This window comes from Pantoea sp. X-Soil-MYKO-1289 (genome assembly GCF_059730625.1).
Window position 1 is genome coordinate 2,533,891 of record NZ_AP036004.1, and the last position, 57,671, is coordinate 2,591,561.

44 protein-coding genes, 2 tRNA genes and 3 pseudogenes (1 of these 49 running past the window's edge) are annotated in these 57,671 nt (G+C 59.0%); 9 read left to right on the plus strand and 40 right to left on the minus strand.

What is annotated here, in order from left to right; genetic code table 11:
• Nucleotides 1-236 precede the first annotated feature (236 nt).
• Complete coding sequence (locus tag AC6I7Z_RS12270) at nt 237-2,366, plus strand: putative bifunctional diguanylate cyclase/phosphodiesterase (protein ID WP_497814405.1); 2,130 nt, start codon at nt 237-239, stop codon at nt 2,364-2,366.
• Between the two features lie 33 nt (nt 2,367-2,399).
• Here the strand turns inward: AC6I7Z_RS12270 and AC6I7Z_RS12275 are convergent, their stop codons facing one another.
• The 21 genes and pseudogenes from AC6I7Z_RS12275 to AC6I7Z_RS12375 form a co-directional block, all read right to left on the minus strand.
• Nucleotides 2,400-3,242, minus strand: a complete 843-nt coding sequence (locus AC6I7Z_RS12275; protein ID WP_497814406.1) for an oxidoreductase — start codon at nt 3,240-3,242, stop codon at nt 2,400-2,402.
• A 117-nt stretch (nt 3,243-3,359) separates the two neighbouring features.
• Complete coding sequence (locus AC6I7Z_RS12280; RefSeq protein ID WP_497814407.1) at nt 3,360-5,138, minus strand: thiamine pyrophosphate-requiring protein; 1,779 nt, start codon at nt 5,136-5,138, stop codon at nt 3,360-3,362.
• Nucleotides 5,139-5,194: 56 nt separating this feature from the next.
• The gene (locus tag AC6I7Z_RS12285; RefSeq protein ID WP_497814408.1) at nt 5,195-7,156 is read right to left on the minus strand and encodes a hydantoinase B/oxoprolinase family protein; all 1,962 of its coding nucleotides are present in this window, start codon (nt 7,154-7,156) and stop codon (nt 5,195-5,197) included.
• A gap of 2 nt (nt 7,157-7,158) precedes the next feature.
• On the minus strand, nt 7,159-9,210 hold the full coding sequence (locus tag AC6I7Z_RS12290; RefSeq protein ID WP_497814409.1) for a hydantoinase/oxoprolinase family protein: 2,052 nt from the start codon (nt 9,208-9,210) through the stop codon (nt 7,159-7,161).
• A gap of 16 nt (nt 9,211-9,226) precedes the next feature.
• Nucleotides 9,227-9,673 (minus strand): GNAT family N-acetyltransferase, encoded by a 447-nt coding sequence (locus tag AC6I7Z_RS12295; RefSeq protein ID WP_497814410.1) that lies wholly within the window; start codon nt 9,671-9,673, stop codon nt 9,227-9,229.
• Nucleotides 9,674-9,860: 187 nt separating this feature from the next.
• A complete protein-coding gene (locus AC6I7Z_RS12300) occupies nt 9,861-10,469 on the minus strand; it encodes a hypothetical protein (RefSeq protein ID WP_497814411.1) in 609 nt (202 codons plus the stop codon).
• A 44-nt stretch (nt 10,470-10,513) separates the two neighbouring features.
• Entirely contained in the window at nt 10,514-10,747 is a 234-nt protein-coding gene (locus tag AC6I7Z_RS12305) for a hypothetical protein (protein ID WP_497814412.1), read from the minus strand.
• Nucleotides 10,748-10,935: 188 nt separating this feature from the next.
• Complete coding sequence (locus AC6I7Z_RS12310; protein WP_033749932.1) at nt 10,936-11,448, minus strand: Lrp/AsnC family transcriptional regulator; 513 nt, start codon at nt 11,446-11,448, stop codon at nt 10,936-10,938.
• A 141-nt stretch (nt 11,449-11,589) separates the two neighbouring features.
• Nucleotides 11,590-12,906, minus strand: coding sequence for a 4-aminobutyrate--2-oxoglutarate transaminase (gene gabT, locus AC6I7Z_RS12315; RefSeq protein ID WP_497814413.1), 1,317 nt, complete (start codon nt 12,904-12,906; stop codon nt 11,590-11,592).
• Between the two features lie 113 nt (nt 12,907-13,019).
• Nucleotides 13,020-14,154 (minus strand): annotated as a pseudogene (locus AC6I7Z_RS12320) (M20 aminoacylase family protein).
• A 5-nt stretch (nt 14,155-14,159) separates the two neighbouring features.
• Nucleotides 14,160-15,086: a 2-hydroxyacid dehydrogenase gene (locus AC6I7Z_RS12325; protein ID WP_497814414.1), complete on the minus strand. Its 927-nt coding sequence runs from the start codon at nt 15,084-15,086 to the stop codon at nt 14,160-14,162.
• Complete coding sequence (locus AC6I7Z_RS12330; protein WP_497814415.1) at nt 15,086-15,934, minus strand: GNAT family N-acetyltransferase; 849 nt, start codon at nt 15,932-15,934, stop codon at nt 15,086-15,088. Before AC6I7Z_RS12330 ends, AC6I7Z_RS12325 begins: the two co-directional genes overlap by 1 nt.
• A gap of 10 nt (nt 15,935-15,944) precedes the next feature.
• Complete coding sequence (locus AC6I7Z_RS12335) at nt 15,945-17,276, minus strand: NAD(P)/FAD-dependent oxidoreductase (protein ID WP_497814416.1); 1,332 nt, start codon at nt 17,274-17,276, stop codon at nt 15,945-15,947.
• A gap of 134 nt (nt 17,277-17,410) precedes the next feature.
• Nucleotides 17,411-19,075 (minus strand): ABC transporter ATP-binding protein, encoded by a 1,665-nt coding sequence (locus AC6I7Z_RS12340; protein ID WP_497814417.1) that lies wholly within the window; start codon nt 19,073-19,075, stop codon nt 17,411-17,413.
• The gene (locus AC6I7Z_RS12345; RefSeq protein ID WP_033749946.1) at nt 19,072-19,920 is read right to left on the minus strand and encodes an ABC transporter permease; all 849 of its coding nucleotides are present in this window, start codon (nt 19,918-19,920) and stop codon (nt 19,072-19,074) included. The genes AC6I7Z_RS12340 and AC6I7Z_RS12345 overlap by 4 nt, the downstream gene beginning before the upstream one ends.
• Complete coding sequence (locus AC6I7Z_RS12350; RefSeq protein WP_033749949.1) at nt 19,917-20,873, minus strand: ABC transporter permease; 957 nt, start codon at nt 20,871-20,873, stop codon at nt 19,917-19,919. The genes AC6I7Z_RS12345 and AC6I7Z_RS12350 overlap by 4 nt, the downstream gene beginning before the upstream one ends.
• A 24-nt stretch (nt 20,874-20,897) precedes the next feature.
• On the minus strand, nt 20,898-22,484 hold the full coding sequence (locus AC6I7Z_RS12355; protein WP_497814418.1) for an ABC transporter substrate-binding protein: 1,587 nt from the start codon (nt 22,482-22,484) through the stop codon (nt 20,898-20,900).
• 46 nt (nt 22,485-22,530) lie between these two features.
• Nucleotides 22,531-23,808 carry an NAD(P)/FAD-dependent oxidoreductase gene (locus AC6I7Z_RS12360; protein ID WP_497814419.1) on the minus strand — a complete coding sequence of 426 codons (1,278 nt, stop codon included), beginning with the start codon at nt 23,806-23,808 and terminating at the stop codon, nt 22,531-22,533.
• Nucleotides 23,809-23,818: 10 nt separating this feature from the next.
• Nucleotides 23,819-24,487: a haloacid dehalogenase type II gene (locus AC6I7Z_RS12365; RefSeq protein WP_497814420.1), complete on the minus strand. Its 669-nt coding sequence runs from the start codon at nt 24,485-24,487 to the stop codon at nt 23,819-23,821.
• Nucleotides 24,488-24,515: 28 nt separating this feature from the next.
• Nucleotides 24,516-25,985, minus strand: coding sequence for an aldehyde dehydrogenase family protein (locus AC6I7Z_RS12370; protein ID WP_497814421.1), 1,470 nt, complete (start codon nt 25,983-25,985; stop codon nt 24,516-24,518).
• A 373-nt stretch (nt 25,986-26,358) separates the two neighbouring features.
• Nucleotides 26,359-27,819 carry an NAD-dependent succinate-semialdehyde dehydrogenase gene (locus AC6I7Z_RS12375; RefSeq protein WP_497814422.1) on the minus strand — a complete coding sequence of 487 codons (1,461 nt, stop codon included), beginning with the start codon at nt 27,817-27,819 and terminating at the stop codon, nt 26,359-26,361.
• 162 nt (nt 27,820-27,981) lie between these two features.
• Between AC6I7Z_RS12375 and AC6I7Z_RS12380 the strand changes: the two genes are divergently transcribed.
• Nucleotides 27,982-28,647 carry an O-methyltransferase gene (locus tag AC6I7Z_RS12380; protein ID WP_497814423.1) on the plus strand — a complete coding sequence of 222 codons (666 nt, stop codon included), beginning with the start codon at nt 27,982-27,984 and terminating at the stop codon, nt 28,645-28,647.
• On the opposite strand, the gene cbl is transcribed toward AC6I7Z_RS12380, so the two are convergent.
• Nucleotides 28,644-29,603 (minus strand): HTH-type transcriptional regulator Cbl, encoded by a 960-nt coding sequence (gene cbl, locus AC6I7Z_RS12385; RefSeq protein WP_497814424.1) that lies wholly within the window; start codon nt 29,601-29,603, stop codon nt 28,644-28,646. The two genes, AC6I7Z_RS12380 and cbl, sit on opposite strands and share 4 nt — an antisense overlap.
• A 907-nt stretch (nt 29,604-30,510) precedes the next feature.
• Here cbl and AC6I7Z_RS12390 point away from each other — a divergent pair.
• Nucleotides 30,511-30,662, plus strand: a pseudogene (locus AC6I7Z_RS12390) (type VI secretion system tube protein Hcp); the annotation flags it as partial.
• 50 nt (nt 30,663-30,712) lie between these two features.
• On the opposite strand, the gene nac reads toward AC6I7Z_RS12390, so the two are convergent.
• The 4 genes from nac to AC6I7Z_RS12410 all read right to left on the minus strand — a co-directional run bounded on the left by nac (nt 30,713) and on the right by AC6I7Z_RS12410 (nt 35,518).
• Complete coding sequence (nac, locus tag AC6I7Z_RS12395; protein ID WP_033749973.1) at nt 30,713-31,630, minus strand: nitrogen assimilation transcriptional regulator NAC; 918 nt, start codon at nt 31,628-31,630, stop codon at nt 30,713-30,715.
• Between the two features lie 401 nt (nt 31,631-32,031).
• A complete protein-coding gene (locus AC6I7Z_RS12400) occupies nt 32,032-33,054 on the minus strand; it encodes an ABC transporter permease (protein ID WP_497815441.1) in 1,023 nt (340 codons plus the stop codon).
• 23 nt (nt 33,055-33,077) lie between these two features.
• Entirely contained in the window at nt 33,078-34,562 is a 1,485-nt protein-coding gene (locus AC6I7Z_RS12405; RefSeq protein WP_497814425.1) for a sugar ABC transporter ATP-binding protein, read from the minus strand.
• 32 nt (nt 34,563-34,594) lie between these two features.
• Nucleotides 34,595-35,518: a sugar ABC transporter substrate-binding protein gene (locus AC6I7Z_RS12410; RefSeq protein WP_497814426.1), complete on the minus strand. Its 924-nt coding sequence runs from the start codon at nt 35,516-35,518 to the stop codon at nt 34,595-34,597.
• A gap of 506 nt (nt 35,519-36,024) precedes the next feature.
• On the opposite strand from AC6I7Z_RS12410, the gene AC6I7Z_RS12415 reads away from it, so the two are divergent.
• Nucleotides 36,025-36,100, plus strand: a tRNA-Asn gene (locus AC6I7Z_RS12415).
• A 53-nt stretch (nt 36,101-36,153) separates the two neighbouring features.
• Here AC6I7Z_RS12415 and AC6I7Z_RS12420 read toward each other — a convergent pair.
• The 13 genes and pseudogenes from AC6I7Z_RS12420 to AC6I7Z_RS12480 form a co-directional block, all read right to left on the minus strand.
• Nucleotides 36,154-36,476: pseudogene (locus tag AC6I7Z_RS12420) on the minus strand (type II toxin-antitoxin system PemK/MazF family toxin).
• A 388-nt stretch (nt 36,477-36,864) separates the two neighbouring features.
• Nucleotides 36,865-39,063, minus strand: a complete 2,199-nt coding sequence (locus AC6I7Z_RS12425; RefSeq protein WP_497814427.1) for a DEAD/DEAH box helicase — start codon at nt 39,061-39,063, stop codon at nt 36,865-36,867.
• Nucleotides 39,056-39,991, minus strand: coding sequence for a HamA C-terminal domain-containing protein (locus AC6I7Z_RS12430; protein ID WP_497814428.1), 936 nt, complete (start codon nt 39,989-39,991; stop codon nt 39,056-39,058). The genes AC6I7Z_RS12425 and AC6I7Z_RS12430 overlap by 8 nt, the downstream gene beginning before the upstream one ends.
• Nucleotides 39,992-40,567: 576 nt before the next feature.
• The gene (locus AC6I7Z_RS12435; protein ID WP_497814429.1) at nt 40,568-41,809 is read right to left on the minus strand and encodes an NtaA/DmoA family FMN-dependent monooxygenase; all 1,242 of its coding nucleotides are present in this window, start codon (nt 41,807-41,809) and stop codon (nt 40,568-40,570) included.
• Entirely contained in the window at nt 41,806-43,017 is a 1,212-nt protein-coding gene (locus tag AC6I7Z_RS12440) for a M20 family metallopeptidase (protein WP_497814430.1), read from the minus strand. The genes AC6I7Z_RS12435 and AC6I7Z_RS12440 overlap by 4 nt, the downstream gene beginning before the upstream one ends.
• A complete protein-coding gene (locus AC6I7Z_RS12445; RefSeq protein WP_497814431.1) occupies nt 43,014-43,802 on the minus strand; it encodes an ABC transporter ATP-binding protein in 789 nt (262 codons plus the stop codon). Before AC6I7Z_RS12445 ends, AC6I7Z_RS12440 begins: the two co-directional genes overlap by 4 nt.
• Entirely contained in the window at nt 43,799-44,572 is a 774-nt protein-coding gene (locus AC6I7Z_RS12450) for an ABC transporter permease (protein WP_497814432.1), read from the minus strand. Before AC6I7Z_RS12450 ends, AC6I7Z_RS12445 begins: the two co-directional genes overlap by 4 nt.
• A complete protein-coding gene (locus AC6I7Z_RS12455) occupies nt 44,569-45,573 on the minus strand; it encodes a taurine ABC transporter substrate-binding protein (protein WP_497814433.1) in 1,005 nt (334 codons plus the stop codon). Before AC6I7Z_RS12455 ends, AC6I7Z_RS12450 begins: the two co-directional genes overlap by 4 nt.
• Nucleotides 45,574-45,660: 87 nt before the next feature.
• The gene (cuyB, locus tag AC6I7Z_RS12460) at nt 45,661-46,374 is read right to left on the minus strand and encodes a cysteate racemase (protein WP_497814434.1); all 714 of its coding nucleotides are present in this window, start codon (nt 46,372-46,374) and stop codon (nt 45,661-45,663) included.
• Nucleotides 46,367-47,383, minus strand: a complete 1,017-nt coding sequence (gene cuyA / locus AC6I7Z_RS12465; RefSeq protein WP_497814435.1) for a D-cysteate sulfo-lyase — start codon at nt 47,381-47,383, stop codon at nt 46,367-46,369. The genes cuyB and cuyA overlap by 8 nt, the downstream gene beginning before the upstream one ends.
• A gap of 110 nt (nt 47,384-47,493) precedes the next feature.
• Nucleotides 47,494-48,150, minus strand: a complete 657-nt coding sequence (locus tag AC6I7Z_RS12470) for a methionine ABC transporter permease (protein WP_497814436.1) — start codon at nt 48,148-48,150, stop codon at nt 47,494-47,496.
• Complete coding sequence (locus tag AC6I7Z_RS12475) at nt 48,131-49,249, minus strand: methionine ABC transporter ATP-binding protein (RefSeq protein ID WP_497814437.1); 1,119 nt, start codon at nt 49,247-49,249, stop codon at nt 48,131-48,133. Before AC6I7Z_RS12475 ends, AC6I7Z_RS12470 begins: the two co-directional genes overlap by 20 nt.
• 11 nt (nt 49,250-49,260) lie before the next feature.
• The gene (locus AC6I7Z_RS12480) at nt 49,261-50,091 is read right to left on the minus strand and encodes a MetQ/NlpA family ABC transporter substrate-binding protein (RefSeq protein ID WP_497814438.1); all 831 of its coding nucleotides are present in this window, start codon (nt 50,089-50,091) and stop codon (nt 49,261-49,263) included.
• A 213-nt stretch (nt 50,092-50,304) separates the two neighbouring features.
• On the opposite strand from AC6I7Z_RS12480, the gene AC6I7Z_RS12485 reads away from it, so the two are divergent.
• From AC6I7Z_RS12485 to AC6I7Z_RS12495, 3 genes are all read left to right on the plus strand, one after another.
• A complete protein-coding gene (locus AC6I7Z_RS12485) occupies nt 50,305-50,946 on the plus strand; it encodes a TetR/AcrR family transcriptional regulator (RefSeq protein ID WP_033750734.1) in 642 nt (213 codons plus the stop codon).
• A 73-nt stretch (nt 50,947-51,019) separates the two neighbouring features.
• On the plus strand, nt 51,020-52,402 hold the full coding sequence (locus AC6I7Z_RS12490; RefSeq protein WP_497814439.1) for a D-arabinono-1,4-lactone oxidase: 1,383 nt from the start codon (nt 51,020-51,022) through the stop codon (nt 52,400-52,402).
• Between the two features lie 19 nt (nt 52,403-52,421).
• Nucleotides 52,422-53,249 carry a glycosyltransferase family 8 protein gene (locus AC6I7Z_RS12495; RefSeq protein ID WP_497814440.1) on the plus strand — a complete coding sequence of 276 codons (828 nt, stop codon included), beginning with the start codon at nt 52,422-52,424 and terminating at the stop codon, nt 53,247-53,249.
• A 40-nt stretch (nt 53,250-53,289) separates the two neighbouring features.
• Here the strand turns inward: AC6I7Z_RS12495 and AC6I7Z_RS12500 are convergent, their stop codons facing one another.
• Nucleotides 53,290-54,411: a Gfo/Idh/MocA family protein gene (locus tag AC6I7Z_RS12500; RefSeq protein WP_497814441.1), complete on the minus strand. Its 1,122-nt coding sequence runs from the start codon at nt 54,409-54,411 to the stop codon at nt 53,290-53,292.
• A 329-nt stretch (nt 54,412-54,740) separates the two neighbouring features.
• On the opposite strand from AC6I7Z_RS12500, the gene AC6I7Z_RS12505 reads away from it, so the two are divergent.
• Nucleotides 54,741-54,816: transfer RNA gene (locus AC6I7Z_RS12505), tRNA-Asn, on the plus strand.
• A gap of 251 nt (nt 54,817-55,067) precedes the next feature.
• On the plus strand, nt 55,068-57,671 hold the 5' portion of the coding sequence (locus AC6I7Z_RS12510; RefSeq protein ID WP_497814442.1) for an AAA domain-containing protein. The gene runs 1,002 nt beyond the window's last position; 2,604 of the gene's 3,606 nt are visible here — the first part of the coding sequence; its start codon is at nt 55,068-55,070; its stop codon lies off the right edge, out of view.

Genomic DNA, 57,671 nt, shown 5'->3' on the forward strand with positions numbered 1-57,671 from the left:
TGGGCATTACCATGAGCCGTACAGATGACAGCAGGGTGACCGTGCAGTGACGCCAGGATGAATTTGTTGACCTTCGAGGGCACTTTTAATTAGCAGCTCTAACGCTTTCAATCAGCGAAGCGGCCGCGACTTTTTAGCGTTTTTTCAATGACTACCTGCAAGGCCAGGCAGCGTGCAGGCTGGCGGTTTTCTGCTAGCTTAATAACTGACACATCCTTGTTACGTGAAGAATGAAAATGATAAACAGCATCAAACTTTCCGCCGGCTTTCGCCGTACATTCATTCAAGAGGTGCTGCTGCCGCTGGTGGCTATTCTGCTGCTGACGCTGGTCGGCGCCGGAACCGGGCTGTTTCTCAGCACCTCGATGAGCAATCAGAAAGCGCAGACGCAGCAGCAGCGCATGATTCAGGCCTCCTTTACCCAGAGCCTGGCGGAGCACCTGCGCCAGCTGCGCAGCCTGTCGCGCTGGGAGCCGCTTCAGGCCCATCTGACGGCGACCCCGGACGACGAGCGCTGGCTCGATGAGAATGTTGGCCACTGGCTGTATGAGATGTTCGGCCATCAGCTGATCCTGGTGCTGGACCCGCAAAACCGGCCAATGCAGGCGTGGCGCAACGGCCTGCCACTGGCGACGCCGCAGGCCGATGCAGGCGTGCAGGCGCTGCTGCGCGCCAGCGCGCGTCTGGAGACGGCGGACTTCGCGCGTGTTGAGGGGCGCGCCGCGGCGCTGGCAGTGGGCGATATGATCCGCGACGCGGCGCGCTACCGGCTGGTCAGCCTGAAGTTTCTTGACGACGGCTATCTTGCGGGACTGGCGGAGCGTAGCCAGCTCAAGGGGCTGCGTTTTTCCGATGACGCCGCCTCGGCGCCTGCGCGCTTCCTGCTCACCTCGCAGCAGGGCGATGAGGTGGGCTATATCCGCTGGGATCCAACGCGGCCCGGCGCCGAGATGCTGCGCACCGTCGGCCCGTCGACCGCCCTCGCCGTGCTGGTGGTGATGCTGCTCTGCCTCTATATGGTGCGGCGACTCTGGACCTCTTCCTTTAACCTGTCGCAGTCGATGCTGAAGCTCGGCGCCAGCGAAGCGCAGGCGCTGCACCTGGCGTTCCACGACGTGCTGACCGGCCTGCCGAACCGCGCGCTGGTGGAAGATCGCCTGACCCAGGCGCTGGCGCTGGCGACGCGCCACGAACAGCGCGTGGCGCTGATGTTGATTGACCTCGATCGCTTTAAAAACATCAATGATACCTACGGCCATCACGCCGGCGACGAGCTGATTATCGCCGTGGCCCATCGTCTCGCCGGCCTGATGCGCCCCTGCGATACCGTAGGGCGCATCGGCGGCGACGAATTTCTCGTGGTGATGCCGGAAGTAGACAACATCGGCCAGGTCGAGGCGCTGGCGCAGCGTATTCTCGACGCGCTCAGCCAGCCTTTTCCGCTGTTTGGCGGCGAAGTGTGGAGCGGCGCCAGCATCGGGCTGGTGCTGGCGCCGAAAGACGGGGTGGATCGTCAGGAGCTGGTGCGCAAAGCGGACATCGCGCTCTACGAAGCGAAAAGCAGCGGGCGCGGCAAATATCGGCAGTTCGAACGGGTAATGGACGAGTCGATCCGCACGCGGCAAAGCATCGCCGCCGACCTGCGCGTCGCGCTGCAAAACTTCAAGGGGCTGGCGGTCTGGTACCAGCCGCTGATGGATATCGACGGCAAAAATATGGTGGGCGTCGAGGCGCTGCTGCGCTGGGATCATCCGACGCGCGGCGCCATTCCGCCAGGCGACTTTGTCGCTATCGCCGAAGAGACCGGACTGATTATTCCGCTGGGAGAATGGGTGCTGCGCGAAGCCTGCCTGACGCAGCAGCGCTTTCCCGATTTGATGGTGGCGGTGAACGTCTCGCCGGTGCAGTTTCGCGCCACGGGCTTTGTGGCGCGCATGGTGGAGATCGTGCGCGAAAGCGGCGGCGATCCCCAGCGTATCGAGCTGGAGATCACCGAAGGGGTGCTGATTGAGGATGAGCATGAGGCGCGCGCCATTATCATCGCGCTGCGCGACGCCGGATTCCGCATTGCGCTGGATGATTTCGGCACCGGCTACTCCAGCCTCAACTATCTCAGCACCTTTCCGGTGGATAAAATCAAAATAGATCGCTCTTTTACCCAGTCGCTGGGCGTGGCGGAAAATTCGGTGGCGATTATCGAGTCGGTGGTGAAGCTGGGACACGCGATGGGGCTGACGGTGACGGCGGAAGGGGTCGAAACGCCGGGACAGATGAACGCGCTGGCCGACGCGGGCTGCAATCAGCTGCAGGGCTATCTGTTCAGCAAGGCGGTGCCGCTCGAGCGGCTGGGCGACTGGATGCGCTAAAACAGGCGCGCTGGCAGCCAGCGCGCCTGTCAGTTATTCCGGGAAGTCGGTTTCGACCGCGGTCTGTTTCCAGGCCTCAATCTGCGCCAGCCGCTCTTTCAGCTTCGCCGTCACCGCGTCATAGCCCCAGGCGCCCATCACCAGATGGCGCGGCGGATCATCCCGCTCGGTAATGGCGATCATTGCCTTTGCCGCGCGCGCCGGATCGCCCTTCTGCGTGCCGCTGTACTCTGAGGTCGCCTTCATGCGCGCCGCCGCGGTCTCCGCGTACTCCGGCAGCGTGCTCGGCGTCTGATGCAGCGAGCGGCCAGCCCAGTCGGTGCGGAACGGGCCTGGCTCGACGCAGGTGACGTGAATGCCGAGCGGCGCGGTCTCCAGCGCCAGCGAATCGGACCAGCCCTCGACCGCGTGCTTGCTGGCGGAGTAGTAGCCGGAGCTGGCGAAGCCGATGAAGCCCGCCACCGAGGTAATATTGATGATATGGCCGCGACGCTGCTGGCGCATCGTCGGCAGCACCGCGCGCGTCAGGGCGAACAGGCCGAAAACGTTGGCGTCGAACTGGTCGCGGATCGCCTGTTCTTCCCCCTCTTCCACCGAGCTTTGGTAGCCGTAGCCGGCGTTATTCACCAGCACGTCGATGGTGCCGAATTTTTCCAGCGCCGCCTTGACCGCGCCCTCGATGCTCTGCGGCTGGGTCACGTCGAGCGCCACCGCCAGCGCGTTGCTGTGGCCTTCCACCAGGTCGGCGACTTTCGCGGTATCGCGCGCCGTCACCACCACGTTGAAGCCGCGCGCAATGGTCTGCTGCGCCAGTTCGCGACCAAAACCTGTTGAACATCCTGAAATAAACCACACCGGATTGTTATCTGTAGCCATGAGTGACTCCCAAACTGATTGGTGGCGAATCGCCTGAACCCCGACGCGAACGGCCAGGAGAAAGAGAGTGGATAAGAGTAGCGGCCCGCAACCGGGCCACTTAACGCTTCGTGCCTGTTACTTTTTATGCAGCAGCTGGCTGGCGGTGTCGCTGATAATCTGCACCGCGCCGCGATCGCCCTTCGCCATCGAGCTCATAAAGGCTTTCGCCTGTTTAAAGGTGATGTGCGGCGGCAGCGGCGCCACTTCCGGATCGGTTTTCACCTCCAGCACCACCGGGCGATCGGCGCTCAGCGCGCGTCGCCACGCGTCTTCCAGCTCGTCCGGGTTGTCGACGAAGATACCCTGCAGGCCAAGCGACTCGGCAAACTGGGCGTAGCGCACGTCCGGCAGCTGCTGCGTCGCCTCGAAGCGCGCATTGCCCTCCATGACGCGCTGCTCCCAGGTGACCTGATTCAGATCCTGGTTGTTGAAGACGCAGACGATAAGGCGCGCATCGCTCCACTGCTGCCAGTATTTCTGAATGGTGATCAGCTCCGCCATATTGTTCATCTGCATCGCGCCGTCGCCGACCAGCGCCACCACCGGTCTGTCGGGATGGGCGAACTTGGCGGCAATGGCGTAAGGCACCGCCGCGCCCATGCAGGCGAGCCCGCCCGAGAGCGTGGCGCGCTGGCCCTGCTTGACACGATAGTCGCGCGCGAACCAGTTGGCGCAGGAGCCGGAATCGGAGGTGACGATAGCGTTGTCAGGCAGCTGCGGCGACATCTCCCAGACCACGCGCTGCGGGTTAACCGGGTTAGCCGGCGCGTGGGCGCGATCTTCCATCACTTTCCACCAGTCGCGCACCTGCACCGCAATCTCCTCCTGCCAGCTGCGGTCCTCTTTATGCTCCAGCAGCGGCAGCAGCGCGCGCAGCGTTTCCGCCGCGTCGCCGTGCAGGTTCACTTCACACGGGTAGCGCAGGCCAAGCATCGCCGGATCGATATCGATCTGCACCGCGCGCGCCTTGCCCTCTTCCGGCAGGAACTCGGTCCAGGGGAAGCCGCTGCCGATCATCAGCAGCGTGTCGCAGTTCTGCATCAGCTCCCACGAGGGTTTGGTGCCGAGCAGGCCGATTGAGCCGGTGACGAAGGGGGCGTCGTCCGGCAGCACATCTTTGCCGAGCAGCGCCTTGGCGACGCCCGCCGCCAGCACGTTAGCGGCCTGCACCACCTCCACCGCCGCGCCGCGCGCGCCCGCGCCGATGAGAATGGCGACTTTTTTCCCGGCGTTGAGCACCTCGGCGGCGCGCTGTAAATCCGCTTCGTAAGGCACCACTTTCGGACGCTGATAGCCGGGGCCGGAATGGGTGAAGCCGTGCAGATGCTTCGGCGCTTCCCAGGGTTCGTCCTGAATATCTTTCGGCACGATCACTACCGCCACACCGTTCTGTGCTTTGGCGATGCGCACGCCGCGGTCAATCAGATGACGCACCTGCGCCGGCGCGGCCGCCTCCTGCACAAAGTTGGCGACGTCGGCGAAGACGCGATCCAGATTCATCTCCTGCTGATAGCTGGCGCCGCGCGCCGTGACCTCCGCCTGGCCGGCAATCGCCAGCACCGGCGCGTGATCCATTTTGGCGTCGTAGAGGCCGGTCAGCAGATGGGTGGCGCCCGGCCCGCCGGTCGAGAGGCAGACGCCCAGCTCGCCGGTAAACTTGGCGTGACCAGCCGCCATAAAGGCCGCCATCTCTTCGTGCCGCACCTGAATAAATTCGATGCCGTCGCCCTTCTCATTGGCGCGCTGGATGGCGCCAAGCACGCCGTTGATGCCGTCGCCGGGATAGCCGTAAATACGGGTTACGCCCCAGGCTTTTAGCCGTTGCACAAAGAAATCGCTGGTTTTCATGCTCATCGTTGTCCCCTCGGTGAAAATCCGTGTCAGAGAGTAAGGGTAGACGACAAACCGGCTTATTCGCCTGCTAATGCGGGAAAGCGCAGCCGTAACTCGCTGAATATTTGCGCCATATCCGCCGCTTCTCCTGCCTGCTCGACGGCGCGAAACACCTGGGTTTTCAGAAAATGACGCCAGCTGACCGGCGCGGCGGCGAGAAAGTTGGTAAGCGAACGGTAGCGTTGCGGCGTCCAGATCGCCTCGAATGCCTGGCGCGCCGCGCCGTGCTGAAAATGCGCCTCGACCTGCTGCGGCATCGCGGCGCGCAGCTGCGCCGTCGCCGCCTCGTCCAGCTCGCCGTCCGTTAGCGCCACGCCGTACTGCGCGCGCGCTGCCGCCGCGCTGAGGAAGCCGCAGCGCACGTCGCGGAGCACCGCCTCTACGTCGCGCTGCGACGGCAGACCGTAGCCGCCCGCGCCTGGCCCGCGCACCTCGACCACATCGCCCGGCTGGCAGTGGATCACGTCGCGGTTGCCGTGCTCCAGCGTCTTGCCGTCGCGCAAAGTGCGAAAATGCGACAGCCCGCCCGCGCGGCCGCCCGCCGCGCCCGCCGAGGCGAATACCGAGCGGTTGCGGTTGCGCGCGGTGACGGTGGTCTCCGGCGTAAAGATCTCAAAAGCCATTTCGGTCGCCAGCCCGCCGCGAAAGCGTCCGGCGCCGGCGCTGTCGGCCGCCAGGCCGTAGCGCAGGAAGCGGATGGGCACTTCCGCTTCATTGATCTCAATCGGGGTGTTTTTCAGGAACGCCGACAATCCGCCCGATCCGTCCGGTCCGTCGTGGCGCGGCGTGCCGCCCGCGCCGCCGCCGACCGGGCCAAGCGAAGCCACGACGCTGCGGTTGCGCGCACCCAGCGTGCGGATATTCATAATGGAGTTGCCGCCCGGCGAGTTGGCCGGCAGCCGATCCGGCAGCGCCAGCGAAAAGACGCCGACGGTGGCGATTTGCGACAGCGCGCAGGTGAGCGAGCGCATGCCGACCGCGGCGGGCGCTTCGCAGTTCATCACCGTGCCCGGCGGCAGAATGGCGCGCGTCGGGCGCAGCGTGCCGGCGTTAAGCAGCAGCCGCCGGTCCAGCGTCGAGAGTACGTAGGTGACGCCCACCAGCGCCAGCGGATGACGCTCGCGGCCGCCGGTCGGCATGTTCAGCGACGAGGCGAGCTGCGGATCGCTGCCGGTGTAGTCCAGCTCCAGCCGATCGCCTTGCACCCGCAGGGTAATCGCCACGCGACAGGGATAGCCGCCTTCGCCATCTTCATCGGCGTAGTCGGCGTAGAAGTATTCGCCGTCGGGGATGGTGCGGATAATGGCGCGCGCCTGCTGTTCGGCGTAGTCGAGGATGCCTTCGACGCCCTGCAGAAAATCCGCCGCGCCGAAGCGGGCGACAATCTCTTGCATCTTGCGTTCGCCGATGTTGACCGAGGCGATTTGCGCTTTGAAGTCGCCCCAGTTCTGTTCCGGCACGCGCACGTTCAGCCGCAGGATCCGCGCCACATCCTCGTTCAGTTCGCCGTTGCGGACGATCTTCAGCGGCGGAATGCGGATGCCCTCCTGCACGATATCGGTCAGCGAGCGCGACAGCGAGGCGGGCACCGCGCCGCCGATATCGGTGTTGTGAATATGGCCGACCACAAAGCAGAGGATGTCGCCGCCGTGAAAGACCGGCTTCCAGATATGCATATCGGGGGAATGGGTGGCGACGTTGCCCGCATAGGCGTCGTTGCTAATGCAGATGTCGCCTTCGTCGTAATGGTCGATCAGCGCCAGCACCGGCGCATAGTCGATGCCGCTGTACCAGGGCGCGCCGAAGCTGCGCGGCGAGGCGAACGCCAGCCCGTCGCGGCTGACGATCTGGCAGGAGAAATCCTCCGTCTCTTTGACAAAGGTGGAGTGCGCGGTGCGCATCAGGGTAAAGGCCATAGCGTCGGCCGCTGCCGCGCAGTAGTTGGCGAGTATTTGCAGATTACGTCCGTCGATAGCCACGATCACTTCTCCTCGCTGAGCGGGGTAATTAACAGATTGCCGAAGCTGTCCACATCGACCTGCATGCGCGGCGGCACGCAGGTGGTGCAGTCGTCCTGCGCCACGATAACCGGCCCGCGCAGCCGATGTCCGGGACGCAGCGTCGCGCGCAGTACCAGATCGACCTGATGAAAAGCGCCATCTATCCATGCCTGAACCCGCTTCGCCGCCTGCACCGGCTCGCTGGCCGCCGCGGGACGGTTCAGCGCGGGCTTCGGCGTGGGCGAGGCGATAACCAGCCGCAGGTTGATAAGCTGCACCGGCGCGGCGGGGTCGCTGTGGCCAAACAGCTGGTGATGCTGCTGGTCGAACGCCGCGTGCAGCGCCGCCACGTCGGCGCTCGCCAGCCACGCCGCCTCCAGCGGCACGTCGATCTCGAAAGACTGGCCGCGATAGCGCATATCGGCGCTGAACTGCAGCGTAAAAGGCATCTCTTTTCCGTGCTCGGCCGCCAGCCAGGCCTGCGCCCGCTGGCTCAGGCTCTCCGCTTCAGAGGCGAGCCGATCCGCCAGCTGCGCGTTGAGATCGCCATACAGCGTGCGGATAAAGTCATTACGGATATCCGCCACCAGCCCGCCCAGCGCCGAGAGCACGCCCGGCGTCGGCGGCACGATAACGCCTTTCATATTGAGCTCGCGCGCCAGAAAACAGCCCATCATCGGCCCTGCGCCGCCGAAGGCGAGAAACCAGAACTCGCGCGGATCGAGGCCGAAGCGCGACAGCAGGCCGCTGGTATCGCCGTACATGCTGGAGATCGCCAGTTCGATGGCGGTTTCGGCGGTCTGCTCTATCGAGACGCCAAGGCGATCGGCCAGCGGCTGCCAGGCGGCGCGCGCGGCGGCGACATCCACCTGTACGGCGTGGTAGCCGAGATCGCCGTGGCCGATCATGCCGCAGGCGGCGAAGGCGTCGGTGGCGGTCGGCTGGGTGCCGCCGCGCTGGAAGCAGACCGGGCCGGGCAGCGAACCGGCGCTGTCCGGCCCCATCTGCATCACGCCCTGCCCGTCGATCCACGCCAGCGAGCCGCCGCCCTGGCCAACCGAGGTCACCGCCACCGAGGGTATATAGATTGGGAAGTCGCCGATGATTTCGCCGTTGCCCTGCGCCACCTCGCCGTTAACGATCACCGCCACGTCGGCGCTGGTGCCGCCGATATCCAGGCTAAGGATGCGGTCGAAGCCGCAGGCGCTGGCGAGATAGCTGGCGCCGATAACGCCTGAGGCGGTGCCGGAGAGCACCATCTGCACGCATTCGCGCTTCGCCTGCTCAACGCCCATCACGCCGCCGTTGGATTTGGTGATGCGCGGCGGCGTGGTCACGCCTCTGGCGCGCAGCGCGCCTTCAAACTTCTCCAGATAGTTGATCACCATCGGCTGCACGTAGGCGTTGATGGCGGCGGTGATGGTGCGCTCGTATTCGCGGATAATCGGCCAGATATCGGCGGAACAGGAGGTCAGCAGGTCGGGCGCGACCTCTTCGACGATCGCCTTAACCGCCGCCTCGTTGTGTCCGTTGCGGTAGCTGTGCAGCAGCGCCACCACAATGCCCTGACAGCCCGCCGCGCGCGCGCCGTCGATGGCGGCCAGCACGCTTCCGCGATCGACGGGTTGCAGCACGTTGCCGTCGCGGTCGGTGCGCTCGTGAATGGCGAAGACGCGATCGCGGCTAATCAGCGGCGCGGGCCGGCGAGAGAAGAGATCGTGGATATGGGGAATTTTCAGCCGCCCCAGCTCCAGCACGTCGCAAAAGCCGGCGGTGGCGAACAGCGCCAGCCGGACGCCGCGCCGCTGGATCACCGCGTTGATGCCGACCGTGGTGCCGTGGGTAAAGTAGCCAATCTCTGCGGGATCGAGGCCGTCGCGCTCGGCGAACTGCGCCAGTCCGGTGAGAATTTCGCTGCCCGGCGCATCGGGCCGCGACAGCACTTTCAGGGTATGGATCTGACTGGTTTGCCGATCCAGCACGGCGAAATCGGTAAAGGATCCGCCAATGTCCACGCCAACGCGGTAACGCATCTGTATCACTCCAGAGTCAGGAGAGAGGGAACTCCATCAGCTTGTGCGGCTCCTGCACCACGCGCCAGCCAAGCCGCTGGTAGAGCTGATGGGCATCGTTTGTCGAAAGCATCCAGCGCCGCACCGTGGCCAGTTCCGGATGCTCGCGCACGCAGCTGGCCAGCCAGCTGCCCAGGCCATGTCCGCGCCACGCTTCATCGATAATCACGTCGCACAGCCAGCCGAAACGGGTGTAGTCGGTAATCAGCCGGCCAAAACCAATCTGCGCCTCAAGGTGATAGAGCCCGAACGGCAGCGACGCGGCGATTGCCCGCTCGGTGGTGGCGCGCGCCTGCCCTTTCGCCCAGTAGGAACGTTCCGCCAGCTGATCATGGATCCAGTCCATATCCAGCCGCGTTCGTTTGGTGGAGAGGGTAAAGTCGTCGCGCTGCCAGCTCTGGTCGGCAATGATGGGTGCGGTCATAAATAACTCCTTGTCGCGGCATGGATTTATAGTACGCGTGCGCGCTCAGCCCACGCGGCTGAAGAGGCGCGGCGAACCGGTCAAATGCGGTGAAAAAAGCATGGAAAAGAAATTTTATGCTGCGCAGGAGCAGCAGGCGCGATTAGGTGAAAAAAGCGTGTGGTATCGATTTCGATACAGGAATAACCTACTCCTTGAGCTGTCCGGTATCAGACAAACCTGCCGGGTTTAAGGGTATTAACGTATCGATGCCATTTTTCAATATATTACGGGCTGTGCTTCTCATCTCTGGCGCAAAGAGTGAAAGCGTACCTACAATTAGCAGCGTAGAAAACAGCGTTGCCAGTAAACCTGATATACCGCTGAGCATCCATTTAATAAAGCCGCGCATCAATGTAGCTGGCCAGCGTGGTTTTGCCAGATAAGCACTATAGGCTGCCGCATTATTACCCCACTCCATCCACTTTTTCTCCATCGCCTCTTTGTGGTTAGATTTTAATAATGCAATCTTTCGATCACAGGTGGATTGAACCTGTTGACTTACCCTGAGTACCAGCCGGTCAATAATACATGCCGCTTTGTCGCGATAATGGTCAAGCTGTCGCTCTGAATAGGCTATGCTGTCATGATAGCGTTCCAGATACGCAGGCAACTGCGATTCAGGCAGTCGACGCCTGAGCAGCTGTTTCGCATAATCATCTTTGTCGGCTTTATATATGGCATAAGCGATGAGCTGTCGGGTATCGTCCGTGTCCTCTACTAGCCTGGTAAAGACCCATTGCTTTTGGTCTGGCATATAAATACTCCATTTAAAAATACAAACAGGCTGTTGAATATCTCTTACTCTCCTTTTCTTACGCTGTTAAAGACTTCATTAAAAATTCGTCTTCCTTCAGCAGCCGTGATGCCGCATTTTTTGAAAGCGTCTTCAGTTTCTCTTCTGTTTCTCTCACTGAGTGAAAAATCATCCATTTTGGTCGAGGCAATTTTCAAACTCGCGACATGCGCAATCGCCAACTCGCCAATTTCGCGAATTTCATCCGTCGTCAGGGCGGGCATATAATATTGACTCATGATGTTCATCTCCTTATTTTCCATCAGAGTTTATATCGTCTGAAACGCCATTACATTAGTGAATTCGTGCAATTTTTTAGGGGCAGATTCCATAAACGATCACAGGTGTGGAATAACACCCGATGACGACTAAAGCATCTGCTTTAGCCGCTTATGTAATCGCGTTCTGTCAGAAGGAAGAAGGAGAGCTACAGCGCGCCCAGCACGTCGTTCTGCCGGGTAATCAGCGAGCGCAGCGGCACGCTGCTCTTCATGACCGGCGATTTGATCACGATATAGCTGAAGTATTTGTCGATACCGATTTGCGCATCCAGCATCTTCTCAATCACTTCCTGATAGTGCTCGATGCTGCGGGTGATAAAACGCAGCAGATAGTCGTAGCCGCCGGTAATCAGATGGCACTCCATCAGCTCGTCCACGTCGCGCAGCGCGCTCTCGAACTTCATGAAATCTTCGCGGCGATGGCCGGAGAGCGTCACTTCGGTAAAGACCGTGACCGAATCGGTGATTTTGGTGAGATTGATATGGGCTTCGTAGCCGGTGATAAAGCCCGCCTGCTCAAGGCGCTTGACGCGCTGCAGGCAGGGGCTGGGCGAAAGTCCCACGGCATCGGCGAGATTAACGTTGCTGATACGGCCATCTTTTTGCAGTTGCACCAGGATGTTGATGTCGATGCGGTCAAGTTTCATTAAGCCGTTCATACCACCCCTCATTGTTAACCAATTGTGCAGGACGTGCTGATGGTATAACACGCTTTGCGCCGCCAGCGCCAGCGGTAACGCGCGCGTTATCCATCAGGAAAATTTATAATTATTCCAGCAATATCAATGAGGAAGATAGCGTCAGCCCAGACGGCCGGTGGCGCGCGCCAGCGCAATATCGAAGATATGCAGCGCCTCCTCCAGCTGTGAATCCGTGGTGACAAGAGGCGCCAGGAAGCGCACCACATTGCGCTGAACGCCGCATTTGATCAGCAGCAGCCCTTCCTGACAGGCGCTGTCGAGGATCTTCTGCGTCAGCGCGGCGTCAGGCTTGCCGGTTTCGAAGTCGAGGATCTCCACCGCCAGCATAAAGCCGAGGCCGCGCACGTCGCCGATGCAGGCGTACTTCTCCGCCAGCAGCTGTAGCCGCGCCAGCAACTGTTCGCCAAGCGCATTCGCCCGCGCCAGCAGGTTGTCGTGCTCCAGCAAATCGAGCACCGCCAGCGCCGCCGCGCAGCCCAGCGCGTTGCCGCCGTAGGTGCCGCCCAGGCCGCCCGGCGTCGGCGCGTCCATGATCGCCGCCTTGCCTACCACGCCGGAGATCGGCAGGCCGCCGCCGAGGCTTTTGGCGACCGTCACCAGATCGGGTTTGATATTAAGGTGCTGGAAGGCGAACATCTTGCCGGTGCGGCCAAAGCCGGTCTGCACTTCGTCGCAGATCAGCACAATGCCGTGCTGCTCGGTAATGCGGCGCAGCGCCTGCATAAACGCCGGGCCGGCAGGCAGGAAGCCGCCGTCGCCCTGCACCGGCTCGATAATGATCGCCGCAACGCGCTCCGGCGCGATCTGCACGGCGAAAAGCTGATCCAGCGCCTTCAGGCAGTCCACTTCCGTTACGCCGTGCAGCGGATTAGGAAACGGCAGGCGATAAATATCCGCCGGGAACGGGCCAAAATTCTGCTTATAGGGCTGGCTCATGCCGGTCAAGGTCACGCCCAGCAGCGTACGCCCGTGAAAGGCGCCGTCGAAAGCGATCACGCCGGAGCGGTTGGTGTGCGCGCGGGCGATTTTAACTGCGTTCTCTACCGCCTCCGCGCCGCTGGTAAAGAAGACGCTCTTATAGGCTTCCTCGCCGCCGACCAGCTGATTAAGCCGCTGCGCCAGTTCGATATAGCCCGGATAGGCCACCACCTGAAAACAAGCGTGCGAGACCAGGCCCAGCTGACGCGTTACCGCATTGACCACCGCCGGATGGTTGTGCCCGACGTTGAGCACGCCGATACCGCCGACGAAGTCGAGATAGCGGTTGCCCTCGACGTCCCAGACTTCACTGCCCCTGGCGCGCTCAATCACCAGCGGATGGGCGGTCACCACGCCGCGCGGCACATTCTGCTCGCGCGCGTCCAGCAGCAAACTGTTGTCTGAATAGGTCTGTTGTTCGGCCATGACATTCTGCATTTTTATACCTCATCCACGTAACGTTCGGTTGGCTCAAGTATCGCAACCCACTGGTTTCGCATGCTGCCGTTATGGGTAGTGCTGCGGCATATCCTGTTAAAATGCGTGCCCTTTCAGCAGGGAAATTTCTTAACGCAGCGCGCGTCGGGCGAGCGTCGTCCAGGCGCGCACGCCGTAAGGGATTAGCGCGTCATTGAAGTCGTAGGCGGAGTGGTGCAGCGGCTGCGAAGGCGCGGAGCCGATCCAGAGATAGGCGCCGGGTTTCGCCTGCAGCATAAAGGCGAAATCCTCCGAGGTCAGCGCGGGCTGCCGCGCGACGCTGGCGCTGAAACCCGCCTCGCTGAGCGCCGCCAGGGCGAGATTCGCCTCCGCCTCGCTATTTACCGTGGCCGGGTAGTAGCGCAGATAGCTGACCTCCGCCTGCAGCCCATGCGCGGCGGTGACGTGGCGCGCCATCTCGCGCAGCCGCGCTTCGAGTATCTCCTGCGCCGCCGGGCTAAAGGTGCGCACCGTGCCGGTAATCGACGCCTCCGCCGGGATCATATTGTGCGAAAAGCCGCCCTGCATGCGCGTCACGCTCAGCAGCGCCGCCTCGCAGGGATCGATGGCGTGCGCCACCAGCGTATTAAGCTGCACCACCAGCTCGCTGGCCGCCAGCAGCGTGTCGCGCGTCAGGTGCGGCTGCGCCGCATGGCCGCCGCCGCCTTTGACCTTAATATCGAAGCGATCCGCCGCCGCCATGATGGCGCCGGGACGGGTCTGCACCTCGCAGAGCGGCAGTTCCGGCCAGTTGTGCAGCGCGTAAACCGCCTCGCAGGGAAAGCGACTGAACAAGCCGTCGTCGATCATCGCCTTCGCGCCCGCCAGCCCCTCTTCCGCCGGCTGAAAGATAAAGCAGAGGGTGCCGTCGAGATCCTCGGCTGCGGCCAGCTGCTGCGCCGCGCCGAGCAGCATCACGGTATGGCCGTCGTGGCCGCAGGCGTGACAGACGTTTTCCGTCCTGCTTTTCCATGGCGCGTCGCCCTGATCCTGCATCGGCAGCGCGTCCATATCGGCGCGCAGGCCGATAACGCGCGGACTGTCGCCGCGCTTCAGCACGCCGACCACGCCGGTTTGGCCGATATCGCGATAGACCTCCAGTCCGAGCTGCTGCAGAAAGCGCGCCACGATGTCGCCTGTGCGCCTCTCCTGATAGCCGGATTCCGGGTGAGCGTGCAGATCGCGTCGCAGCGCGATAAGAGCGTCAATGTCCATCAGTAACCTCGTGCGCGGTCAATAAGGCCAATCATCGGCTCGCCGCGCTGATAGCGACGCAGGTTCTCCAGCAGCGCGGCGACGGCGCTCTCGTTTTGCGTCTGGCTGGCGATGTGCGGCGTCAGCCAGATGGCGGGATGACGCCAGAAAGGATGCGACGGCGGCAGCGGTTCGGGATCGGTGACGTCGATCACCGCCGCGCCGAGCCGGCCGCTGTCGAGCGCCGCCAGTAGATCGGCATGATTAAGCTGGGCGCCGCGTCCCGCCTGCACCAGCGCCGCGCCGGGCGGCAGCTGCGCAAACAGATCGCGGTTAAGCAGGCCGCGCGTCTCCGCCGTTAACGGCAGCAGGCAGACCAGAATGTCGCAGCGCGCCAGAAAGTCGCCCAGCTGCGCCGCGCCGTGAAAGCACCGCACACCGTCGAGCTGGCGCGACGTCCGGCTCCAGCCTGCGCAGTCGAAACCGAGCGAGACCAGCTGGCGTAGCGCCGCCTGGCCCAGCTCGCCCAGCCCCATGACGCCGACCCGGCGCGCGGCGGCGGGCGTCACGCCGTGCGCCTGCCAGCGCGCTGCGCGCTGCTGCTGCAGGTAGCGCACCATATCCCGATGGATGCCGAGCACCGCAAAGGTCACGTACTCCACCATGCCCTGCGTCAGCCCCGGCTCAATCATGCGCACCACCGGCAGGTCGGGCGGCAAGGCGGCGAGATCGAACTGATCCGCGCCCGCGCCCACCGATAGCAGCGCTTTCAGGCCAGGAAAGGTTTCCAGCAATCTCTCCGGCGGCTGCCAGGCGATCAGCATCTCCACTTCCTGCGGGTCGCCGATGTCGGGCCAGAGATGCAGCTGAATATCGGGCGCGTGCTGCGCCAGCCACTGCCGCCACAGCGCGCCGCGCTGGGGATCCGATTTATAGAGGATATGCATCAGGCCATCGCCTGGGTCATCAGGCCGAACGCCTGCATGGAGCCCGCTGGCGGCGTCCAGGGCGTGCCGCGCACCATGGTGGTGGGATTGTCGACCTGCGCCAGGCCGAGCGTGGCGAGCCAGGGGGCCAGCGGTAGCGCGGCGTCGGTGTCGATACGCACGAACTCGCCGCGCAGCCCCTGCATCAGCGAGGCGACCAGCGCCTGCGCTGTCGGGAAATCCTGCGCGATAACCGGCCCAATCGCCCAGCCGTGGCCGAAGCGGCGCAGGCTGGCGAAGCCGCGGATGTCACCCTGCGCATCCTCCAGCAGCACCGTCTGCTGCTGGTTAATCAGGTGATCGATCAGCTGCGGACGCAGCATGCCGTGCGCCTGCTGGTCGAGGGCGGTAAGGGAAGACGCATCCTGCGCCTGCGCGCGGCGCAGCGTTAATCCCGTCGGAATAGCCACGGGCGGCACCGCCTCCAGCGCACGCGTCTGGTGCTGGAGAATCTGCCCGGTCGCCACAAAGCCGAGCTTTTCATACAGCCCTTTGCCCATCTCGGTGGCGTGCAGCCGCACGTTATAGTCGGGCACTTTTTCCAGCAGGGTCAGCATCAGCTGCTTGCCCAGCCCGCGCCCCTGCTGCTGGTTATCGACGATCACCAGCCCGATGGTGGCGGCGCGTTCGCCCCAGCGCCAGAGAATGGCGCTGCCGAGCAGTTTGCCCTGCTCTTCAATCACCACGCCTTCGCCCAGCGCCAGCGCCTGCTGCCAGTCCTCGCGGCGGTGCGGCCACTTCAGCTGCTGCGTCATGCTGTAGCAGTGTTCCAGATCCTGCGCGTTCATCGCGCGAAAAGTTGCGGTCATGCGGTGCTCCTTACATCATGCCAGGCGTTTCAAGTGCGCTGCCGTCAACCAGACGGCTGTAGCGATAAGGTGTGGGATCGACAATCGGCGCGTCGCTGGCGGCGAGATCGGCGGCGAGCCGTCCCGCGCCCGGCCCGATGCCGAAGCCGTGCGCGCTGTAACCGGCCGACAGCACCAGGCCCGGCAGCTGCGCCACGGTGGAGATAACGGGAATGGCGTCGGGGGTGCTGTCGATCATGCCGCCCCAGGCCTGCGCCAGCTTAAGGCCCGCCAGCGCCGGATATTCGTTGCGCATCGCATCCAGACCCGCCTGAACGGTTGCCGCGTCGGCAGCGGGATCGAGAATGCGCGCGCGCTCAAACGGCGATTCGCGATCGAATGCCCAGCCGCCGAGCGCTTCCGGGCCGTGGAAAAAGGGTTTCAGTCCCAGGTTCAGGCGCAGATTCTTGCGGCGGCTCTTAAAAACAGGGTAGAAGTGGCGCGCATAGCGGAGGCCCTGCGCGCCCGGCTCCAGACGGCCGCGCCCGGAGACGGAAACGGTATAGCTGCCGTCGAGCTGTGGACGGCAGGCGAAGCCAGGCGTATAGAGCGGCACCGTAATCGCCTGCGCGATGGGCTGGGTGCGAAACGCGGTGCCGATAACGTTGCCGAGCGGCAGGTCGATGCCGTGGCGGCGGCAGAACATTGAGGTCCATGCGCCTGCGGCGCAGATCACGCGGCTGGTTTTGATCAGGCCGCGCTCGGTCCAGACGCCGCTGACGCGACCGGCGGCAATGTCCAGCCCGCGCACCGCGCACTGCTGGAACACCCGCGCGCCGAGCCGCTGGGCGGCAATCGCCAGGCCAGGCGCGGCCAGGCGCGGTTCGGCGTGGCCGTCGGTCGGCGACGAGACGCCGCCGAGCCAGCGCGTGGTGCTGCCAGGCGTCATCGCCTTCGCGCGCTCCGCCGTCAGGATCTCGCTCTGCACGTCATAATTTTTCGCCATATGGTTCCAGCGCTCCCACGCGGCGATATCCGCCTCGCTGCGCGTCGCGTAGATCAAGCCGCTGCGGCGGAAGCCCAGCTCTTCGCCGGTCTCTTCGCCCAGTTCGCCCCAGCGCTGCAGCGCGTAGACGATCAGCGGCAGCTCGCGCTCGTCGCGGTTCTGCTGGCGGCACCAGCCCCAGTTGCGGCTCGACTGTTCGGCCCCGACCAGGCCTTTCTCCAGCAGCGCCACCTTCAGCCCTTTTTTGGTCAGTTCCCAGGCCGCGGCGGCCCCGGCGATACCGGCGCCGATAATCACCACATCGACGGCGTCGGGAAAGTCGGCGCTGTCCTGTACATAGCGGAGTGGAGCGGGCATAGCGTTATCACCTCTTGTCTGTATCGGATGAGGGCGTTATCTGCTGTTCACGGCCAGCGCACAACCACCGGAGCGTACTAAAGTAGGTGAGCATGGCGCGCACTGCTCAGGGACAATATGGCAAGCAACAAGCTCTATTCCGCCTTTAAAATCTCTTCGTGCTCATCCAGCCACCCTTGCCGCAGCTCCGGCACCGCGCGCTTCAGGCGCTCGAAGTAGAGCTCGCTGGTCGGCTTGTCGTAATCGTCCCGCGCCAGCTGGGTGACGATGCGTCCCGACTTCATCACCACGATGTTGTCGCACACCGCGCGCACCGCGTGCATATCGTGGCTGATAAACAGCACCGACAGGCCCAGCTCGCGCCGCAGCTCGCTGATGAGATCCAGCACCGCCGCCGCGACCACGGTGTCGAGCGCCGAGGTCACTTCGTCGCACAGGATCAGATCCGGCTCCGCCGCCAGCGCGCGCGCCAGGTTGACGCGCTGCTTCTGCCCGCCGGAGAGCGCCCAGGGCCGGCGCCACAGCACGCTGCGCGGCAGCTTCACCAGGTCGAGCAGCTGATGCAGCCGCTGGGTCAGCGCCTGGCCGCGCAGGCCATGAAACAGCGCCAGCGGCCGCGACAGGATGCGCTCGACGCTGTGCGCCGGATTGAGCGCGGTGTCCGCCATCTGAAACACATACTGAATGCGGCGCAGCTCGTTGTCAGGCCGTTTGTGCATATCGCCGGCGATATAGTGGCCGTTGAACAGCATATGGCCGTGACAGGGGGCGTTGAGCCCGGCGATGGCGTGCGCCAGCGTGGTTTTGCCCGAGCCTGATTCGCCGATAATGCCGATCGCCTGCCCTTTCCACAGCCTGAGGTTGATCTCCTCCAGAATGCGGATTTTCGGCTGGCCGTCGCTGCCGCGCGGGCCGTAGCCGGCGCTGAGGTCGCGTACCTCCAGTAGCGGCTGCAGCTCGCCGCTCTCCGCGCACCACGGGCTGGGGCGCTCCTGCTGCCGCGCCGCGTCCATCAGCAGCCGCGTGTAGTCCGCCTGCGGCGCGCCGATCAGCCGTTCGGTGGCGCCATACTCGGCGATCTGGCCGCGCAGCAGCACCAGAATGCGGTCCGCCATCTGCGCCACCACCGCCAGATCGTGACTGACGTAGATGGCGGTGACGCCGCGCTGCGCCACCACGCGACGAAAGGCTTTCAGCACCTCCACCTGGGTGGTGACGTCGAGCGCGGTGGTCGGCTCGTCGAGGATCACCACGTCGGGATCGCCGATCAGCGCCATGGCGGTCATCAGGCGCTGCAGCTGCCCGCCAGACACCTGATGCGGCCAGCGGTCGCCGATGGTGTCGGGATTGGGCAGCGCCAGCTCGCGGAACAGCGCCACCGCTTTGGCTTTTGCCGCTTTGCGCGTCATGGTGCCGTGGATCACCACCGGCTCGATCACCTGATCGATAATCTTCATGCCGGGGTTGAACGAGGCGGCGGCGCTCTGGGCGATATAGGCGACTTTGTTGCCGCGAAACTCGCGCAGCTGCTGCGGACTCAGGCTGTTAACGTCGACGCCCGCCACGTGAATATTGCCCTCGGCGATGCGGCAGCCGGGACGGGCGTAGCCCATCAGCGCCATGGCGATGGTGGTTTTTCCCGATCCCGATTCGCCAATCAGGGCGAGCACTTCTCCTTTCTGCACGGTAAAGCGGATATCTGACACCAGATCGATCGGTTCGCCCTTGTCGCTCTGCGCCGTGACGCGCAGTTTTTCCACCGAGATCACCGGCATTGCGGTATGCGGCATCACGTTCATACGCCCTCCTTCGCCAGCGTCAGCGGACGCATCTGTTGCAGGCTGTCGATAAACAGGTTGGCGCCGATGGTCAGGCTGGCAATCGCCAGCGCAGGCATCAGCACCGCCGGCGAGCCGTCAAACAGCCCCTGAATGTTTTCGCGCACCAGGGTGCCCCAGTCGGCATAGGGCGGCTGAACGCCGAGGCCGAGAAAGCTAAGGCCGCTCAGCAGCAGCACGATATAGACGAAGCGCAGCCCGAAATCCGCCAGCATCGGATGCACCATATTGGGCAGAATATCGTGGATCGCGACGTACCAGCGGCTTTCGCCGCGCAGCCGCGAGGCGCGCACGTAGTCCATATTGCGCAGGCTGCCCGCCATGGCGAAGGCGATGCGGAACGCGCCCGGCCAGTAGGTGAAGATGGCGGTAAGCAGCAGCATCGGCAGCGACGAGCCGAAAACCGCCACGATCATCAGCGACAGCACCTTGCCCGGCAGCACCAGCATGGCGTCGTTGACGCGGCCGAGGATCTCCTCCAGCCAGCGGCCGGTCACCGCCGCCAGCAGCGCCAGCAGCGTGCCGATCAGGCTGGCGCCGATCGCCGCGCCCAGCGCCAGGCCGATAGAGAACTTCGCGCCGTAGAGAATGCGGCTGAGAATATCGCGCCCCAGCGCGTCGGTGCCGAGCCAGTTGTCGGCGGTAAAGCCGCCGAACAGCGGGCCGCCGCCAATATCTTCGACGTTGTGCGGCGCCAGCTGGTTGCCGAACAGCGCCATCAGCAGCCAGAAAATCGATACCGTCAGGCCGAGCCGCCCGGAGATCGACAGCGACTGAAAGAAACGAACGGGAAGTAAGGTATTCATGCGCTTCTCCATTTCGGGTTGAAGGCGATGGTCAGCACGTCGGCCAGCAGCAGCAGCAGCAGATAGCAGCCGGCGAACAGCATCACGCAGAACTGTACCACCGGCAGATCGCGGTTGCTGACCGCATCTACCAGCTGGCTGGCGAGGCCGGGATAGCTGAAGATGGTTTCGATAATGATGACGCCGCCGAACAGATAGGAGAGGCTGAGCGAAATGGCGTTGGCAATCGGGCCGACCGCGTTGGGCAACGCATGGCGCAGCACGGCGCGCAGCGGCGAGACGCCCTTCAGCAGCGCCATCTCCAGATAAGGGCTGTCGAGCTGGTTAATAATGGCGGCGCGCGTCATGCGCGCCATCTGCGCCACCAGCACGCAGCAGAGCGTCAGCACCGGCAGCGCGTAGGCTTTCAGGTAGCTGACCAGATCCATATTGGGCGAGCCGAAGGACATCGCCGACACCCAGTGCAGCTTCACGGCGAAGATCAGCACCGCCACCGTCGCCACCAGAAACTCCGGCACCGCCACCGTCGCCATGGTGCCGATCACCAGTACGCGATCCAGCAGCGAACCGCGCGTCATCGCCGCCGTAATGCCGATCAGCAGCGCCAGCGGCACGCAGATCAGCGTGGTGATCGCCGCCAGCTCAAAGGTGGCGGGAATGCGCTGCGCCACCAGCTGCATCACCGGCAGGTGGCTGGCGAACGAGGTGCCGAAGTCGCCCTGCAGCATGCCGCCCAGCCAGCTGAAATAGCGCAGCAGCAGCGGCTGATCCAGCCCGAGCTGGGCGCGCAGCGCCGCCACCGTCTCCGGCGTGGCGTTTTGCCCGAGGATCATCTGCGCCGCATCGCCCGGCAGCAGGCTGGTGATAAAGAACACCACCGCCGAGACGATCAGCAACGTCAGGATGCCGGCGCCGGTGCGCCGGGCGATCAGGAACAGCATGTATCGGTTCATCGGCGTTCTCCAGCGTCGAGAGGGTTAAGCGGACAGCCAGGCGAATTCGTGGAAGCGGTAGCCCATCATCATGCCGGAGGGCCAGGCTTCGACGCCCTTCACCTTTTTGCTGTAGCCGTCGGTAGAGCTGATAAAGGTAGGAATAATGGTGCCGCAGTGGTCGTAGATCAGCTTCTGCATATCGCCGTACATCTGTTTGCGCTTCGCCTGATCCCGTTCGCCGCGCGCCGCCACCACCAGCTGGTCGAACTGCGCGTTCTTCCAGCCCGACTCGTTGTTGGGCGCGCCGGAGAGGTAGAACTGCGAGAAGAGCATATCGAGCGTCGGGCGCGGGTTAATCGAGCCGTAGCCCACCGGATCTTTGGTCCAGTGCGTCGACCAGTAGCCGTCATAGGGCACGCGGCGCACCTTGATGTTGATGCCGGCGTTGCGCGCCATCTGCTGGATCAGCTGACCGCCCTCGACCGCGCCCTCGATGTTCGGCGTGGTGATAATCTCCACCGTCGCGCCCTTCATCCCCGCCTTTTCGATGTGGAATTTCGCCTTCTCCACGTCAAGGGGACGCGGCTTCAGCTCGGCGTTATAGAGCGGATGCCACGGCGGCACCGGCGTGTCGTTGCTGACGTCGCCGTAGCCCTGCAGCACGGTTTTCACCAGCATCTCGCGCGGCTGTAGATATTTCAGCGCCAGCACGAAATCTTCGTTGCTGCCGGGCTTGATATCGGTGCGCACGATCAGGTTGGTGTACATGCCCGATTTGCTCTCCAGCACGCCGAAATCGCTGGTCGCCTTAATGCGCTTGCAGTCGTTGGCGCTCAGGGTCGAGACGATATGCAGATCGCCCGACATCAGCGCGTTGACGCGCGCCGCCTGGTCGGTGACGCCCAGCAGCTCCACCTCGTCGAGATGCGGCAGGCCCGGTTTAAAGTAGTTGGGGTTTTTCGTGCCGACCGAGCGCACGCCTGGGGTAAATTCCTTGCAGACATAAGGCCCGGTGCCGATACCTTTGGTGAAGTCTTTAGTGCCGTCCTGCACGATCAAAAACGGCGGCGCGGCGAGGATATAGGGCAGATCGAAGTTCGCCTGGTTCAGCACCAGCTGCACTTCGTTGTCGTTAACGGCGCTGATGGTCTTAAACTGCTCGGCAATTTTAAAGGCGTTTGAGGCGACCGCCGCGTCTTTATGGCGGCTGAGCGAATAGATCACATCTTTCGCGGTCAGCGGCTTGCCGTCATGGAAGGTCACGCCGCTGCGCAGCTTGATCTGCCAGGTAACGCCATCGCTGGAGTCGAGCGACGCGGCCAGCGCCGGCAGCGCTTTAAGATCCTTATCCAGTTCGGTCAGGCCGTTGTAGAACATACACTGGCGGGTATAGTCGCCGCTGTTGTTGGCTTTGGCGGGATCAAGGGTATCGGTGGCGGAGGCGTTGGACATGGCGGCGCGAATTTTGCCGCCTTTTACCGGCGTTTCGGCGGCGAAGCCCAGCTGGGGAAAGCCGATAATGCCGCTGCTCATCACCGCGCCGGCGGAAAGCATTTTCATCAGCCCGCGGCGCGACAGCGTGCCTTCGGTCAGCATGCGCGTCAGCGCGTTATTATCATTTTGACTCATCTGCGTACCCTCAATAAGCGTTTAAGATTCACCTGGAATGCAAGCATCAAGAGAAACGATCTTTGGCTTTGTAATAGAGTCCGGCCAGCGGCAAAAACCACGGTTTACCGTGATAACCGGGCAGCGCGGGCCAGGCGTCGCGCTGCCAGGGGTTGCGGTTGCTTTTTTCAGCGATCAGATCCGCCATCACCGCGCCCATCCACACCGACATCTGGGTGCCGTGGCCGCTGTAGCCCATGGAGTAGAAAACGCCGTCATGTTCGCCCGCGTGCGGCAGCCGATCGGCGGACATATCCACCATGCCGCCCCAGCAGTAGTCGATGCGCGCCTGCGCCAGCGGCGGAAAGAGGCTCGCCAGCGTCGCCTGCAAAATTTCGCCGCTGCGTGAATCCGAAGTCGGATTGCTGACCGCGAAGCGCGCGCGGCCGCCGAACACCAGCCGCCGGTCAGCGGTGGTGCGGAAGTAGTTGCCAAGGTTGAGCGAGGTGACGTAGGTGCGATCCTGCGGCAGCACCTGGCGGATCAGCGCGTCGCCCAGCGGCTCCGTCACCACGATAAAGCTGCCTACCGGCACGATGCGGCGCTGGAACCAGCGAAAAGGCCCGACGTTGGAGCAGCCGGTGGCCATCAGCACTTTATCGGCGAGGATCTCGCCTCTGGCGGTCTGCACCCGGTGGCGATAGCCGTCAAGGCGCGCCAGGCCGGTCACGGCGTGGTGCGGGAAAATTTTCGCCCCGCTGCGCGCCGACGCTTCCGCCAGACCGACGCCGAACTTGCCCATATGCATCTGGCCGCCGCGCTTTTGCAGCAGGCCGCCGTGAAAGGCGTCGCTGCCGACTTCGCGGCGGATAGCCGTCTGGTCGAGCAGCTCAATCTCCGGATCCACGGTGCGGCGCATCAGCGCCCAGGCGTCGCGCAGCCCGGCGAAATGGGACGCCTTGCTGGCGAGCTTGAGCTTGCCGCACAGGCGAAAATCGCAGTCGATCTGCTCGTCGCGCACCAGCTGCTCGACGTAGCTCACCGCGTCGTCGTAGGCGCGGTAGAAGCGCGTGGCTTTCTCGATGCCCTGGCTCGCCACCAGCGAGGCGAAGTTCTGCGCCACGCCGGTATTGCAGTGGCCGCCGTTGCGCGCCGAGGCCTGGCTCATCACTTCGCCGCCCTCCAGCAGCACCACGTCGAGGCCGCTGCGCGCCAGGCTCAGCGCCGCCGAGACGCCGGTAAAGCCGCCGCCGATCACCACCACGTCTGCGCGCGACGGCAGCGAGCCTTCCGCCGCGCCGTGAAACGGCGGCGCGGTCGCCTGCCAGAACGATTCGAGTTTCATAGCGCGATCCTCAGAGTCCGACCAGGGCGGGCAGTCCGCCGATGTCAGGGATTTCGGTATAGCCGTAGTAAGGGTTAGCCGGTTCATGGCCGCGGTTAACCCAGGCTTTATGGGTGATGCCGAGATCGTGCGCCGTCATCAGGTCGTAGCGGAAACTCGAGGAGACGTGCAGGATCTCCTCCGGTCGACAGTCGAGCTTCTGCAGCATATATTCGAAGCCTTTCATCTGCGGTTTGTAGGCCCCCACCTCTTCGGCGGTAATCGCCAGATGGATCGGCGCGCCCAGCCGCGGAATATGGTGCGGCAGCAGATCCTTCATCGAGTTGCTGAGCAGCACTAGCGGGAACTCGGTCGCCAGTTTCGCCAGTCCGGCCGGCACGTCAGGATGCGGGCCCCAGGTGGCGCAGTCGGTGTAGATAAAGTCGCTGTCCGCCTTGTCCCACGCGACGCCCCACTTTTTGCAGGTGCGCTGTATCGCGTTGCTCACCACCTCGTAGTAAGGCTTCCAGGCGCCCAACACTTCATCCATGCGGTAGCGGGCGAAATCGGTGGTGAACGCCGGCATCTCGCTCGCCGCCACGCGCGCCTCAAAGCAGCGCGCCGCCGCGCCCGCCATATCGAAGTTAATCAGCGTGCCGTAACAGTCAAAGGTGATGAATTTCGGTTTAAACAGTGCCATGACGCGACCTCGTCTTGATCAGGAAAGGTTAGAAATCGATGAGTACGCTTTTCTGGCGCTGGCAGGCCTGAAACGCCTGCCGCCCCAAATCTTTGCCGATGCCGGAGCCGAGAAAGCCGCCGGTGGGAATGATGAAATCGCCCGAGCGGCCGTAGCGGTTGACCCACACGGTGCCCGCCTCGATGGCGCGTATGGCGCGCATGGCGCGCGGCAGGCTCAGGGTATGCACGCCCGCGCACAGGCCGTAAATCTCATGCGCCGCCAGCCGCAGCCCCTCTTCTTCGTCGTCGAAGGTCTGCACCGTCAGCACCGGGCCGAAGATCTCCTGCTGTACCGCCGGGTTATCCTGCGCCACGCCGCTCAGCAGCGTGGGCTGCCAGAACCAGCCGTCGCTGGTGTCAGCGAAACGCTCGCCGCCGACCAGCACTTCCGCGCCCTGCGCTTTCGCGGCGGCGATCACCGACGCGACTTTTTGTCCCTGCCGTTCGTCGATCAGCGGCGCGTAGCGGCTGTCGCCGTGCCAGGTCGCGCCGGGCCGCACGCTGCGGCACAGCGCGGCGAGCCGGTCCAGCAGCGGCGCGGCGATGGCGCGCTGCACGATAAGACGGGTGCCCGCGACGCACGCCTGACCGCCGTTAGCGATAAAGCCGCGCAGGATGCGCTGCGCCAGCACCTCGATGTCGCCCGCGTCGTCAAACACCAGCTGCGGACTTTTGCCGCCCAGCTCCAGCGTCACCGGCTTCATGCCGTGCTGCGCCACGTCGCTCATAATGCGCGCGCCGGTCAGGGTCGAGCCGGTAAAGGAGACTTTGCGCACCAGCGGATGGGTCACCAGCGCGTGGCCGGTCACCGCGCCGCTGCCCTGCACGATGTTGAGCACGCCTGCCGGCAAACCGGCCTGCACCGCCAGCTCCGCCATGCGCACCGTTGAGAACGGCGTCAGTTCAGAGGGTTTGAGCACCACCGCATTGCCTGCCGCCAGCGCCGGGCCGCACTTCCATGACGCCATCGACAGCGGGAAATTCCACGGCGTAATGGCGCCGACCACGCCGTACGGCTCCGCTATCAGCATGCCGAGGCTGCTGTCGCGGGTCGGAAAGAGATCGCCGCTGTACTTGTCGGCGCACTCGGCGTAGAAGCGGATCGCTTCGGCGGTAAAGGGAATTTCATGCTGCGCCACGTCGCCGATGGGACGCGTGGAGCCGAGCGCCTCCAGCTGCGCCAGCAGGCTGTCCTGCTCGATAAGATCGGCCCAGCGGCGCAGCACCCGACCACGTTCGCGCGGCGCGCAGCCCGACCAGCCGCTGGTTTTCAGCGCCTGGTGCGCCGCCTGCACCGCGCGATCGACGTCGGCGGCGTCAGCCTCATGCAGCGTGGCGTAGACTTTGCCGTCCGACGGGCGTTTTACCGCGAACGCCGCGCCCTGGGTCTGAATGTGATGGCCGTCAATATAGTGGCCGACAGGAAGCGAAACTTTTTCAGGGTCGAAACTTAACATGGATAAATCCTTATTTGTTACACCCGTCAACCATAATGGAATTAGCGCGCTGGCAGGGCTTATATTCAGCGCGAATAAGCTCATGACAAAAGGTAATGCAGAAAGTATGCCAGCCAGCTAAAAAATAAAAATGCGTTTAAAAGTGCGCAAAAAAATTTTCTGCCGTATTGAAAGCGGAAATATTGCGTAATTGCCGAACCAATAAACAGATGATTTAGCTCACAAATTTCATGCATTGCCGTGGTGCATCGCGCATGAAACTTGCACTAAAATGGCCAGCAACGATAAAAAACACGACGTGACGCACAAAATAAAAAAGCGTTTGTCGCGGGTGCGACAAACGCCTGCATCAGAAAATGATGTAAAAACTGAATTAATTCAGGCTGCCAATATGAAACGCTTTCTGCTCCAGATATTCTTCAATGCCATAGCGCGACCCTTCCCGACCTATTCCCGATAATTTTACGCCGCCGAACGGTGCGACCTCTAATGAAATGGCGCCGGTATTAAAGCCGACCATGCCAAATTCCAGCGATTCGGCGACGCGCCATGCGCGGCGAATATTTTCCGTGAAAAAATAGGCGCCCAGGCCATAGGGCGTATCGTTGGCCATGGCGATCGCCTCCTCTTCCTCGTCGAAAATAAACAGCGGCGCTACCGGCCCGAACGTCTCTTCATGGGCGATACGCATTTGCGTGGTGACCCTGCCGAGCACTGTGGGCTGCACGTATGTGTCGTTGCCGTGGCTGGCGCCGCCGGTCAGCAGCTCCGCGCCCTGGCCCAGCGCATCCTCGATATGGCCGTTAACTTTCTCTACCGCGCGGTCGTTGATCAACGGGCCGATGGTGCTGCCGGGCGCAAAGCCGTCGCCTACCCTGAGCGTAGCGACCGCCTCGAGCAGCTTCGCCGCGAAGCGGGGATAGATGCCGCGCTGCACCAGAATACGGTTGGCGCAGACGCAGGTCTGGCCGGCGTTGCGGAATTTGCTGACCATCACGCCCGCCACCGCGATATCGATATCGGCGTCGTCGAAGACGATAAACGGCGCGTTGCCGCCCAGCTCCAGGCTCAGACGCTTAACGCTATCAGCGCTCTGCTGCATCAGCAGCTGGCCAATGCGCGTCGAGCCGGTAAAGGAGATCTTGCGCACCTGGCGGCTGCCGGTCAGCGCCGCGCCAATCTCCGTCGGCAGGCCGGTCACCACCTGCAGCACGCCGGCGGGAAAGCCCGCGCGCTCCGCCAGTACCGCCAGCGCCAGCGCCGACAGCGGCGTCAGCTCTGACGGCTTCACGATAATCGGACAGCCTGCCGCCAGCGCAGGCGCGACTTTGCGGGTGATCATGGCGATGGGAAAGTTCCACGGCGTGATGGCCGCCGCCACGCCAACCGGCTGCTTCAGCACCAGTATGCGGCGATCCTCGCTCGGCGCCGGAATGGTGTCGCCGTAGATACGACGCGCCTCTTCGGCGAACCATTTGACAAAGCTGGCGCCGTACAGCACTTCGCCCTTCGCTTCCGCCAGCGGCTTGCCCTGTTCGGCGGTCATGATGGTCGCCAGGTCGTCGGCGTTATCGAGGATCAGCTGATGCCACTTCTCCAGCAGCGCGGCGCGACTGGCGTTGGGGGTTTTGCCCCAGGCGATGCGCACCGCATCGGCGCAGGCGATGGCGGCTTCGGTCTCGGCACGGCCCAGCGCCGGAATGGTCGCCAGCGTTTCACGGGTGGCGGGATCGATCACCGGCAGGGTTTCGCCATTGGCCGCATCCTGCCAGCGGCCGCCGAATAGCGCCTGCTGGCGCAGCAGATTGGGATCCTTTAGTTGAAGACGCGACATCTCACTCCCCTGTTTGAACGGTTTTCTTCCACTCTATCGTGTCGCTTCAGCGCAGGATGTTTTTCTCGCCGGGCAGAAACCTTAAACAGCGAGTTTTGCGCGCGGAAAGAAAATTTTATGCCGCGCGGCTGCTATGCTCAGTTTTTAAACAAGGAGATAACCATGAGCGATCATATGTGGCGAGCGGTCGATGACTACTTCACTCAGACGCTGGTGAAACCGGATGCGGCGCTCTCGTCGGCGCTGGCGCGCAACGCGGCCGCCGGTCTGCCGCCGATTGACGTGGCCGCCAACCAGGGCAAGCTGCTCTACCTGCTGGCGCGCATGATGAACGCCTCTCGCATTCTGGAGATTGGCACGCTGGGCGGCTACAGCACGCTGTGGCTGGCGCGCGCGCTGCCGGAGAACGGCAAAATCGTCACGCTGGAGTTTTCGCCGCAGCATGCGCAGGTGGCGCGCGAGAATTTCGCCGAGGCGGGCGTGACGGATAAAGTCGAGCTGCTGGTGGGGCCGGCGCTGGAGAGTTTGCCGACGCTGCAGGGCCCCTTCGATATGATCTTTATCGATGCCGATAAGCGCAATAATCCGCTCTACCTGCGCTGGGCGCTGAAGCTGGCGCGCGTCGGCAGCGTGATTATCGGCGATAACGTGGTGCGCAGCGGGCGCATCATCGACTCGCAGTCCACGGATGAAAATGTGCAGGGGCTACGGCAGTATCTGCGCGACATCGGCGAGAATCCGCACCTGACGGCCACCGCGCTGCAAACCGTCGGCAGTAAAGGCTGGGATGGCCTGCAATTGGCCATCGTCGAGTCGCTGCCAGATTAGATCTGAAAGTCGATCGCCGGCTCTTCTTCGCTTTGATAGGAGAGCGCCTGGCGTTTGATCTCCTCCAGCGACAGGTTGGCGTTGCATAACTCCATAAACTGCCAGACGTAGTTGCGCTGCAGCTGACCGCGCTTCAGCCCAAGCCAGACGGTATTGGCGTCAAACAGGTGATGCGCGTCGATGCGCACCAGCGCCTCTTCCGGCTGGATTTCGCACGCCTGATCGGCAAGGATGCCGACGCCTAATCCCAGTTCAACATAGGTTTTCACCACGTCTGAGTCCTGCGCGCTCAGCACGATGTCCGGCTTCAGGCCCACGCTCTGGAAGGCGCGGTCAACGCGCGAGCGCCCGGTGATGCCCTGACGATAGGTAATCAGCGGGTAGCGGCTCAGGGTGCTGAGCGACACCGGCTGCTGCTGCACCAGCTCGTGATCGCGGGGCACCAGCAGCGCATGGTGCCAGCTAAACCAGGGAAAGGCCGCGAGGCTGGGGTTGTTCACCAGCAGTTCGCTGGCGATGCCGACGTCCGCTTCGCCTGCCAGCAGCATGGCGACAATCTCCTGCGGCGAGCCCTGGTTAAGCTCGAGCCGCACGTTGGGGTAGAGCTGGCGAAACGCCTTGATGACGCGCGGCAGGCTGTAGCGCGCCTGAGTGTGCGTGGTGGCGATGGTCAGGATGCCGCTGGTTTCATTGGTAAAAACGTCCGCCAGCCGGCGTACTTTTCCCGCCTCGTCGAGGATGCGTTCGGCGATGGTCAGCAGCGCTTTGCCCGGTTCCGTCATGCCCAGCAGGCGCTTGCCGCGGCGAATAAATATCTCAACGCCCAGTTCATCTTCCAGATCGCGGATATGTCGACTGACGCCTGACTGCGAGGTAAATAGCGTGTTTGCCACTTCCGTCAGATTGAAATCGCAGCGCGCGGCCTCACGGATGATTTTAAGTTGCTGGAAATTCACGGTATTTACCTCCCTTTACGAAATTGTTACTTCCGATGGTAAGAAGGTTTATTGATATCAACAAATAATAAAAACTTTGTGCTTATGCGCAGGGGGAATATGGGTCGGTGGGAAAACGTCATTTTAGAGCACGTAGTGCGGGTGAGTTCACAAATCAAATCCGCTGTGGTCAGAAGGGCTTGAATGTATTGGCTCTCCGGGCATACCTTAATACCATCGTAAAATGTAGGGATATATCATTCAGGCTTCACCGCTATGTAAAGGAGACTTTTAATGTTTAAAAGTTTCTTGTCGATATTGTTCACTGAAATCTTATTTCCTGTTTGGATTTTTGTTAGCGCCTCTCTTTTTATTTATTTGTTTCCGAATTACTGGCTTATATTTACCGTGATATCAATATTTATCTTTATTTTCATTCATCCCATTTTATTTGACCGCTATGATAAGTTTGACAGATAAGATTGGTTTAAACAGGAGTTTTATGTCTAATCCAGTATATTTATGGCTAACAGATTAAAACGGCTCACCGATAGCGGGTCCGTCGCGAGTGTTGATTCGCGAAAGAACAATCGAGCTGAAATTCCTTACGCATAACAACAATCTCCCTGTGGATGAAAATATCAAGAAATTCAGAGAAATAATGCTGCAAGTAGTCACCACTACACGGTGAGGAAATTTACGATGCGATAAAGAGCGAATATCATGTTTAAAACTTTTTTATCACTTATTTTTAATGAATGGCTTATTCTTTCCAGCCTGATTGGACTGGGATTTTTTTACCTCGAGTTTTTTCCAGCGTACTGGCTGCCATTAACAGTTATCTCAGTGATTGTACTTATCGTTGTGCTACCCAAATTTACCGAAAAGTTTGATAAATATGATAAATAATCAACAAAAAAGGAATTTTATGTCTAAACCAGCATATTTATAGTTAACCGATAAAACGGCTCACCAATGGCAGGCCCGTCGCTAGTGTCGGGGCGCGAAAGCGCGATTGAACTAAAATCTCTTGCCCACAACGTCATTATCCCTGTGGATGGAAATACCGGGAGATTAACCGACGCACAGGCAAAAGCGGTCCCGCAGGACCGCCAGTTTATCCTGGCTTACTAGCTTACCAGCAGCAGCGCCCGCTCTTCCGCCATCGGCTTATTCAGCAGCGACAGCAAAATATCCTTTACCGCCTGCGCAGAGGGCGAGAGCGGCAGGCGCGCCGACACGTTCAGCGACAGCGGCAGATTAAGCGCCGGACTGTTGATGCGCGCCATCCAGGCCTGGGTTGAACCGACCAGCGCACGCGCGGCGGACTCCGGCAACACCGTAACGCCCATACCGCTGGCGACGGCGGCGGTCAGCATCGACAGCGATTCGATTTCGCCGATAATACGCGCGCTGAGACGACGCAGCGAAAAGGCTTCGTCTACCCGCTTGCGCACCGCGCTGTAGTCGCGCGGCAAAAACAGGCTCATCTGCGCGACCTCGGCTAAATCTACCGATCCGCCGGGACAGTCGGTGGCGCCGACCAGATAAAGCTCCTCTTTCATCAGCGGCAGACTGGTGATGCCCGCCGTTGGCGCACGATCGTAAAGCACCGCCATATCAAGCTGGCCGTTCATCACCTTCTCATTAAGCGTGCTGCCGCTGTTTTCATGCAGATAAACCAGAATTTCCGGATGCTGCTCGCGCACCGTTTGCAGCAGCGGCATGGTCAGCGAAGAGGCCGCCGTGCCTGGCGCCATGCCGATGGAGACCTGACCGCTCAGCACCTGTCCAGCGTTGATTACCGCCGTCTGCGCCTGTTCGCACTGCCGTAAAATCGTACGCGCATGTGCATAGAGGATTTTACCGGCTTCGGTCGGCGTCACGCCGCGCTTGGTGCGGATCAGCAGCTGCTGATCCAGCTCGTTCTCCAGCGTGGCGACCTGTTGACTGAGCGCAGGTTGCGCGATGTGCAGCACTTCAGCTGCCTGCGTCAAACTGCCAATATCGACGATTTTCACAAAGTATTTCAGTCGTCTTAAGTTCATCTTGCCTCCGTCACATTCCCCGAATGCCAATAACATCTGTTCTTGTGGCCTGCTGGCCTGGTAAGAAACAAATTGCAATTAGCAGGCCACTTTTTCTCAAGGCGCTGTCAGGCTGCTGCGGAAAAATCCTAACAACCCGAAAAATAAGCCATTCTGATTACCCATTAAGAGTTAATAAGCAGCGGGAATGGCGCATTAATGAAAGACGTCATCGCGGCTGCACTTTGCTGGTGCAGCCCCTGCGAGCCAGACGTGCATAAAAGTGATGACCCAAAGCGGAACAGAGGCGATAACGCGACGTGAAGCAGGAAAACGCAGGGTATCCAGCAGGAAAACTTATTCAGAAAGCGAAAAAGGCCTGCTCGCTTTTTCAGGTGCGAGCAGGCCAGCCGCTGAAAAAATCAGCGTTTTTTGCGGTTGCGATGCATATCGATAGCGACCGCGGCCACGATAATCATGCCTTTGATGATGTCCTGAACGTAGGCGTCGACGCCGACGAAGGTAAATCCGCTTTTAATCAGACCCAGAATCACTGCGCCAATCAGGGTGCCGGTAATGCGCCCGACGCCGCCCATCAGGCTGCTGCCGCCAATTACCGCCGCGGCGATGGCATCCAGCTCATAGGACATCCCCATGCTCGACTGTCCGCTGCTGACGCGCGCCGCCAGCACCACGCCCGCCAGGCCGGAGAGCGCGCCGGCGATGGTATAGACGATCACCAGATATTTATTAACGTTAATGCCGGAGACTTTGGCCGACGTCATGTTGCCGCCGATGGCGTAAACGTATTTGCCGTAGCGGGTGTGCTTCAGGGCGATATGAAACACCAGCGCCACCACCAGGAAGATAATTACCGGCATCGCGCCCTGCCCGATAGAGGTAAAACCGTCGGAGAGAAAGCTAATCGGGTTGCCCTGCGTGTAGTACTGCGCCAGACCGCGCGCCGACACCATCATGCCCAGCGTGGCGATGAAAGGCGGTATGCCGGTGCGGGTAATGAGTACGCCGTTAACCAGGCCGCAGAGCAGACCTACCCCGATTCCGGCGCCGACAGGCACCACGGCGGGCATATTCACCAGCGCGGGAAACATCGGCGACAGGCTGTCGGAGGTTTGCGCCAGGCTGGCCGCGACCACGGCGGTCAGCGCGATCACCGAACCCGACGAAAGGTCGATGCCGGTGGTGATGATCACCTGCGTGACCCCGACCGCGATCACGCCGATAATCGCCACCTGCAGCAGGATCAGGATCAGTCGGTTGGTGTTCATCAGAAAAGACTGGTCGCGCACATACCAGCCGGCAATTTCGAAGATCAGCGCAATGCCGACCATCACGATAAAAATGCCGGTATCTTTAGGCATTTTATGCCGCAGATTGCCGAAGAACGACGGATGTTCAGCCGTTGGAGTAGCCGTTGCTTTGATATTGCTCATAGGTGTCTCGCGCCTCACTCGGATGCCAGCGACAAAATGGTTTCCTGATCGGCCTCTTCTTTATCGAGGATGCCGGTAATCCGCCCCTGATGCATCACCATCACGCGGTCGCTCATGCCGAGAATTTCCGGCAGTTCCGACGACACCATGATGATGGCCACGCCGCGGTTGGCCAGCTCAGAGATCAAACGGTAGATTTCCGCTTTCGCGCCGACGTCAATACCGCGCGTCGGCTCGTCGAGGATAAGAATTTTGGGCTGCGCCAGCAGCCAGCGGGCAATCAGCACCTTCTGCTGGTTGCCGCCGCTCAGGTTGTTGATGATCTGATCCATGGTCGGCGTTTTGATATTCAGCCGCCGTATCTGCTCCATGCAGTCCTGCGCCATCTTGACGTGGCTGACGAAGCCGCTCTTGCCGCTGTACTCCGGCATATTGACGATGCTCATGTTCTCCATCACCGACAGCACGAGAAACAGCCCCGACTTTTTGCGATCCTCGGTTAAAAACGCCATGCCCTTTTCAATCGCCGTCGAAGGCGAATCGATCGTGACCGGCACGCCGTCGATCAGCACCTCGCCGCTGTCGACGCTCTCCATGCCGAACAAACTCTCCATCACCTCGCTTCGCCCGGCGCCGACCAGGCCGGCGACGCCGAGAATTTCGCCGCGCCGCAGGCTGAAGCTGACGTCATGGAAGCGATCTTTACTGGTAAGGCCGCGTACCGTCAGCACCTCTTCGCCGATGGCGTTGTTGAATTTGGGAAAGAGCTGGGTCAGCTCGCGCCCTACCATCTGGGTGATCAGCGACTGGCGGGTAAACTGCGCGGTGTGGTTGCTGCCGACCCAGCTGCCGTCGCGGAAAATGCTGATCTCATCGGTGATGGCGAAGATCTCGTCCATTTTGTGGCTGATATAGATGATGGCTTTGCCCTGCGCGCGCAGGTCGCGAATGATAGTGAAAAGATGCGCCACTTCGCTTTCGGTCAGCGCGGAGGTCGGCTCATCCATAATGACGATGTCGGCGTTCCACGAGACCGCCTTGGCGATCTCTACCATCTGCTGCGCGGCGATGCTTAACTCGCCCACCAGCCGGTCAGCCTTGAGGCGGATATTAAGCTGGTCGAGCAGCGTCTGCGTCTGCTGGTTGAGCTTGCCGTGATCGACAAAGCCGTACTTCATCGGCTCCCGTCCCAGCCAGATATTCTCAGCGACGGTCATGTAAGGCACCAGATTAAGCTCCTGGTGGATCATGGAAATGCCGGAACGCAAGGCGTCCATGGTGTCCTGAAACTGCACCGGCTCCCCTTTAATGCGGATGATGCCCCGATCGGGACGGTACATCCCGATCAGGCACTTCATTAAAGTGGATTTGCCCGCGCCATTTTCGCCCATCAAGGCATGAACCGATCCCGGACGCACGCGCAGCGAAACGTTATCGAGTGCCTTCACACCGGGAAAGAACTTGCTGATGCCTTCGGCTTCAAGCGCAAAAGCGGTCATACATCACCTCCGTACGGCTGAGTCGGGATCGGTTATTTCTGATTACGGTTCACGAACTGCTGCATATTGTCTTTGGTGATCAGCTGATAAGGGATATCGATGATCTTCTGCACTTTTTCGCCATTCGCCAGCTTAACGGCCGCCTGCACCGCGCCTTCGCCCTGCCCGCGTGCGTCCTGGAATACCGTCGCGACCATCTTGCCGTTCTTCAGCATTTGCAGCGCGTCCGGTGTGCCGTCCACGCCGGCGATCAGGATATGGTTGGGGTTTTTACCCAGCGCCTGCAGCGCGCCGATCGCCATTTCATCGTTGTTGGAGGCGATGGCCTGGATATCGTCGCCCGCGGTCAGCCAGTTGCTCACCACGTCTACCGCATCGTTACGCGTGAATTTGGCGGTCTGCTTCTGTACCACTTTGATGCCAGGATATTTAGCGACTACCGCTTCGACGCCTTTGGTGCGGTCGCGCGTCGATTCATTCGCGAGGTCGCCCATCAGGATGGCGACGTTGCCTTTGCCGTTCAGCGCCTTAGCCAGCGCCTCCATCTGCAGGCGGCCCGCCAGTTCGGAGTCCGATCCCACATAGGCCATTTTGTCAGTCAGTTCCGCCTGCGGACGACGGTTAACGAAGATCAGCGGAATGCCGGCTTTGGTCGCCTGATCCATGATAGGTTTGACGGCGTTGGTATCTACCGGGTTGACGATAATGGCGTCGACGCCCTGGCCGATAAAGTTCTGCACCTGCTGCAGCTGCTGCGAAACATCCCCTTTGGCGTCTTCAAGCTGCCCCTTAACGCCCTCTTTCTGCATCTCTTTTTGCATCGCAGTACGCAGAATGGTGAGGAAGTTGTCGTCGAACAACGCCATCGATACGCCGACGGAGAGATCTTTCGCCATTGCGGCGGCAGGCAACATGCAGGCTAACAGTGTGACAGCGAGTGTTTTTTTGATGTTCATGAGTAACCCTTATTGTCGTTAACTTGCCGACGCCGCTGATACCGCGAATGAAAAATATCTTTTACATTCACTCAACGTTGCTGGCGGTTTCAGGTCTGTTTACAGAGGTGACTGCTGGGCATCGCGCTTTTTTGTGACCAACCCCTCCTTTTTACAATCACTTGTTTATACTGGGAATAATTTTAAAATTGCGTTCCACTTTTATAGAGTAATTCCGCTGGTGATAATAAGCAGTTTATTTGTTCCATTAATTCCGTTTTTGAAATTTTTATCATAAAAGCACTGAAACAGTTGTTTTAACATCGGCAAATAACAAAACTTTGACACGCATCTAACATCTGCCGGGAAATGCGTTTAAAGTGAGATCCTGTCGGCAGTTTGAAATCTCGCCGAATCTGTTGAAAAAGCGGCAAACCGCTGCTTTTGCGAGCGTTCAGTTGAGAAAAGTGAAATCGTGCTTTGACAAGCCGGAACGCCGTCGCTAATATTCGCCCCGTTCCAACAATTCCTCTGTAGTTCAGTCGGTAGAACGGCGGACTGTTAATCCGTATGTCACTGGTTCGAGTCCAGTCAGAGGAGCCAAATTTAAAAAGCCTGCTTTTAAGCAGGCTTTTTGCTTTTATGAGGTTCTGATGTCAACGCAGAATCGCATCCAGTCTGGCAAGCACCTCCTTTACAACGGCATCAGGTATGCGTTCCAGCCGCTTGCCGTTCCGGGCCGCCATATCGAGGGTTTTGGGCTGGTTACAGCGAATAACGCCCGTTGTTTTTGTCCTCGCCTCTTCCAGTGAAACAGCGAACATGCAGTGCGAGCAAAGTTTCCGCCGCTGGTGACGGTAACCACTACCGGTAACCGGGTCAGCTTGTTAAACGATGCCTTCGATACGATAGGTACCGGAGGTTTTCCACTTTGCTCGTGGCCAGCAATCGGTTCCAGTGAAACGAGGCATATCGTCATTTCTATAGAAGCTATATGGCAATGACAATGACAATGACAATGACAATGACAAACAAGAACTGCTGTAGACTAAGCTAAGGGGTCAATACAGTAACGCTTTTATTCCCTTATCTTTACTCAGGGTCTGCTGATTATTGAATTATTCAGCCAAAGTTGGGCAAAGCTGCTTTGAGTTTGATGACGGGATTGATAATAAGAACTATGAAATTTACTCCTTGTTTTTTATATTGATCCGACACACAAATCAAAATCGATAACTCCCAACCGTTCAAGGCTATATGTTAAATTAAGTCGCGACTAATACATATTTATTAATACCCAACCGCTTTCTTGTTTTATACTTATCTTTTCATGATAGATAAATATAATCTCATTAGTTTTTCCAAACCTAAATTATTACATTTTTCTTGATGATATTTTTCTCATAATCTATCAAATTTTTATTTTCATATAATTTTTCATTCTTTATTAATTGAATGATTGATTCATCAGAAAGAGTATTTGGAATAAATTTGGAAATTTTATCAATTGCAGACTTTGGAATTCCATATTCAATCAAAATATTTAAATGCTCTGGAATGAAATCATTTTCAATTATAGATGAATAATACAAATAGTTACCAGGAACTAGCCCATAAATATTGCATACATAAAATTGCAACTCATTCAGCACTGAAAGTAGTTTAGGCAACTTATATGGAAACCAGTGTCTAAGTATATAAAATGAATCTTTGATCGATTCATCCATTAATTTACTTCTTTTATCTAAATTTAAATTTTTTGCTTGACTTATTTTATAATCATACATGCTTTTAACTAACTTAATTATATTCTGAGAAAGACCATAATCAAAAGTAACTTTAGTCAATCTCTTTGAAGACATTTGATTACTTTTCTCATTTTCTTTTAATAGAAACTCCCAGCAGAGTTGCACGCAAAACTCTAACTGATTGTATTTTGGTGTCGCATTCCATGAAAGTAAAGAATGAATATTATAAATATTTACTCTTAGATAATCTAAGAGCTTCTTCTGCCCTCTAATATTAATTGAGTTTTTTTTAAATAATAACATCTCCTCATAAGATAATGAAGCTATGAAGTTGTATCCTTCAGATTCCTTATCCTGAACTTCATCGGCATCCAAATTTATCAAGATCTCCTCATTAATCGGATTTTGCTCAAAAAAAGGTATATCAATAAAAACAGCTTCTTTTTGGGGAGGGGGGTTAAAATTAAAGACGTTCCCTGAATAATGCTGCATTAACCTACCCGCTCGTCCCTTTATATTCGAATAGTCGAAGAAATCGATATCTAACCTATCCCCTTTCTTATCGTCGAAGTAAACAATATTTTTTGCACTTGTATTTACACCCTCAATAATAGTTGATGTACAAAACAAAACATTAATTAAACCATCATTGAAATAATCAATTACAGATGACGTTATATGCCGAGGCAAAGCTCCATCATGAAACGCCACGCCTAGCCTTAAAGATCCAATCAAAGACCATGATGTTGAAATGTTCTTCTCTATCCATTCAATTAATGGTAGATTATTAGCCCTTTTTGAACCTTTTTTTTTATAAATAAAATCAGAATAATTTTTTGAAAGTTTTCTTGCCTTAGCAGGAGATGCACAATAAATAATAGATTGCTCGTTACTCCGTTCTTCGAGCAGATCGAATAATACTTTCTCTTTGAATTTTGCCTTTTTACCTAAATTTCCAAATAAGCCATTATATTTTTCATAAACATTAAAGCTATTACACCTAACAAGACTATATTGGCTTTCATAAAAAACTGCATTATATTTATCTGAAAAACCGGGTGTTATACCATTAATATTAGGTCCCAAGAAGTAAAACCTTGGAGCGCTTAATTTAAAGATCTTGATAAATGCATTATTTAAAGATTGATGTCTTTCGTCATCTCGCTTTGAGCTAAATTTATAAAACTCATCGACTATAAGAAAATCTATTTTAGGAAATTCCTTATACTCATTGACTCTCTCAGATGTCAATAAAAATATATTTCCTTTCTCTGTAGTACTATATACTTGATTAGTCCGTATTATTAACTTATATTTATCAAGATATTTTGAAAGTTTTTTTCTAGTTTCATCCAGTAAGGCAAGCGTCGGCTGAATAATCAATATATTTTCATATTTCATCGAAGCCACAATTTCTTCAATCAATAGACTTTTGCCAAAACTTGTTGGTGCACTTGCTATAACATTTTTATCTGAATTAATAAGATCAAGTAAATATTTCTGCTCATCGTGAAAAATTTTACCTTCGATATTTAGTGAACGATTATTTTCAAGTCTAATTTTTTGCGCAGACGAAGATAAATGTAAATTTTCCTTCAAAATATAGGGATAAAAACCAGCAGACTCAATTAAGTCTGCTAATATATGATCTAGCTCGCGAGAATAATCATTTCTATTTTCAATAAGCTGAATAAGTATATCTCTACCAATTTCCTCATTCATTATGAGTTGGTGAGCACATTTCTGATAAGTTTGAAATGTATAGTCAAAAATATTATTACATTTAATAATATTATTTTCATTCATAATATCACCCACCAAGCTGCTGAATTAAAGACAATTTTTGATGAAGTTTTTTTACTAACTCGATTTTATTATTGACAGGAAATAGCATAAGAATAATATTTAGATGCATTTTCAAAGGATGAGCATAGTTATCGTCAAAATGTTTTTTTAACATTAATATCTTATTCTTATAATACTCTGAAAACTCGATGGAATTTTCATCATCAAATTTGCTAAAAGCATCACAACTATAGGTACACAATAGCGGTATATTTATATTATTAAGTTTATCAGATAGTTTTGTACCTGATGATAATCTTTTAATCCAGTATTCTTGTTCGGAGCTATTTTGTGTATGCCGTATTTTCTTAGATATGAGATTGAACTCTGAGTTCAAATAATCTGACTTAAAATGATCCTCAACATCTTTTATCAGTTCATTTATGCCTTTTTTCGGGTCAATGTACAATTTTGATTCGCCCAACCAAAGTGTCTTATTCAGTGGATCAATATGAACTGCATCAAAACCATGAACCGTATGTCCAATTGAATCTTTAAAATAAATTTTAGATAACAATGGAATCGTATTGTGAAAATCTCTTAATATAAGATGAAGTATAAGCTCACCAAATTCGCCACGACGAAGATATTTATCAGCAACATCATCAGATAAAGCACCAGAATTTAAATAAAGATCTTTGATTTTTTGATACTCATCAATTTTATAAATTGAGCGAGATGCATCTATCAGCTTTGACAATGTTTCAGTATTATCTGTCTGCGTCCCTTCATGAAACCCATAAGCGAACTCATGTAATGCAGATAATATCTTCATTACGAAAGGATCTAAGCGATAAAATGATACGCCACTATCATTTATATCAAAACCGACTAAATAACTACGTAGATCCGCCGCTTTAACTCTTTCTTCTATCACTTCATGTGCTTTAAATGGTCCCATATTCTATCCAGCAATCGCAAATAAATTATTAATATCAATAAGATATCGCATTTCCTAAGATGTTTAACATCTCAATTCTATTGACGATGAATCTCAAAGAAAAACTACACAGTGGTTCATTAACTTATTGAATGTTATAACCAAAAGTTAAATCAACCAATACTGTTTATTTTTACAGCAGCATAATGAGAATAAGAGTTAGATTATTTGACACTTGTAGTATCAGATATTTAATGTTGTAAAGAGTTTAGGAATAGCCAGCAGTAGTGTAGTAACAATTATTGTTAATTTACCGTCAACGCCCAAATTGGTTACCCAAAAATATTTCATTAAAAAGGTAGCCATTCTGGTGGTCTTAACAAGACTAGATTTCTGATTTAGCTTGATCTTCAGCCCGTTAATGGCTTAAGTGACCCCAGTCAGAGGAGCCAAAAACCCAAAGCCCGATCAAGGAAACCTGAGCGGGCTTTTAATTTTTGGGTTGCGTGAATATCGTGACGATAAGACGATGAAAGTGCTTAGCCCTGCACCAGCGGCGCCAGCTCCAGGCTCGATCGGAAATCATCTCCCACATAATCACCGTCCAGCACATCGCGTCTGCGCAGTTTCCGGCAGCAGGCCGTTCAGCAGTAAATCTTCTTGATCGGGCTGCCCCAGGCCGTGCAGCGAAATCACATCCAGCACACCTGCCCGATAACGCTGCTCAATGGCGTCGGCCAGCGCCTCCGGCGTACCGGCGGTAAACCAGTGACCGGTCTCTTCCGCCTTAATAATCAGCTCGCGCAGCGTCAGACCTTCCAGCGCAAAGCTGCGGAAGATCGCGGCGCGCCCCTGGCGCCGGTGCACCTGCGCCAGCGCCGGGATCAGCGCGGCGGGCAGCGGCTGGTCGAGCGGCCGATCGCGCAGATCGATCTCGCCGCCGAGCATATCGGCTACGCGCAGCCTGCCCTGATCATAATTAATTCGCTCGTGCTTCTCGCGCAGGCGGCGCGCCACGTCGGCGTCGCTTTCGCCGATGATGGCGTGGAAGGAGTTCATGATCAGCGGCGGGTTCTGTTCGCGACCAACGCGCCGCGCGCGCTGCTGCACGTCGGCAACAAACGCCTGCGCCGCCTCGAAGGTCGGCTGCGAGGTGTAAATCACCTCAGCAAAGCGCGCGCCCAGCGAGACGCCCGCCTCTGACTGCCCGGCCTGAAACTGCACCGGACGGCGCTGCGGCGGCGGCGGTACGTTGAGCGGCCCGGCGACCTGAAAATAGTCGCCGCGATAGTGAATCGCGTGCAGCTTCGCCGGATCGATCTTTATCCCACCGCTGGCGGTGCGCTGCACCGCATCAGGCTGGTTGGCGTCGAACAGCGCATTAATGACCTCAATAAATTCGCTGGCGCGGGCATAGCGCGCTTCCGGCGGCGGCAGCGCGCCTTCGCCGAAGTTCTCTTCGCCCACGGACGAGGTCACCGCGTTCCAGCCTGCGCGTCCGCCGCTGAGGTGGTCGAGCGTGCCGATCTGACGCGCCAGGTGATAGGGATGCAGCCAGCTGGTGCTGACGGTGGCGATCAGCCCGATATGGGACGTCGCCTGGCTCAGCGCCGCCAGCGCGATCAGCGGATCCTGGCTGCCGGTGGTCCCCGCCAGACCGGCGGGATCGGCCTGTAGCAGGTCAGCGGTGAACAGGCCGGTTATTTTCTCGCGCTCGGCTATCTTCGCCAGCGAGATGGCGCGCCTGATGCCGGTATCGGGCGCGCTGTCGTTGCCCGCTGCGATAACGCTGGCCGCGCCGACCAGCGTCTTGAGTTTTCTGCGGTGTGGTTGCGTCACGATCCTCTCCTCTGTTGCGCCGTAAAATCGGATTTGATGCGCTGAAGCGCGTCGACATCGGTCAGCAGACGCAGCCCGGTGCGCGCCAGCACTCGCGCGCCGACGATCAGCGCCTGATAGCCCTGTTCGGAATTAGCCGCCTCGCGGAACGGCACGGTGTGAAAAATCAGATCGTCCGGGCCGATTTTCAGCCAGGGGTGCGCCGTCGGCACCGCATGGCTGATGTCGCCCGCGTCGGTAGAGACTTTGCTGGTCTGCGGGGAGAGATCGACCTGCTCGCCCGCCGCCGTCAGCTCCTCCAGCAGCAGCGCATCCAGCGACGGATTAAGCCTGAAGTCGCGCGGGCCGACCTGGTGGTCAATCTCGACGCGCGCGCCGGTCGCCAGCGCCACGCCCTCCGCGATGGCGCGCAGGCGCGGCTCGAGCGCTTCAACCTGTTCGCGGCTGTCGGCGCGAATGTAGTAGTGCGCCGCGGCATACTCAGGAATGACGTTCGGCGCCTGGCCGCCGTTGGTAATAATGCCGTGCACGCGCACGCCGTCCGGCAGCTGCTGGCGCATCACGCTGATGCCGTTGTAAAGCAGCACCAGCGCGTCGAGCGCGTTAATGCCCTTGTGCGGCGCGCCGGCGGCGTGCGATGGCCTGCCGTAGAAGTGAAAATAGAGGTGATTATTCGCCAGCGTCGCTTCGGTAAGGCGTGTTTTACCCGCCGGATGCACCATCAGCGCCGCATCGACGCCGTCAAGCAGCCCCGCCTCGACAAAGCGTTTTTTGACGTTGCCCCTGGGGCCGCCCGGCCCTGCGAGGCCGCCCTCTTCCGCAGGGGTGCCCAGCACCACCACGCGACCGCCGGTCTGCGGCAGCGTCTCGCCCAGCGCAATCGCCGCCGCGACGCTGGTAACGCCGATCAGGTTATGGCCGCAGGCGTGGCCGATGTCGATCAGCGCGTCATACTCGGCGAGAAAGGCCACCGTGGCGCCGGGTTTAGCGCTATCTTTCACGGCGTAAAACGCGGTCTCGTGCCCGGCCACGCTGCGCGTCACCGTAAAGCCCTGCGCCTCCAGCAGCTGCGTGAGCTGCTGGCTGGCAAAGTACTCATTGTTGCCGGTTTCTGGCTGGCTGAAGATCGCTTTCGACACCTCGACATAGCGCGCGCCATACTGTTCAAGACTGTTTTCCAGCCGCTGTCGGAGCCTGTTCAGGGTCATTTTTCCTCCTCGGTGAAGGGCGTCAGATGGCGCTTCGCCTCCTGGCGCACGCGCTGTAATACATGGTGTTTGATGTCGCCGTAGTGCGGCTCGCTCGCCAGAGTTTCGATATCGCGCTGGCGGCCGAACGGCAGCCTGATTTCTTCAACGATGCGGCCCGGTCGCGCCGACATCACCAGAATGCGGTCGGCGAGAAACAGCGCCTCCTCAACGTCGTGGGTGACAAACAGCAGCGTAGTCTGGGTCGCAAGCCAGGCCTCGCGCAGCAGCTCCTGCATCATCATGCGGGTCTGCGCGTCAAGCGCGCCAAACGGCTCGTCCAGCAGCAGCACCTCAGGGCCAGGCAGCCAGGCGCGCGCCAGCGCCACGCGCTGCTTCATCCCGCCGGAAAGCTGCCAGGGCGCATGATCCTCAAAGCCCGCCAGCCCGACGCGCTTCAGCCATTCACGCGCGCGGGCGTCAACCTCTGCCCGGTTGTGCTTGCGCAGGCGCGGACCAAAGGTGACGTTCTCCAGCACGCTCAGCCAGGGAAAGAGGTTCGGCTGCTGAAAGATCATGCCGCGCGACGGATGCGGCTGCCGCACCGGCTCGCCGCCGCACAGCACGCGGCCCTGCTGCGGACGGACGAAACCGGCCAGCAGGTTGAGAATGGTGGACTTGCCGCAGCCGGAGGGGCCAAGCAGCACCACAAACTCCCCTTTGGTCAGGCTGAGATCGATATCTTCCAGCACCGTCAGCGCGCCGAAGCGCAGCGTGACCTGCTGCAGTGAAACAGGGTCGCTCATGCGTCTCTCCCGGCCCAGGGCACCAGCCAGCGCTGCAGGCCGAGCAGCAGCAGGTCGAGCAGATAGCCGATGCCGCCGAGCAGCAATATGCCAAGCATCACGATATCGGTGCGCAGATAAGCGCTGGCATTCATCACCATCCAGCCGAGGCCGGAGTTGGCAGCCACCATTTCGGCGGCGATCAGCGAGGTCCAGCCGATGCCCACCGACAGCCGGACGGTAGTGAAAAGATCGGGCAGCGTATCCGGCAGCACCACGCGCAGAAAGATCTGGCGCGGGGATGCGCCCAGCGTCTGCGCCACGCGTATGCGCGCGCGCGCCAGCCGCTCTACCGCCGCCTGGGCGCCGACCACCACGCTGAGAAAGGTGGCGATAAAGATCAGAAAGAATTTGGAGGCCTCGCCGATGCCGAGCCACACCACCGCCAGCGGGATCAGGGCGATTTTCGGCAGTGGACGCAGGAACTGCACAAAAGGGTTGAGCGCCGCCGCCAGCGGCTCCGACATCCCCATCAGCAGCCCCAGCGGCACGCCGATAATAATCGCGCAGGCGAACGCGCCGAGCGAACGCGCCAGGCTGACGGCGATGTTCTGCCACAGCGGCACCTGACGATAGCCGTCGCTGACCAGCTCCTGCGCCGTCAGGCCAATATCGGTCAGCGACGGCAGCAGCAGCGGATCGACCCACTGCTGTTCAGCCGCCGTTTGCCACAGCAGAAAAAACAGCGTCACCGAGATAACGCTGATGCTGATTTTGGTACGCAGCTTCATGGCGCGGCGTGTGCAGCTTGCTGCAGGAAGCGCGGATTAATCGCCGCATCCCAGTGCGCCGGAATATCCCGCTTGCGCACTTCGCCGGTTTCCGCGAGAAAGCTGGCGGTCTTGCTCAGCGCCTGGCCGATGCCGCTGGCGTCACTATTTTTGCCGTCGCCCAGCCAGGCCGCCGTCGCCTGCTCCTGAATCGACGGATACTCCAGCCCGGAAAGGGTATTGGTGGCGGTGGTCACCGACGCGCCGACCTCTTTCGCTACCGTCGCCGCGGCTTGCTCAGGGTGTTGACGGAATTCATCCACCTTTTGCTGATGCACGCGCAGGAAGGCGCTGACGATTTGCGGATACTGCTCGGCGAAGGCTTTGCGCACCGCATAGTTGTTGTAGATCAGGTAGCCCTCTTTCTGCAGATCTTTGGTGGCGAACACCTGATGGCCGCCCGCCGCCTCCAGCTGCTGGGCGAACGGCGCCCAGACGTAGCCCGCGTCAATATCGCCGCGCTTCCACGCGGCGACCATCTCTGCCGGGCGCAGCGGCAGCAGCGTGATTTTGCTGCGGTCCAGGTGGTGCACTTTGATCGCCGCGTCCAGCGCATACTGCGAGGTAGAGTTTGGCGGATAGCCGACGCGCTTGCCTTCCAGATCGCGCAGACCCTTAATGCCCTCTTTGCCGATTAGCCGCTCGTAGCTGGCGATCACGCCGGAAACGCCGACAATCTCAATCGGCAGCTTGCGCACCAGACCCGCCGTTGCCGGGCTGGAACCGAAGTTGGCGATATCGATAGCGTTGCTGGCGAAGTAGTTCAGCGCATCCGCGCCCGAAGCGAACTGCACCCAGTTCACTTTGGTGCCGAACGCTTTATCCAGCGAGCCGTCTGCCTTCGCCAGCATGATCACCTGCGAGCCGCCGCTGTAGGCGATACGCACTTCATCCGGCGTGGCGCCAAAGCTGAAACCGCTGACCAGAGTGGCGGCGAGTAAAAATCCCAACTGCTTTTTCATAGCCTTATCCTTGTGGAAGTCCTGACGACAGGCAAAAGCGTGCCGCCGCACGCGCAGAACGCGTAACCTGATTTAAGTATGTTGTAATTAAATGGCGCTTTGTTGCTGCTGCCAGAGGCGGGCGCACACCGCCGCCATCGCCTCTGCCGGATCGATAGCCGCGCGCGACGGCTGCCAGCCAACGGCGCGCAGCGCCAGCGGCACTTCGGTACAGGCGAGCACCAGCCGCTCCGCGCCGCGATCCAGCAGCGCCTGCGCCTGACGCGCCAGCAGCGCGCCGCCCGCCGCACTATCGCCGCGCTTCACCGCGTAGCAGCCCGGCACAAAATAGTCCGCGATCTCCGCGGCCGTGGGCAGCAGCGTATCGATGCCGCGCTGCGCAAAGCGCCGCTGAAACCAGCCCGCGTCGAGCGTGCCCTGCGTCGCAATCAGCCCCACCGAGGAGGGAGCCAGCACGGCTGCCGCCTCCGCCGTCGCGTCGGCGATATGCAGCAGCGGCGCGCGGCTGGCGGCCTGTAGCGCTTCGAACCAGTGGTGCGCGGTATTGCAGGCGATCGCGATATGGCTGGCGCCGACGCGATTCAGCCGCGCAACGCCGTCTATCAGCTGCGGCAGCGGCGACGGCCCCTGGCCCGCCAGCGCCTTTTGCCGATCGGGGATCTGCGGCACGTTCCAGACCACCATCGGTATCTGCTGCTGGTCGCTGGCGCTGTGCACCGCGCGCAGCAGCTGATGCTGAAAATCGACGGCGGCGAGCGGCCCCATGCCGCCGAGCACGCCAAGCAGAAACCGCTCAGCCATGCGCGAAACTCGCCTCAAGCGGCTGCTGATAGCCAAACAGCCCCGCCGCGCCGCCGGTGTGGATAAACACCAGGTTCTCATCCTGTCGGAAGCGACCCTGACGGATCAGATCGATCAGCCCGGCGAAGCCTTTGGCGGAGTAAACCGGATCGAGCAAGATGCCTTCGTGCTGCGCCAGCAGCGTCAGCGCCTCCAGCGTGCTCGCCGCAGGAAGGCCGTAGCCGTCGCCGACATAATCGCTGTTGGCGACCACCGCCTCGCGCGGCAGCGGCTGCGTCACGCCCAGCAGCTCAAGCGTTTGCGACGCCAGGTTCCAGACGTTCTGCTCCTGCTTCTCTTTCGGGGCACGCACGCTAATGCCCAGCACCGGAATGTTGCTGTTGCTGGCGAACAGGCCGGCCACCAGGCCCGCCTGGGTGCCGCTGCTGCCGGTGGCGTGCACCACATGATCGATGCGCAGTCGCTGCTCCGCCGACTGCCACAGCAGTTCCTGCGCGCAGGCGACGTAGCCGAGCGCGCCGACCGGGTTTGAGCCGCCGCCTGGGATCACGTAGGGGCGATGCCCCTGTTCGCGCAGCTGAGCGGCGTGCTGCTCCATCGCCTGCTGCATATCTGCGCCGTTGGGCAGATGCGCAATGATTTCGCCGCCCAGCAGCTTGTCGAGCAGGACGTTGCCGGAGCGCTGGTAGGCTTCGCCGTAGTCGCTGACGCGCTGTTCGAGAAAGACATGGGCTTTCAGACCGAGACGCGCCGCGCCGGCGATGGTCTGGCGCACGTGGTTAGACTGGGTCGCGCCCTGGGTAATCACGATGTCCGCCTTTTCTGCCAGCGCCTGCGCCAGCAGAAACTCCAGCTTGCGCGTCTTGTTGCCGCCCGTGGCGAGGCCGGTGCTGTCGTCACGCTTGATCCAGAGCTGCGGGCCGCCCAGCAGCTTCGTCAGATTGTGCAGCGGCTCCAGCGGCGTGGGAAAATGGCCCAGCGAAAGACGGGGAAAACGGGCGAGATGCATAGCGCACTCCTTGACAGGTTAAACAGGGATTTGCCGGTACTTTATGCCGCTAGCGCGCTGATGTTTAAAAAGAAATAGTGCTATCCATTGCGGGAAAAAGCACAAGCGCGCTAGTGCCGTTTATCGATGCGCGCCACCAGCCGGTCGCCCAGCCACTGAATGCCGCACACCAGCACGATCAGCACCGCGATCACCGCCACCATCACCGCGGTATCGAAACGCTGATAGCCGTAGCGAATCGCCAGGTCGCCCAGCCCGCCCGCGCCGATGGCGCCCGCCATCGCCGACGCGCCGATCAGCGCCACCAGCGTCACCACGAAGCCGGCCAGAATGCCCGGCAGCGCCTCGGGGATCAGCACGTCCCAGACGATGCGCAGCTTGCTGGCGCCCATGGCGCGCACCGCGTCGATCAGACCGCGATCGACGTCGCGCAGCGAGACTTCCGCCACGCGCGCAAAATAGGGCGTGGCGGTGATGGATAACGGCACGATCGCCGCCCAGGTGCCGAGCGAGGTGCCGACCAGAAAGCGGGTAAAGGGGATCAGCGCCACCAGCAGAATAATAAAGGGCAGCGAGCGGAAGCCGTTGATAATCAAACCAAGCACGCGGTTGACGCCGCGATGTTCGGCGATGCCGCCCGGGCTGGTCATCACCAGGATCAGGCCGAGCGGCAGCCCGGCAATCAGCGAAAAGAGCCCGGCGATCGCCGTCATAATCAGGGTTTCCCACAGGGCGTTAAGCAGCAGATCAATCATTACTGGCGACATAGCCCACCTTTTCTACCTGAGCCTGCTGCTGCTGCAGCCAGGCGAGAACCCGTTGCTCATCGGCGCTGTTGCTGGCCGGAATGGCAATAAAGAAGCGCACCACCGCATAGTGCTGAATATGGTCGACGCCGCCCTGAATCAGGCGAAACGCGCCGGGCAAGGCGCAGGCGAAACGCGTCAGCAGCTCGCCCTGACCCTCCTGCCCGGCGAAGTGCACGTTGTAGATCACCTCGCCCTGTTGTTGCTGGCTCAGGCGCGCGGCGATATTGTCGGGCAGCTGCGGCAGCAGCCCGCGCAGCAGCGTGCGCGTTAGCTGCGCCTGCGGATGCGCGAACACCTGCCATACCGGCCCCTGCTCGATAATCTCGCCGGCGTCGATGACCGCCACGCGATGCGCCACTGATTTAATCACCTCCATCTCATGGGTGATCAGCAAAATGGTGATGCCAAGCCGCTGATTCAGCGATTTCAGCAGCGCGAGGATAGCGCGAGTGGTTTCCGGATCGAGCGCCGAGGTCGCCTCGTCGCACAGCAGCAGCGCCGGGCTGGCCGCCAGCGCGCGGGCGATGCCGACGCGCTGCTTCTGACCGCCCGAGAGCGCCGCCGGATAGTGCTGCGCCTTGTCGGACAGCCCGACCAGCTCCAGCAGCTCCGCGACGCGCCGGGCGCGCTGGGCTTTCGCCACGCCGGCAATCTTCAGCGGCAGCGCCACGTTCTGCGCCACGGTTTTCGCCGACAGCAGGTTGAAGTGCTGGAACACCATGCCGACGCGACTGCGGACTTTTTGCAGCTGCTTCTCCGACAGGCCGGTAATCCGCTGCCCCTCAATCTCGATCGCGCCCTCATCGGGCTGCTCCAGCCCGTTAAGGCAGCGGATCAGCGTCGATTTGCCCGCGCCGCTGCGGCCGATAATGCCGAGGATCTCGCCCTTGCGTACCCTGAGCGAAACCCCCTTTAGCGCCTGGGTCGCGCCGAAGCGGCGCGACACGTTTTGCAGGCGCACCACGCTATCGTCGCCTGCGGCCAGCGCCTCCGCGTGCTCGACCACGCCGCGCACTACCGCACTGAGCGGAGCGACTGCCTCTGAAAATACCGTCATGCTCGCTATCCTTACCAGGCGGTCAGGCCGGTGCCTTTGTAGACCTGATCAAACACCTTCTTCACCGCGTCGTTCTGGTAGGAGGCGACCAGCGTTTTTACCCAGGGCGCGTCGACGTTCGCTTTTTTCACCGCGATAAAGTTGTTGTAGGGATTATCTTTCACCGGCTCCTGCGCAATGCGATCTGCTTTGGTCAGGCCGCTTTTCAGCGCCCAGTCGGTATTCACCACCGCCGCGTCGAGATCGGGCACGGAACGGCCGATAATGCCGGAGTCCAGCTCTTTGATCTCAACGTGGCGCGGGTTGTCGGTGATATCGGCCGTGGTGGCGGCGATGCCCGCGCCCGCGCGCAGTTTGATCACGCCCTGCTGCTCAAGCAGCACCAGGCCGCGCGCCTCGTTGGAGGGATCGTTCGGCACGCCGATGACTGCGCCCTCTTTCAGATCGGCTGCGGATTTGACCTTTTTCGAGTAGAGGCCGATCGGCCAGACGGCGGTATCGCCGACGCGCACGATGTCGTAGTGGTTAACCTTAATCTGATTGTTGAGGAAGGGCTGATGCTGGAAGGCGTTCGCATCAACCTCGCCGTTCTGCAGCGCCTCGTTCGGCTGGTTATAGTCGTTAAATACCACGGTTTTTACCGTGAGCCCTTTTGCCGCCGCCTGCTTCACGACCTCGCGCCAGACATCCTCATCTTCGCCGCTCATGATGCCGACCTTGATTGAGGTTTTATCGGCGGCCCAGGCCGCTGAAACGGGCGCCAGCGCCGCGCCTGCCAGCAGCAGCGCTGCCGTGGTAAGAGTAAAAAATTTATTTTTAGCCTGTGCCGCGTAAGTGTGCATAAGGTGTTTCCTGAAAGTTATAATCGCGGGAGTCAAAGTTAACCGCCGCAACGACGGTTAGCCGCAGTATACGCAGTTGCTTATATCCGTATTATGATTTTTACGGGAATGCTATTCCTGAATTGAATATAAACAATCAGCCGCTCGCGTCGCCAAACCGATCTGGCGGGCTGTGATACCATGCTGGCTGGATTTTCCTGGTTACTGAGCGCTATGTCGGACACCACACCAAAACGAAAAAACGACCCTGAAGGGCTGAAAAAACGCATTCTCGCCGGCGCCCTGACCACCTTCGCCGAGTTCGGCATGCAGGGCGCGCGTCTGGAGCAGATCGCCGAAAACGCGCAAACCACCAAACGCATGGTGGTTTATCACTTCGGCAACAAAGAGAAGCTCTATATCGAGGTACTGGAGCAGGTCTATCAGGCAATCCGCCAGCATGAAACCGGCCTGAACCTGGCGGCGATGGAGCCGGAACTGGCGATGAGCAAGCTGGTGGAAGCCAGCTTCGACTACCACGTCTCTCACCCCGACTTTATGCGGCTGGTCTGCACTGAAAACCTGCTGCGCGGCCGCTATATCTCGCAGTCGCCGCGCATCAAGGCGCTGAACCGCAGCGCGCTCGACGTGCTGGACGATATTCTGGCGCGCGGCCAGCAGCAGGGCGTGTTTATTCGCGAGGTCGAAACCATCGACGTGCACCGCCTGATCAGCAGCATCTGCGTGCATCACGTCTCTAACCGCTACACCTTCAACGCCCTTTTCAGCCCCGACAACAGCGAAGAGGAGAGCGTCCGCCGCAATCGCCAGCTGGCGGTCACGGCGACGCTGCGCTACATCCGTAAAACGGGCTAAGGGAAGCGACAACGCTGTGATGGGCTACGCTTAACTGATGCCAATTATCCGATCTCAACACAGGAACGCAGTCGTGAGCAGAGACGCCGAACGTTATCCTTTACGCAACACCACCCTCAGCGCCGATGACGACGCGCTATGGAACTGGGCGCAAAACGCCCGGGTTGGCAGCCGCCAGCAGTTACACCAGCCGCGCAGCGAGGCGGAATTGCAGCAGCTGCTGCGCGATACCCACGGCCGCGTGCGCGTGGTCGGCAGCCGCCTGTCGCCGGGCCGCATGCTAAATGTCGCAGAGGATGACCTGCTGGTGGATATCAGCGCCCTTTCCGGCCTGCTGGCGCAGGATGAGCAGAGCGTTACTGTCGGCGCGGGCACCACGCTCAACGATCTCTACATTCAGCTTACCGCGCTGGACCGCATGCTGGCCGCCTCGCCCGGCGTGATTGCGGTGCAAAAGCTGGCGGGCGCGATGGCGACCGGCACGCACGGCCAGGGGCTGCATCAAAGCTCGCTGGCGGACGAAGCGCTGCGCATTCGTATGGTGCTGGCCGACGGGTCGATCCGCGAGTTTACGCGCGGCGAGCCGGACTTTCCCGCCGCGCAGGTGACGCTCGGCGCGCTTGGCATCGTTACCGCCGTCACGCTGCGCACTCAGCCCTTTCGTATTTACACCTGCCATAAAAACGCGGTGTCGGCGGATAATCTTGAGCAGGATCTGCTGCGCTGGAACAGCGAGTACGCGCTGAGCAAGGCCTGGTGGTTCGTCGACGATAACCTGATGCACGTCTGGAACGCGAACGAAGCGAGCGCGCAGGAAAGCGCCGAGTGGCAGGCTAACGGCCGCGAGGTGGTGAAGCATGCCGACCAGGGCGACGACAGCCTGAACAGCACCATCGACCAGACGCTGGAGCAGATGCACCGCGACACGCAGATCCACGGCAAAGGCGGGAAACAGTTCCGCACCGTGACGCGCTTTCGCGACTTTACCGACGTTACCGGCGACATCTATCAGCTGTTCTGCCGCGGCATCGCGGTACCGCAGATTAACGTCGAAATCGGCGTTCCCCTTTCCCGCACCCCTGCCGTTATCAGCAAAATCAAACAGTGGTACGCCGCAGAGCGGCCGCATATGCACTACCCGATTATCCTGCGCTGCACCGGCGCCTCGGAGGCCTGGCTCAGCCCGGCCTACGGCGAGCCGACCTGCTTCTTCGGCTTTGTGGTCTATTACGCCGACGACGGTTCGCTGTCGCAGGATGGCCTGCACTTTCTTACCGAGGTAGAGAAGCTGCTGGCGGAAGAAGGCGGACGGCCGCACTGGGGCAAATATTACGACGCCGGACGTTACGCCTGGCGCGACGTCTATCCGCACTGGGACGACTTCCGCACGCTGTGCCGCGAGCTGGACCCGCAGCGCCGCTTCAGCAACGATTATCTGACCGCGCTTTTTGACTGACTTTTACAGGGAGAGAACCATGTTTGCATGGGTTACGCTGCTGACGCAGCCCGACTATCTGGTGGGCGTCAAGGCGCTGCACCGTTCACTGAAACAGAGCGGCACGCGCTGGCCGCTGGTGGTGATGACCACCGACGCGATCCCGCAGGCGGATTGCGCAGCGTTGCAGGCAGAGGGCTGCGTGGTGCGGCCGGTCGATCCGATCTACCCTAACAGCGCGCTGGAACAGCACTACGCCTCGGCGCAATTTGGCGAAGTCTGGACCAAACTGCGTGCCTGGCAGCTGACCGACTACGCGCGCGTGGTGTTCCTCGATGCCGATATGCTGGTGCTGCAAAATATGGATGAGCTGTTTACGCTCGATCTCGGCGACAACCTGCTGGCTGCCTGTCACGCCTGCCGCTGCAACCCTAACCAGATCGCCTCTTATCCCGCCAGCTGGCAGCCGGAAAACTGCCACTATACCTGGCAGGATCGCGGCGAGCCTGCGCCTGTTCTGCTTGATAACTACCTTAACGGCGGTTTTCTGGTGCTCACGCCGGACAGTGAGGTCTTTGAACAGCTGGCGGACCGCGTTGCCGCGATTGTGGATTTGAAGGCTTATCCCTTCTCGGAGCAGGATCTGCTGAACGAGGCGTTTCACGGACGCTGGCTGCCGCTCTCCTATATCTACAACGCGCTGAAAACCCTGCCTTTCCAGCACAGTCGGATGTGGAAAGAGAGCGAAGTGAAGAATCTGCATTTCATTCTGGCGAAGCCGTGGAAGCGCGATTTGCAGCAGCCGGAGAGCGAACGCGACCGCTACTATGCGCTGGATAAGCTGTGGTGGGAGAAAGCCGCAGGATAATCATTCGGGCGCGCGGCTTCACGGGCCGCGCGCTGCTGCGCTAAACCGCCTGCCAGCGCCGCTCGGCGGCGGAAATCGCAATCGCCTCCAGCACCTTCTGCACCTGCAACCCTTCGGCAAAATCGGGCCACAGGCGATCGCCCGCCGCGATGCCGTTAATCAGGTCGCGAATTTCCACCGTTTTCTGATCGTTAAAACCGATGCCGTGCCCGGCCGAGACGCAGAAGTTGGCGTAGTCGGGGTGCGCCGGACCGGTCAGAATAGTTTTAAAACCCTGACGTCCCGCCGGCTCGTCGTGCAGATAGAGTTCCAGCTCCGCCATGCGCTCCTGACTGTAGCGCAGCGTGCCTTTGGTGCCGGTGACGACATAGGTCAGCCCCATTTTGCTGCCGCAGGCGATGCGCGAGGTTTCAATTACACCGTGCGCGCCGTTGCGAAAGCGCAGCAGCGCGCTGGCCTGATCTTCATTCTCTACCGGCAGCTGGCGGCTGGGATCTTTCGCGTCGGGACGGGTTTTAATCACCGTCATCATGTCGCCGCTCACCTCTTCGATGTCGCCCACCAGATAGTGCGCCATATTGACGATATGCGCCGCCAGATCGCCCAGCGCGCCAAGGCCCGCCAGCGCTCTCTGGCAGTGCCAGTCGAGCGGCGTCTCCGGCTTCGCCAGATAATCTTCATTGTGGGTGCCGTAGAAATGCACCACCTCGCCGATCTCACCGCGCGCGATAATCTCTTTCGCCAGCTGGCTGGTGGGGTTCTTCATGTAGTTAAAGCCCACCAGGGTTTTCACCCCGGCGGCCTGCGCCGCCTGCACCATCTCTTCGGCGTCGGCCACCGAGAGCGACAGCGGCTTTTCTGAATAGACATGCTTGCCGTGGCGAATCGCCTCCAGCGCCATCTCTTTATGCAGGAAGTTGGGCGCGCAGATATCTACCACGTCAATCGCCGGATCGCGCACCAGCTCGCGCCAGTCGCCGGTCGAGCGCGCAAAGCCAAAGGCGGCCGCCTGCTTCTCCGCCAGCGCCGGATTGACCTCCGCCAGCATCTCCCGCACGATTTCGCCCTTTAGCGGAAAAACCGTCGGCGCCTGCGCGTAGGCGATAGCGTGGCAGCGGCCGATATAGCCGCTGCCGATCATGCCGATCCTGACTCTGTTCATCGACTGCCCTCTTGTTTCAAATATCAGTTTTTGCGGAATATACGTTTCAATATAAACACAGGCAAATGGCAGAGATGAGAAGTGTGAGCCGCTTTGAAATCTTTGTCTTAAGGGCGCTGCGCGGAGATTCAGGCAGCGTGACGCACACCCCGAAAAAGGTTATTTTTTTCATTAAACATTTCAGAGGAAAATAATTTTCATTTAGCAGGTGTGAGCATTTTTACCGACGTGTCCGCTTCTGGCGTTTATTTCAGCAGTTGAACGTTTTTGTGAAAAAGGGCTTTGACATGGCCAGTGCAGGTCGATAATATGCGCCCCGTTCAAGCGATTCCTCTGTAGTTCAGTCGGTAGAACGGCGGACTGTTAATCCGTATGTCACTGGTTCGAGTCCAGTCAGAGGAGCCAAATTTAGAGAAGCCCGCTCAGGGAAACCTGAGCGGGCTTTTTGTTTTTCCCGTTTTACGTTTCTGCATAGCCCTGCTTCATTAATAACAGCGCAGCTCGGAATTCTGATGGGGAAGCGCAATCTTTTAGTATGTTGTAACTAGAGGGATGCACTCGTTTCATAGTCAACAATTAGCGGCTTTAAACATTACCTCTGTGTTATTCTGTCATCATGAATATCAGGGAGATAATCAGGTTAAGGTTCATTTAGCATGATGCAAAACTCAACAAGGAACATCCTCTCAGCGTGGCATGACTACGTAAAATTCAGTGGCGCAGAAAAAAGCAAAATATCAGCCAGCCAGGTGCATGAATATCAACAATTAATGCTTAGCAGAAATAATTGTGCAGAAAACCAGAGCGGTATAATCATTAGTGTATCGCCGGAAATGCGCGAAAACTGGCGCAGGCGTTTTGTTAAATATGGCGAAAAGGGTGAAATTACTCATATCGAGCCTGTAAATCTCCTGTTTCCGCTGCTGCGCTGCACTGAACAAGAGCGTGGTAAAACCATTGTAAAATACCTGCCGCTGTTTTCTTTTCCACTGCCAAAATCATTCTTTGAGCAAAAGACAAATTCACTTCTGATTCCTGTTAAAGACGGACAACTTGTAAGCGCGTTGCCCTTTGCCTTTCGGGAAATCTTTGGAATCCAGTTGAATGAGCTTGGTGAAAATCGCCATATGATGAGTATCGTCAGCGCGCTCACCGGCTGTAAATATGCCACCTTTCTTGAGTCGTTTGAGGCACTCCTGTTATGGGTCACTCAGCACTTAAGCAGTAAATTTCAGAGAGTTGAAACGGCGTTCAACGCCCTGGTTGCTCCTCTGCATAATGAAGATTACAACCTTAAGCGTGATGAGGAAGATTTTACCTGGCTCTGTCATAAAGCTGTCGGTGATTTTCCCCTGCTGGAACAGTATCTCAACAATATTCATCATGACGATAATGCGCCCGATATTTACGACGTGGTAACAGGTGGTTTGTTTGAAACACACTATCCGTTGGGCCATGGACAGATGGCTGCCATTCAGGCTATTAATCAGGATGAACGTCTGATCGCTGTTCAAGGCGCACCTGGTACCGGGAAAACCACGCTGTTCAAGTCGCTTATAGCACAACAACTGGTTGCCCGAGCGCTGGCGATCGCTGACGGCAAAGACCAGAATTTCGGTATGCTGGTCACTTCCACAGCAATAAAAGCAGTGGAAAATATCATTGATGACCTGCGTGCCGATCCAGTCACGCAGGATCTTGACTGGTTATGGTTTCATAGCGGTTCAAACGATCAGGTACAGCATGAACTTGCCAGGCTGGAAAGACTGATCAGTCGCTGGCGACAGGAAAGCTATGACGAACAACAACAGCGCGATTTTTTAGCTGTTTTAATCAGACATCGTAACGAATTAGATGCCTGTCACCGCGCATATCGTGATGCAAAAGCGAGCGTGATACAGTCGACTGTGGATTGTGGGCTACATACCACCAATGCAGAAGAGCTTACCCCGCGCTTTATGGATAATATTCCTCCGCTCGCGGCTCACGCGCAGCTACTCGGAATTGATATCTCGCTACGTCATCCCAACGACCTCGACGCCTTAGCCTGTCAGCTAGAGCAGCGTCTCCAGGAAATTCGAGCGATAAAAACGCAGCGTCAACAGGCCGGCAGAATTTACCAGACGTTGCAGGCGACCTGGCCACAGCCGCATAGTCTGGCCCAGATACTGCGATGGATGAATTCACCGCTACGCCCGGCGCTGGAGCTTCATTATCGCGACTACCCGCGAAAAGGAATAAAGCGCTACCTGGTCCGTTTTTTCCAGGGAAAATATCAGTCAGGATTGCAGCAAATGAGCCTTGCTGCGCCAGAAGACTTTCAGCACTTCAGTCTTTTTACCCTGACCCATCATCAGCTGGCGGCACTGGCCGATGCTGGAGACAGGCTGGCACATCAGGAAGATAACCTGGCGTTACTGGAAGTGCTCCTGCATGCAGAACCCGAAGCCCAATATGAAGCCGATCTTATAAACCTGAGTAATGACGTAGCAACATTGCAGAAGCAATGGCGCCAGGTTGTCCGGGCGCAAAAGCTAATGGCAACGTATCAACAGGATTATCCCGAAGGTAGCTGGTGCGATATTTTGCGTAAACGCTTCATCAGACAACACCGGGAAATGTTCGAAGCCGCTATCGGCTATCTCTGGCAGGAACAACTCAGGCGTAAAATTGAACTGGAGGAGGTGCTTACTCACTGGCGAGCATTAATGAGCAGACGCATCAGTGCGGGCTACTATCGCTGGCTGGATAAGCTGGATGAGTTTTATCGCGCACTATCACTGGTCTATCCGGTCATGGCAACCACATTAGTCTCCGCCTGGAAAGTCGCAGGCTATCGTAAGCTCGAAGACCTTAAGGGACATAAACCCTGGCATCTGGCACTGTGCGATGAGGCAGGCATGATCTCGCTCGAATCTTTGGTACCGCTATTAAGCCGCAGCGAAAAAGCGATGATTGTCGGCGACCCCTTGCAAATCGAGCCCATCAGAAATCTCTCGGAAAATGTGCAAAAACAGCTACGTGAACGTCATTTCGCCAGCAACAATACCTTATATGAGCGGGTTTCACCTGCAAGCGTTACGGGCTGGCACCGTGCGGCAGGAACCCTTTCCGGGCGGGTGGATGATACCGGCAACGGCATTATCCTTGATGAGCATCGCCGGTGTCAGAAACCGATTGCCGATCTCTTTATCCGGCTGGCGGGCTATCATGGCGTTAGCGTGGAAACAGCCTCTCCTTCTGAACGCATAGCCAGCGCC

Coding starts and splice junctions, on each gene's coding strand:
- AC6I7Z_RS12270 (WP_497814405.1), top strand. CDS start 237: ATGATAAACAGCATCAAACTTTCCGCCGGCTTTCGCCGTACATTCATT.
- AC6I7Z_RS12275 (WP_497814406.1), bottom strand. CDS start 3,242: ATGGCTACAGATAACAATCCGGTGTGGTTTATTTCAGGATGTTCAACA.
- AC6I7Z_RS12280 (WP_497814407.1), bottom strand. CDS start 5,138: ATGAGCATGAAAACCAGCGATTTCTTTGTGCAACGGCTAAAAGCCTGG.
- AC6I7Z_RS12290 (WP_497814409.1), bottom strand. CDS start 9,210: ATGCGTTACCGCGTTGGCGTGGACATTGGCGGATCCTTTACCGATTTC.
- AC6I7Z_RS12295 (WP_497814410.1), bottom strand. CDS start 9,673: ATGACCGCACCCATCATTGCCGACCAGAGCTGGCAGCGCGACGACTTT.
- AC6I7Z_RS12300 (WP_497814411.1), bottom strand. CDS start 10,469: ATGCCAGACCAAAAGCAATGGGTCTTTACCAGGCTAGTAGAGGACACG.
- AC6I7Z_RS12305 (WP_497814412.1), bottom strand. CDS start 10,747: ATGAGTCAATATTATATGCCCGCCCTGACGACGGATGAAATTCGCGAA.
- AC6I7Z_RS12310 (WP_033749932.1), bottom strand. CDS start 11,448: ATGAACGGCTTAATGAAACTTGACCGCATCGACATCAACATCCTGGTG.
- gabT (WP_497814413.1), bottom strand. CDS start 12,906: ATGCAGAATGTCATGGCCGAACAACAGACCTATTCAGACAACAGTTTG.
- AC6I7Z_RS12325 (WP_497814414.1), bottom strand. CDS start 15,086: ATGCATATCCTCTATAAATCGGATCCCCAGCGCGGCGCGCTGTGGCGG.
- AC6I7Z_RS12330 (WP_497814415.1), bottom strand. CDS start 15,934: ATGACCGCAACTTTTCGCGCGATGAACGCGCAGGATCTGGAACACTGC.
- AC6I7Z_RS12335 (WP_497814416.1), bottom strand. CDS start 17,276: ATGCCCGCTCCACTCCGCTATGTACAGGACAGCGCCGACTTTCCCGAC.
- AC6I7Z_RS12340 (WP_497814417.1), bottom strand. CDS start 19,075: ATGAACGTGATGCCGCATACCGCAATGCCGGTGATCTCGGTGGAAAAA.
- AC6I7Z_RS12345 (WP_033749946.1), bottom strand. CDS start 19,920: ATGAATACCTTACTTCCCGTTCGTTTCTTTCAGTCGCTGTCGATCTCC.
- AC6I7Z_RS12350 (WP_033749949.1), bottom strand. CDS start 20,873: ATGAACCGATACATGCTGTTCCTGATCGCCCGGCGCACCGGCGCCGGC.
- AC6I7Z_RS12355 (WP_497814418.1), bottom strand. CDS start 22,484: ATGAGTCAAAATGATAATAACGCGCTGACGCGCATGCTGACCGAAGGC.
- AC6I7Z_RS12360 (WP_497814419.1), bottom strand. CDS start 23,808: ATGAAACTCGAATCGTTCTGGCAGGCGACCGCGCCGCCGTTTCACGGC.
- AC6I7Z_RS12365 (WP_497814420.1), bottom strand. CDS start 24,487: ATGGCACTGTTTAAACCGAAATTCATCACCTTTGACTGTTACGGCACG.
- AC6I7Z_RS12370 (WP_497814421.1), bottom strand. CDS start 25,985: ATGTTAAGTTTCGACCCTGAAAAAGTTTCGCTTCCTGTCGGCCACTAT.
- AC6I7Z_RS12375 (WP_497814422.1), bottom strand. CDS start 27,819: ATGTCGCGTCTTCAACTAAAGGATCCCAATCTGCTGCGCCAGCAGGCG.
- AC6I7Z_RS12380 (WP_497814423.1), top strand. CDS start 27,982: ATGAGCGATCATATGTGGCGAGCGGTCGATGACTACTTCACTCAGACG.
- nac (WP_033749973.1), bottom strand. CDS start 31,630: ATGAACTTAAGACGACTGAAATACTTTGTGAAAATCGTCGATATTGGC.
- AC6I7Z_RS12405 (WP_497814425.1), bottom strand. CDS start 34,562: ATGACCGCTTTTGCGCTTGAAGCCGAAGGCATCAGCAAGTTCTTTCCC.
- AC6I7Z_RS12410 (WP_497814426.1), bottom strand. CDS start 35,518: ATGAACATCAAAAAAACACTCGCTGTCACACTGTTAGCCTGCATGTTG.
- AC6I7Z_RS12430 (WP_497814428.1), bottom strand. CDS start 39,991: ATGGGACCATTTAAAGCACATGAAGTGATAGAAGAAAGAGTTAAAGCG.
- AC6I7Z_RS12440 (WP_497814430.1), bottom strand. CDS start 43,017: ATGACCCTGAACAGGCTCCGACAGCGGCTGGAAAACAGTCTTGAACAG.
- AC6I7Z_RS12445 (WP_497814431.1), bottom strand. CDS start 43,802: ATGAGCGACCCTGTTTCACTGCAGCAGGTCACGCTGCGCTTCGGCGCG.
- AC6I7Z_RS12450 (WP_497814432.1), bottom strand. CDS start 44,572: ATGAAGCTGCGTACCAAAATCAGCATCAGCGTTATCTCGGTGACGCTG.
- AC6I7Z_RS12455 (WP_497814433.1), bottom strand. CDS start 45,573: ATGAAAAAGCAGTTGGGATTTTTACTCGCCGCCACTCTGGTCAGCGGT.
- cuyB (WP_497814434.1), bottom strand. CDS start 46,374: ATGGCTGAGCGGTTTCTGCTTGGCGTGCTCGGCGGCATGGGGCCGCTC.
- cuyA (WP_497814435.1), bottom strand. CDS start 47,383: ATGCATCTCGCCCGTTTTCCCCGTCTTTCGCTGGGCCATTTTCCCACG.
- AC6I7Z_RS12470 (WP_497814436.1), bottom strand. CDS start 48,150: ATGTCGCCAGTAATGATTGATCTGCTGCTTAACGCCCTGTGGGAAACC.
- AC6I7Z_RS12475 (WP_497814437.1), bottom strand. CDS start 49,249: ATGACGGTATTTTCAGAGGCAGTCGCTCCGCTCAGTGCGGTAGTGCGC.
- AC6I7Z_RS12480 (WP_497814438.1), bottom strand. CDS start 50,091: ATGCACACTTACGCGGCACAGGCTAAAAATAAATTTTTTACTCTTACC.
- AC6I7Z_RS12485 (WP_033750734.1), top strand. CDS start 50,305: ATGTCGGACACCACACCAAAACGAAAAAACGACCCTGAAGGGCTGAAA.
- AC6I7Z_RS12495 (WP_497814440.1), top strand. CDS start 52,422: ATGTTTGCATGGGTTACGCTGCTGACGCAGCCCGACTATCTGGTGGGC.
- AC6I7Z_RS12500 (WP_497814441.1), bottom strand. CDS start 54,411: ATGAACAGAGTCAGGATCGGCATGATCGGCAGCGGCTATATCGGCCGC.